This is a genomic window from Yoonia rosea (genome assembly GCF_900156505.1).
GTDB classification, from domain to species: Bacteria; Pseudomonadota; Alphaproteobacteria; order Rhodobacterales; family Rhodobacteraceae; genus Yoonia; species Yoonia rosea.
On sequence record NZ_FTPR01000001.1, the window covers coordinates 1,364,291 to 1,419,839 of the forward strand.

The window sequence follows — 55,549 nt, forward strand, 5'->3', positions numbered from 1 at the left end:
GCAATATCCCCTGCAATCAGCTCTGCGATAATCGGCCCAAGCGTGATGCCGGAATGCAGCACAGCGACATAAACCCCCTCGGCCACTGATCCCACGACGGGCAAGCCATCCTGCGGCACAGGGCGCTCTGCGCGGATAACCTCGGCCCAGCGTGCATCAGCCAATCCATCGCAGAGACCGCAGAGCCGCCCCATCGCAGCATCGGCGGCATCATCCGGCATCTGCGACAAATCCTCTTTATCATCGCCTTGGTGTCCGACCGAAACAGGCATCAAGATTTGCCCCGAGGGTTCCTGCCTGATCTCGCCATCGGGTGTTGCCAGAATATGCTGCAAAAGCTTCTCTTGCCGGTTAGTGCGCAGGATATAGGCGGGGCGCGGCACGAGCGGGATCGTGCAATCAATGCTCTGCGCCAGCGCGGCCGTGCCGGTCCCGGCAGCGATGATCACCTGATCGGCTGCGATCACGCCCTGCGCTGTCGCAACCCCGACCCCACGCCCGTTGCGCAGCGCGATCCCTGTGACCGCCACATTGCTGACCACCCGTGCGCCCGCATCCTGCGCTGCAGCCAGAAATGCCCTTGCCAGATCACCCGAAGAGGCCGCCCCCTCGCTGGGGAAGAAAAGCGCCTGTTTGGGGACGGCTTTCAGTGCCGGTTCGCGCGCGGACACCGCCGGCCCGCTTAAGAATTCCACAGGGTACTCAAATCCGCGCAACTGCGCGTATGTCTTTCCCATCGCGGCCTCGGACATGTCCCAGCAAAGACATCCCTGCCAGACGACGGGGGCCGCGACGTCTTGCATGACGCGGTGCCATGCCTGAATACCTGCCGCGCGAAGATGATGATGGTCGTCGTTCAGATAAAAGCTCGCGTTGATCCAGCCAAATGCGGCATTTGTCGCGTCCGGTGCGCCGCTGGAGACAACCGTAACGCGTGACCCCCTGCGCGCAAGTTGCAGCGCCGTCGCCGCCCCGATGATACCGGCGCCCACAATAACGACAGACTGTTCCATTTTTAGCATCTCCTGCTGTCGCAAACCTGCATTGCGCCGCGTAAATACCCGCTGCGCGTTGACTTAACGCGGCAATTGTTGGACGGATTAACAACCCAACGCAATAAGACGATTGATGTTCAGTTACTGTACGGATCCGGCCACCCTTGAAGGCTTCCAATGGCTTAGCTGCTACCTGACGACAGGAAAGCACATGTCCATGTACTACGCCTTTGGCACGGTGCTGTTGCTGCTTGCGATCACGGCCCCCACAGCGCTTGCTTTTGGTTTTGCGGGCGCGTCAGCGGCGCGCAGTACTGTAGCCCCGCTGCGCTGGGTCGGCAAAACCTATATCGCCGTTGTCCGCGGGATTCCCGACATCGCGTTTTTTCTTTTCTTCGTGATCGCACTTGATCAGGCGTTCGAGTATATCCGTCACCGCATCAAATGCCCCGACTGGACCGAGCCGGTGCGCCAAGGCAACGATTTCGTTGTTTGCACCGCTGCCAAGCTGCCTTTGGGCAACGCACCACAATGGGTGCATGAAACCTATGGCTTCATGTTGGCCGTGCTGACCTTTGCCATCGTCTTTGGGGCCTTTGCCGCGAATGTGCTGTTTGGCGCAATGCGTGCCGTGCCAAAGGGTCAGTTGGAAACCGCCGAAGCCTACGGCATGAACCGTCGCCAGACCTTCTGGCGCGTGCTGGTCCCGCAAATGTGGGTCTATGCCCTGCCCGGTCTGTCAAACCTGTGGATGGTCCTGATCAAGGCCACGCCACTGCTGTTTCTGCTGGGCGTTGAGGATATCGTTTACTGGGCCCGTGAGCTGGGCGGTGCAAAGCAGCCGCAATTCACCGACTATCCGCACCCTGACTGGCGGATGTGGTATTTCGGGGCGCTGCTGGTTTTCTATCTATGTTTTACGAAAGTCTCCGAAGTCGTGCTGGACCGGATCATGGCCAAACTCACCCACGGCCAAGCCACTACTGCCGGTGAACGGCAACGCAAGGCGGCCGCATAATGAGCTGTTGGGAAACGATCGCCGATTATGCGCTGCGCAGCCAAGGCATAGGTGAGCGCCTCTTGCCGCGCAGTGACTTTACACTCTGCCAGCAATTCACGCTGATCGGGTCGGGCATGATCTGGAACATCTACTTCGGGGTCGTGGCGCTCTGCTTTGGCTTCTTTCTGGCCACAGCCGTAGCGATGGGCAAAGCCGCGCAAAACCCGCTGTTTCGCAAGCCTGCTGAATGGTTCATTTTCATTTTCCGCGGCTCACCGCTGTTTATCCAGTTCTTCTTTGCCTATTTCGTATTTCTCAGCCTCAAGAATGTGAGCCCGTTTTTCGACCCGCTTACCTCGGCCTGGGCCGGTGCGCTGGTGGTCCTGTTCCTGAATACCGCCGCCTATTCGGGCGAGATTTTCTATGGTGCGCTGCAATCCATCCCCAAAGGCGATATCGAGGCGGCAGACGCCTACGGACTATCAGGTTGGACGCGCTTTCGCCGCGTCATCTGGCCCACCATGCTGCGGCTCGCATGGCCTGCCTATACCAACGAGGCGATTTTCCTGTTCCACGCCACGACGCTTGTGTTCTTCTCGGGCTTTCCGGCAACGCAACAACGGGGCGACGCGCTTTATTATGCCAACTACTTTGCCGACAAGACATTCAACCCGTTCGTCCCCTATCCGATCCTCGCAGGATATTTCATCATCCTGACGCTGATCGTCATCGGGCTTTTCGGCTTGGTGAATAGCCGCCTGAACCGGCATCTACCGCAGGATGCGCGCAGGAAAATCAAAGTGAGGCCACAGATTATCCGATGAGTTGGCTTGATGATCACCCCGAAATCCGCAACCTGCGCTGTGGCGCCGCCGATCTCAACGGCCAGCCACGTGGCAAACGCATGCCGCGCAAGTTTGCCCAGAAGCTCGAAAAAGAAGGCACGCGCTTTCCGCTGTCGGTCCTGAACCTTGATATCTGGGGCGAGGACATCGACGACAGCCCGTTGGTGTTTGAAACCGGCGATGCCGACGGTCTGCTGCTGCCGACCGAACGGGGCTATGTGCCAATGCCTTGGCTGCGCGCGCCAACGGCCATTTTGCCGCTCTGGGCGTTTCATGATGATGGTACGCCTTTCTCTGGCGATCCGCGCCATGCGCTGGCCCGTGTGTTGAACCGCTACACTGAACACGGTCTGACACCGGTCGCTGCAACCGAGATGGAGTTCTATCTGGTCGACGACAGCGGCAAGGAAATCCAGCAGCCCAAATCGCCGCGCTCTGGCAAACGCCGTGCAGGTGCCGAGATCCTGTCCCTTCGCGCGCTTGACGCGTTCGATGAGTTCTTCAACCAGCTATATGACGCCTGCGGTGCGATGAATATCCCCGCCGAGGCCGCAATTTCCGAAGGCGGGATCGGCCAGTTCGAGGTGAACCTTGAACATGTCCCCGATGCGCTGAAAGCTGCGGACGATGCGTGGCTTTTCAAGATGCTTGTGCGCGGCCTTGCCCGCAATCACGGGATGGCGGCCAGTTTCATGGCCAAGCCATATGAAGACTACGCGGGCAACGGGCTACACACGCATTTTTCGGTGCAGGACAAGGATGGCAAGAACATCTTTGCCAACGATACGTTTGAAGGCACGCCCTTTTTGCAAAACGCGATCGCCGGCTGTCTGGCAGGCATCCCTGATCTGACACTGATCTTTGCGCCCCATGGCAACAGCTATGAACGGCTGGTGCCGGGCGCACATGCACCGACCAGCATTTGCTGGGCCTATGACAACCGCACCGCCACTGTACGCGTGCCGGGCGGGAGCTATGGCGCGCGGCGGATCGAACATCGTCTCGCGGGTGGTGACGTGAACCCCTACCTGTTCCTCGCTGCCGTGCTGGGGTCTGCGCTGGTGGGCATCGAGGACGGCATGACACCCCCTGCCCCGATCACAGGCAACGCCTATGACCAGAAGCTGCCGCAGGTGCCCAGCACCTGGGCAGAAGCGATTGACCGGTTTGAACAAAGCACGCTTGCGCGGCGCATCTTTGATCCACAGCTGGTGGATAATCTGGTTCGTACCAAGCGACAGGAAATGCAGTATTTTGCGGAAATGTCGCCCGAAGAACAGCTCGACCATTATCTTGATCTTGTCTAATCTTATCCCCACCTGAAGGTTAGAGGTTCACCCATGAAGATCGGTATTTTGCAGACAGGCCATGCGCCGGATGAGCTACTGCCAACGAGCGGCGATTATGACCGGCTGTTCCAGCGACTGCTGGATGGAAACGGCTTTGAGTTCACGACCTACAACGTTGTGGATATGGAATTTCCCGCCAGCATCACCGATTGCGATGGCTGGCTGATCACAGGCTCCAAACATGGCGCCTATGAGGATCACCCCTTCATTCCTCCACTTGAGGCCTTTATCCGCGATATCTATGCCGCCGATATTCCCTTGGTAGGGATATGCTTTGGCCATCAGATCATCGCACAGGCGCTGGGTGGGAAGGTAGAGAAATTCACCGGTGGCTGGGCCGTTGGGCACCAGACATATGATTGGAACGGCGAGACGGTTGCACTCAACGCGTGGCATCAGGATCAGGTTGTCGCCGTGCCACAAGATGCGCAGGTGATTGCCAGCAACGATTTTTGTGCCGCGGCAGCCCTCGTTTATGGCAAGCGCGCGTTCACGACACAGCCGCACCCAGAGTTTGGTACGGATTTCATCGCAGGTCTGGCCCAGCACCGTGGACCGGGCGTTGTGCCTGATACGCAACTGGCGGAAACGCAGGCAAATTTGGAAAAGCCCATCGACAATGCACGGATCGCGGCACAGATCGCCAAGTTCTTCAAAGAGCGCACGGTGGCCTAAAGCCCTATGAACCCGCTCTATCGCAACGACCGCCCCGGCGAATTGCCCGATAGCTGGTATGTCGCATCAACCGATATCCCGCCCGAACGCCCCCCCCTGAAGGGCGAGGTCACAACCGACGTCTGTATTGTCGGCGCGGGCTATACCGGTTTGTCCGCAGCCCGCCATCTGGCCTCGAAAGGGCTGGATGTCATCGTGCTTGACGCGCACCGCGTGGGCTTTGGCGCCTCGGGGCGCAATGGCGGACAGGTGTGCAGCGGCTATGACAAAGACCAGTCCACGCTGATCAAATATGTGGGGCGCGACCATGCTAAGGCGCTCTGGCAGTTGGCAGAAGAGGCCAAGGCTGACCTGCGCGACCTCTGCGCCCAAATCCCCGAGGCGCGTTACACAGCAGGGTTGGTCCACGGCACGGTGACCGCCAAAGAGGCAGCACATGACGCGGCTGAAGTGGACCTGTTGGCGCGTGAATACGGCTATACGGACGCGCGCATGTGCGACACCGATGAAATGCGCGCACTGGTGAAATCCCCGCGCTATCATAGCGGTTTGCTCGATATGGGCGCAGGCCATATCCACCCGCTGCGCTATGCTCTGGGCTTGGCACGGTTGGCCGAGGCGGCGGGAGCGCGGATTTACGAACGCTCCGAGGTGCATCAGATCACCAAGGGCGACCCAGCGATAATCGCCACGAACAAAGCCCGCATCAAAGCCCGCCATGTGATCCTTGCGGGCAATGGCTATCTGCCCAATCTGGAACGCAAGGTGGCCGCGCGGGTGATGCCTTTGAACAGCTTTATCAGTGCCACCGAACCGCTGGGCGACCGTGCGGCAGAGATCATGGGTCAGGATATGGCTGTCAATGACAGCCAATTCGTGGTGAATTATTTCCGCCTGTCCGAAGACGGACGACTACTTTTCGGCGGGCGTCCAAGCTATTCTCTGGGCTTTCCCGAAGGCATCGCCTCACTCATGCAAAAACGTATTGCCAACATCTTCCCGCAACTTAGCGGCGTGAAGGTCGATTATGCATGGGGTGGCACTTTGGGCGTCACGATCCCGCGTATGCCTGCGGTAATCCGCGTCGCACCGAATATCCTATCTGCGGGCGGCTATTCGGGCCACGGCGTGGCGCTGTCGGGGCTTGCAGGCAAGGTCATGGCCGAAGCCGTCGCAGGCCAAGCGGGCCGGTTTGACACGCTGGCGGATATCAACGTGCCGCCGTTCCCGGGCGGCACCGCATTCCGCGCACCCCTTCTGGCACTGGCCATGACATGGTATTCCATGCGTGACCGTTTGGGGATCTGACCCTAGGTTGTATTGACGACTCGGCCCTGCAAGACCTGCATCGCTTGCGCGGAGGGATGCACCGGTACAAATACGTGGTGAAGATAGAGAGCGGCCACAACAGCCGCGCTCGCTCAAGTCGGGCTATTTGCCCAGCTTCGAAAGCTTTTCCTGCAATGCGGCAAGCTGATCTTTAATCTCGCCCAGATCGTCGCCATCTTTGCTTTCTGTGTCTTCCCGCTTGCCCGCGCCGGGGATCATACCGCCAGTCATAGCCTTGAAAAAGGCTTCCTGCTGGGCACGCATCGCCTCAAAGCCCGGCATGCTTGCGATGGGATTGGCTTTGCCGATATTCTCCATCGCCTTGGTCTGGCCTTCGCGCAGCATATCAAAGCTGGCTTGCAGGAACTGCGGCACAACGGATGCGGCCTGGCTTGTGTAGCTGCGCACCAGATCGGTCAGCACATCAACAGGCAACACACTTTCGCCACGGCTTTCGTGCTCTGCGATAATTTGCAACAGATATTGACGTGTCAGGTCATCGCCTGATTTCAGATCAACGATCTGGACCTCGCGCCCCTCACGGATAAAGGCGGCGATGTCTTCGAGGGTCACATAGTCGCTGGTCTCGGTGTTGTAGAGACGGCGGCTTGCATAGCGCTTGATCAGCAGCGGCTTGTTGGTATCGGCCAAGAAACGATCCTCCCCAAAGATGTTGCGGTGCAGAGAAGCCTATGCCGCGTCTGCGCAAAAAGAAAGCAAATAGCGCAAAACAAAAAACGGCCCGCCTGTGCGGACCGTTCTTTGAAAATCTAACCCTCAGGGAGGCAAGGGTGATTTTACATTCGCTTACTTCGCAGCAGCAGTTGCCTTCTTGGCAGCAGCTGTCACTTCGTCTGTTGCTTTCTTCGCAGCAGCAGTCATCTCTTCGGACATGTCTTTGCCAGCGGCAAGAACCAGTTCCATTGTCTGTGTCTGAACTTTTTTCGCGATTTCAGCGAAAGCAGACATGTGCTCGGCGGCAGATTCAGCAGAAGCAGATGCGAAGTCTGTCATTGCTTTTGCATAGTCAGCAGGCTCGGCCTTTGCTTTGGACATGGCTTCGATTTTTGCCAGTGTGTCTTTTGTCCATTTTGCAGACAGCTCGGCAGATTTGCCAGCAGCGTCAATTGCAACAGCGGACATTTTTTCGGCCAGGGCAGTCTGGTTCTTGAACTGCTCTTCCATTGCTTTTGTGTCGACAGGAAATGCGCCTGTCATGTCTTTGAAGATCGCTGTGAAGTCTTGTGCTTTAGCAGCCATTGTCGTCGCCTTTCGGTTTGTCGGTGCGGTTTATTCCGCGCTAATTCGATGACACCAATATGCATGCTGCAGTGCAGCATTTCAAGTATTTTCTCTGCACTGCAGCATATTTTTTCTGCAGCTGCATATTTTCGAGAAATTTGAACTACTTATTAACCACGTAGGTTCCTGGCGCGGGCGCTAACACCGGGTGATCGTCGTCTCCAACGCTTCTGGCAGTGACTTTTTTGCCTGATTTTTTTGACAACCACACATCCCAGCGCGGCCACCAGGACCCTTCATGCTTCTCGGCACTTGCAAGCCAGTCATCCGCCGTCAGCCCAAGCTCGGGATTGGTGTAATGGCCGTATTTGTTCTTGCTGGGCGGATTGATGATCCCCGCGATATGCCCGCTCTCAGACAGGATGAATGTCTTATCTTTTGATCCCATCTGCGTCACGCCGGTATAGCTGCTTTTCCATGCGGCGATGTGGTCCGTCTCGCAGGCGATGGCGCATAAGGGGACAGAAACATCTTTGAGATGCACTGTCTCGCCCGCGATCTCGAAACCTGTCGTCGCGAATTTGTCGTTCTGGCACAGCCCGCGCAAATACTCGACTGCCATACTGGCCGGAAGATTGGTGCCATCCCCGTTCCAATAAAGCAGATCAAAGGCCGGCGGCGCTTTGCCCATCATGTAGCTTTTGATGGCAGGTCCATAGATCAGGTCATTTGAGCGCAGGTAAGAAAAGGTCCGCGACATGAAGAACGAGTCCAATATCCCGTTTTCGCGCACTTCATTTTCGATCCCGTCGACAAAATCATCATCAAGAAATACCCCGACCTCACCCCGATCCGAGAAATCGGTGAGCGTGGTAAAGAATGTCGCGGCATTCACCGATGTGTCCTTGCGCTTTTTCATCAGGGCCAGCGTAAGCGACAGCGTGGTGCCCGCGATGCAGTAGCCTACCGCATTCACCTTTTTGACACCGCAGATGTCTTTGACCTCTTTGATCGCGGTCAGATACCCCTGCTCGACATAATCGGTCATTGATGTGTCGCGGTATCCCGCATCCGGATTAACCCAAGAAACAACAAAGACGGTATAACCCTGCTCAACCGCCCATTTGATCAGGCTGTTTTGCGGTTTGAGATCAAGAATGTAGAATTTGTTAATCCACGGCGGGAAGATGATCAGCGGGGTTTCGTATACCTTTTCCGTCGTCGGCGTGTACTGGATCAGTTCGAACATATGGTTGCGATAGACCACCGCACCCGGTGTTGTCGCGAGGTTCTCACCCAGCTTGAAGGCCTTCTTATCGGCCAGAGTGACCACAAGGTCACCGTCATTGGCCTCAAGATCAGCGATCAGGTTTTCCAGCCCCGCAACAAGGCTCTCGCCCTCGGTTTCAGCCGCCAGCGCCAGCGCCTCGGGGTTGGTGGGCAAAAAATTGGTCGGGCTGATCATATCGACCAATTGCTGACTGAAATAGCGCAGCCGCTTCTTTTCCTCAGAATCAAGCGTGTCGATATCATCAACCGCCTGCTGCACCGCAGAAGCGTTCATCAGGTACTGTTGCTTGATGAAGTTGAAATAGGGATTGGTGTCCCAGAGCTCATGCGAAAACCGGCGGTCTTTGGGTGTTTCATCCGTGGGCGGCGCGAGCTTGCCCTGCGCCAGAAGGTGCTGCGCCTCGACATAATGCTTGACGGATTTCCCCCAGAATTCGAGCTGATGCTCGATCAGCTTGGCGGGATTATGCATCATTTCAGCCATATAAGCTGTCGCTGCCTTGACATAGAGCTCCTGACTGGGCCCTTGCAACGCAGGCGCGACAGCGCGGCCTTGCGCCATGACCTTTAACAAACGCTGGGTAAGCTCCTCAACCCGGGCAAGATTGGCCTCGAGTTTTGCAACATTGTCGCCAACAGCCTCTTGCGTATCCAAATCGTTTGTTGTCATTTTAACGTCCTTGTGCATATGCTGCAGGTGCAGCATGGGCTGCGCCTACCATCGGAGTTCGAATAAATGAAGTATATGATGACCTACGACCTGATGGAAAGCATGCGCAACACCAATCAGTGGCTTGGATCAACAGCGCGCGCTTTTGCATCCTATCCTGCAATGTCATGGGGCGCGAACCCTGCGATGGACTGGCTCAAGGCCTGGGGCGAGGTCACCGAGCGCACATTCGCGCGTATGGTCGCTAAGCCTGACTGGAATATTCCAGTGCAAACAAATCTCGATGGCACCGATATGGTGGTGACAACCGAAGTGGTTGTGGAACGCGCCTTTGGTGATCTGATCCGTTTCCGTGTCGGCACCCGCCCTGACCGTGCCCGCAAAGTCCTGTTGGTGGCACCTATGTCGGGGCACTATGCCACGCTGCTGCGCAAAACCGTCATCAGCCTGCTGCCCGATTGCGATGTCTATATCACCGACTGGCACAATGCCCGCGACATCCCTGTCAGCGAAGGCAAGTTCGATATCGAGGATTACACCCTCTATCTGATGGATTTCATGCGCGAGATGGGCCCGGACACCCATGTGCTGGCAATTTGTCAGCCTGTGCCGCTTGCACTCGCGGCCACGGCTTATCTGGCCGAGCTTGACCCGGATGCACAGCCGCGCTCGCTCACTCTGATCGGTGGCCCTGTCGATCCAGATGCAAACCCCACCGAAGTCACCGATTTCGGACGCTCTGTCACCATGGGGCAGCTGGAAGAGACCATGATCCAGCGCGTCGGTTTCAAATATTCGGGCGTTGGCCGGATGGTGTATCCCGGATTGTTGCAGTTGGCATCGTTCATTTCAATGAACGGCGAGACCCACGCCAACGCCTTCCGAGATGAAATTATCCGTGTCGCGAAAGGCGAAGCGTCGGACCACGATCGGCATAATGAATTCTACGACGAATACCTTGCTGTGATGGATATGACTGCCGAGTTCTATCTTTCGACTGTCGAGCGCATCTTCAAAGGCCGCGAAATTGCGCGCAATGCGTTTATGGTTGCCGGTCACAAGGTCGACTTCAGCAAAATCACGACCGTCGCGGTCAAGATCGTTGAAGGCGAAGACGACGATATCTCGGCCCCTGGCCAGTGTCTGGCGGCACTCGATCTGCTCACCGGCCTGCCCGATAGCAAGAAGGCCGCGCACCTTGAACCTGGCGCGGGCCATTACGGCATCTTTGCCGGGGGTAGCTGGCGCAACAATATCCGGCCACTGGTGCTGGATTTCATTGATGCCAACGCCGACGGCCCAAAGGGCAAATCCGGCAACGTCGTTGCGATCAAGTAAATCGGCTGTCCGGCGCGGCCGGTCGCAGCATCATGGGCTGTTTCATCCAGCGCTGTAACGCGTCGGTTGTGGCATCGGGTGCTTCGAGCGTGGGCAGATAGCCTGCGCCTTCGATGATCTCCAACTGGGCGTAGGGGATCAGTTCAGCCAGAAATTCATGGCGCTTGAGCTGATACTGCCCGTCATGGCGTCCACAAATCACCGCCGTTGGTTGCAGGATCTGGCGCAGCGTGCCCTGCTGGTCCTTCCGGCGCTGCAAGGCGCGCGCCTGTTTGACATAAATTTCAGGGCCCAGCGCGTCGCCCATCGCCGTCAGCTCACGCACAAGTTCGACCTTATCCGTAGATGGGGCCATCCATGTCGAGTTGATCTCGTGCTGCAAGACATCTTTCCATCGGCCCGCACGGGCGGCAATGATATGCGGTTCGCGCGCAGCAGCGGCCTCGGGTGTGTCGGCTTGCGGGCTTGTGCTGATCAAAGCAATCCGCGTGACACGTTCAGGGGCGCGGCGGATCACCTCCATCGCAACCATCCCGCCAAGACCCATGCCACAAAGCGCGAATTTTGGCGGCGACCAGCTGAGGATCTGGCTTGCGATCTCCTCGATCCGTTCCCCACAGGTGGGGGGCGCGATCATGACGGCATGCGCCTGCGACATCACCTGCAGTTGCGGCGCGAAAACGCGCGCGTCAGATAGCATCGGTGGGATCATCACCAGCGTTTCACGCGGCATTGTGTAAAAGCCCTAACAATCTGCTCAACCTTTATAGGTTTTTTAACACTGTGGCGTGGGAACCGTTGTTCTGCAAGTGTTTCAGCGCGCGGAGAGCCCTTGCACCCAAGCGGTAATCTGCCGAGCGAGCGGCGCCGTCTGGCCGGGCGAAAAGACATCGCCTGCCATCACATGCCCCATCGCATCGTCCTGAGGCGTCTGGATCAATGCCACACTCCGCGTCGGAGCACCCCAACGCGCCATGACTTTGCGTGTCTCATCAGGGTGAACCACCTGATCAGTTTCGTTAAGGCAAAAGAGCGCCGGTGCCCGGATTATCGAAAGATCCGCTTTGCGCACGGCCCGCACGGCATCGGCCATGACATGCACCGCCGCAATGGGCACATCTAACGTCCAATAGGCCGCATGGGCCGCGCTGATGGGGTCCATGCGACGCGTGGACCCTGCGATATATTCTGACCAATGCCGGGCTGCGGGCAGATCAAGCAAGGTTTGCACAACGCGGTGGCGCAGCCCAAAGTTGGGCGAGATATGCACCATTGCTTTCACCTGCACACCCTCGGCCAGCGCAAGCGTCGCCAATGTGCATCCGGTGGAACAGCCCATGATGATGACTTCCTCCCCCAAGGTTTGCGCAATCGCAATGGCCTCGGCCACGTCACGGCGCCAATCGGACAGGGTCGCTTGCCCCATTGCATCGCTATCCTGCCCATGGCCCGTCAGCCGCGTAAAATGCAGGTTTGCGCCCAGCGCTTGGGCCACCAGATCGGGCAACGGGCGCAACTCCTGCCCTGTTGCGGAAAATCCGTGAACATAAAGAACCGCCATCCGCGTGCGCGTGGCCGGCATGCCCGCCCAGATGATCCGCTTTTCGCAGCCTGCACGCAGGTTGGGCACCTGTGCCTCTTGGCTGGCTAGTGTGGCCTCTATGGTCACCAAATCAGGCAAGCGCACGTCCAGCCATGGGGCGGTAGATCATCACCAGTCCAAGGATCGCCACAATCAGGATTCCGGCAGGAATGAGCGTGATCGCCATTTGCAATGCATGCAGCGCCTCTGCGGACTGCGGCACCACGCCACCGGTGGCCTCTTGCCAACCCGCCGCCGCCAACGTCAGACCTAATACAGCAGGGGCGACTGCATTCGCCAGCTTTTGCCCAAAGAGCCAGACCGCCGAAAACGCCCCTTCAATAGCCACACCGCTGTCGCGGCGGGTGATGTCCATCAGATCAGGGTAGATGGCCCAAGGAATTTGCTGATAGGCCCCGTTTGTCATGCCCGCCAGTACGAACATACCTGCGATGACGGTCACATTGACCGAAGGCAGCATTGTATAAAGTGCATAGAGCAGGACCACGTAGAGACTGAGGCCCAGCACCAGTGCGCCCACTTTGCCAAGCCTGTGGGAGAGAAGCACCCAAACGGCCTGACTGAGGATGGAGCCGACAACAAAGGCCGCGAACATCAAGCTGAGCGTGGTCAGCGCCGTGGCCGCTCCCGAAAGCAGCGTGTCACCGCTGTCGATAATCAGATAGAGTGCTGCAAAGGGTAGCCCTGCCGTAATCATCGCAATCGCAAGCGTCATGACGCCGTAAAGCAGGACCAGAACCACAAAAGCCTTGTTGGCAAAGACCAGCGCGAACATGCCTGTCAGGTTCACCTGTGCTGCCTGTTCAACCCGTGGTGCCTTGCGGATCGACCAGAGCGACAACCAGACCGCCCCGATCATCAGCGGTGTGACCAACAGGGCCGCCATGGCATAACCCATCGATCCCGCCAGACCGGGGATCACAGCGCCACCGATCAGAATACCGATGCTCGCAAATGCCATGCGAAACCCTGTCATCGCAGACCGTTCCTTGGGATCTTGCGTGATCTCGCCCGATTGTGCGCCATAGGGAATGGCCACCATCGTAAAGCCGATTGTCGCCACCACAAAGAACGCCACCACCCACGCCAGATTTGCGCCCATGCCGAGACCTGCAGGCACCGAAAACAGCCCCACCATGCCCAAAGACATCACCAAGACGCCAAAAAACATCCATGGCGCGCGCCGTCCAAAACGGCTTTGGGTCCGGTCGCTCAGATAGCCGACAAGCGGATCGGTAATCATGTCAAAAACCAGAACGACGGTCGTAACAAACCCCGCGATTCCAACAGGCACCCCCAGATAGGCCGTCAAATAGGTCAGAACGAGAAGCTGCTTGACCACAACAAAGACGACCACGCCCATGTCGGCCAGCCCCCAGCCTGCCTTTTGCCCCAACGATAGCGCCATACTGTCCCCTCCCACGGGTTTGTGGCAGAGTAAGCAGAGCCTTCGTTTTTCCCAAAGCAGAACGTAGCGTCAGTCGTAAGGTGGGTGTTCACCCACCTGCCCCAAGACATCCTCGACCGCCGCCACGATGATATCGAGGCAGGTCTCGTCCGAAAACCTGTGATCAGCCCCTTTCACAAGCGTCAGCCGCATATCGGGGCCTGTGGCATGGTCCAACAGGCGCAGTGCCACGGACATATCCACATCGGCATCGGCTGTGCCCTGCAAGAACCGCACCGGAAAAGGCAACGGCAGCGGATCACGCAGCACCAGACGGGTGCGACCTTCCTCAATCAGGCGGCGGGTGATGATGTAGGGTTCGCCATACTCCGAAGGCAGGGCCACCTGCCCCGCCATCAGTTCGGACTTCTGCGCATCTGAAAACCCTGCCCACATGCTGTCTTCGGTGAAATCGGGTGCGGCGGCGATGGTCACCAACCCCGCCACCCGTTCCGGCATCGCCCGTGCGATCAGCAGGGATATCCACCCGCCCATACTGGACCCGACCAGCACAACTTTGCCCGCCAGCAACCCGAGGGCTGCGCAAGCATCCTCAAACCAGTCGCCGATGGCACCGTCAGTGAACGCTTCGCTGCTTTCGCCGTGACCCGAGTAATCGAACCGCAGGAATGCACGGCCCTGCGCGCGGGCCCATTCCTCGAGAAAGACCGCTTTGGTCCCGCCCATGTCGGACTTGAAGCCGCCAAGAAACGCGACAGCGGGGCCGGTCCCGTCGGTCAGGTGATAGGCGATCCTGCGCCCCTGTGGTGTGACAAGTTCATCAGGCATTTTGCACGTCTTCCAAGCCGGTTGCGATCAGTCTTGCAAGAAAACACATCGCTGCAAAAAGGCCAATCACCAAGGGCACGCTGTAGGCAGCGAGGGCTGCAAAAAGCGCACCTGCCGTCAAAAGCACGACACCGACGATCGTATTGGACACTGCTGTATAGCTCGCCCTGACGGCTGGATCAGACATATCCACCAGATGCGTCGAACGTCCCTGCCGCACGCCGTTATAGGCAATCATGATCCCGAACAGCATCACAGGGATCACACCTGTCACCGTACTGATGCCGATGAGATCAAGGACAACAACAAGTGCCAGCATGCCGCCTCCCGCTGCGCCGGCAAGCCGCAGCACGGTCGCTGACGAGCGATCCGACAGCCGCCCCCAGACATAGGACGACAGTAACGACGCCACTGCCGACGCCAGCACGAGAACGCCCAGTTGGCCCAGTGCGCTATCGGGTTGCAGCATCACCAGATAGGGCGGCGCAAGCGCTGTTCCCACAAGCAGGCTGCGCACGATGATAAAGCGGGTCAGCTGCGGGTCCTCGCGCAACAGCGAAAACTGTGCGACAGCATCAGTACCTTCACCTTCCATCGGCACTTCCCGCAGTGTCGCAAACAGCGCCGCCGCGCCGACCCAAAGACAGGCTGCCAGGCTGATCGCCCCGATCACCAAAGAGTAACGCCCACCAACGCCCAACACCAAAATCAGCGCAAAAAGGATCACGCCGACGGCGGCAGCAGAACTGGCAAAACCGGTTGCCGTACCACGGCGCGATTTGGCAACGGTCTTGCCCAGCACATCCTTGTAGCTGGCCGAACAGACCGAACGCGCCAACGCCAGTAACGCCAAGAGCCCCACGATGGTCGCGCCCGCCGCCGCCCCCTCCAGCGTCAGCCCTGCAAAGACGATCAGCGCCGCCGCAATGCCTTGCATAAACGCGCCACCCGCCCAAAACCATTTCCGGATTTTGCGGCGTGCGATGATCGGCGCCGTCCAGAGTTGCGGTAAAAGCGCACCCGCTTCACGCACGGGGACAAGCAAACCAACCCAGAACGCACCGGCACCAAGGTTGGTCAAAAGCCAACTCAGCACCAGTTTGGGGTCAATCAGGCCATCCGCAATCTTGGACGCGCTCAGTGAAAGGATATGGCGTAGAAAACTGCCCGGCTCGGCCTTGGCCGCAGCATCAGGCAGATCAGTGTCGTCACTGGACCCGTTGGTGAGTGTAGTGAATAATTTTTGCGATAGTGTCTGTGTCATTGTGCTCTCCGGCTCAATGACCTAGCGCGCCGCGCACGGATTTCACGCAGACAATCTTAACCGGTCAGTTTAGCCGCCGACATAGACCGCTTTTTTCGGACGGTAAAAGATCTTCTGGTCGTGCAAACGGCCCAGCAGTTCCTCGTTCTCGCGCTGGTCTTGCTCAATCACGCGGATCGATTCCAGATGTGCCGGATTTTCTTCCGTCAGGGCCAGACGCATACGGGACAGTTCACGACCACGGGCGCGCAGCGCCTCTTCGATCATGTCAACATCACGAATGCTTAGATCAAACGTACGGTTGTAGCTTGCCATGGTCTTTCCCCAACATCTAGGTTTCTGATCGGAAACTTGTGTCGTGTTTACCGCCATTTGTGTCGCAGTCAACGTATATCTCTGCATACAAATCATGAGGCAATCGCAAAGCGCTTGACCTCTGCGCATCGCAACGCCATGAAGCGCGCACACATAACCCGCAACCGGGCGTTTTGTAGGCGCCAAACAGACGAGGAGCTTGCCCAGCGATGGCACAGATTTCCCTGACATTCCCCGATGGTAACAGCCGCTCATACGAGGCAGGCATCACCGCCGCCGACGTGGCCGCTGATATTTCCTCCAGCCTGCGCAAAAAGGCGATCAGCGCGACCGTGAACGATCAGCACTGGGATTTGCAGTGGCCGATCGAGGCCGATAGCACCATCGCCATCAACACCATGAAAGACGAAGAACCCGCGCTTGAACTGGTGCGCCATGACCTCGCGCATATCATGGCGCGTGCTGTGCAGGAAATCTGGCCGGACACACAGGTCACCATCGGCCCTGTGATCAAGGATGGCTGGTACTACGACTTTGACCGCAAAGAGCCCTTCACACCCGAAGACCTTGGCGCGATCGAAAAGAAGATGAAAGAGATCATCAACAAGCGTGATGAAGTCCGCACCGAGATTTGGGAGCGGGATGTCGCGATCCAGTATTACAAGGACCGCGGCGAACCCTATAAGGTCGAGTTGATCGAAAGCATCCCCGGCAATGAACCGTTACGCATGTATTGGCACGGCGACTGGCAGGATTTGTGCCGTGGCCCGCATTTGCAGAATACAGGTCAGGTGCCGGCCGACGGGTTCAAGCTCATGTCCATAGCCGGTGCCTATTGGCGCGGCGACAGCGACCGCGCGATGCTGCAGCGAATCTATGGCTGTGCCTTTACCAATAAAGAGGGTCTCAAGGCGCATCTTCATATGTTGGAAGAAGCCGCCAAACGCGACCACCGCAAGCTGGGCCGCGAAATGGACCTGTTCCATATGCAGGAAGAGGCACCCGGTCAGGTGTTCTGGCACCCCAACGGCTGGACCGTTTATACCGAGCTGCAAGACTATATGCGCCGCCAGCAACGCAAGGGCGGCTATGTCGAGGTGAACACCCCGCAGGTCGTGGACCGCAAACTTTGGGAAGCCTCTGGTCACTGGGAAAAATATCAGGACCATATGTTTATCGTCGAAGTCGACGAGGAACACGCCCGTGAAAAGGCGGTCAATGCGCTCAAGCCGATGAACTGCCCCTGCCACGTGCAGATCTTTAACCAAGGCCTGAAATCCTACCGCGACCTGCCCTTGCGTATGGCGGAATTCGGATCATGCAACCGCTATGAACCGTCAGGCGCGCTACACGGGATCATGCGGGTGCGCGGCTTTACACAGGATGACGGGCATATTTTCTGCCGCGAGAGCCAGATTGAAGAAGAGACCGCCGCATTCATTGCGTTCCTCAGCGGGATCTACAAAGACCTCGGTTTTGAGAGCTTTAAGGTGAAGTTCTCTGACCGCCCCGAAAAACGTTCCGGGTCGGACGAGGTCTGGGACAAGGCCGAAGCCGCACTTCTGGCCGCTACACGTGCGGCAGGGATCGAACCGGAACTGAACCCCGGTGAGGGCGCTTTCTATGGCCCCAAGTTGGAATTCGTACTGACCGACGCGATTGGCCGCGACTGGCAGTGCGGGACGCATCAGGTCGACTTTGTTTTGCCAGAGCGTTTGGATGCCACATATATCGGCGAGGACGGCGGCAAGCACCGCCCTGTCATGTTGCACCGCGCGACCTTGGGATCGTTTGAGCGGTTTATCGGCATCTTGATCGAAGAACACGCAGGCAAACTTCCCTTCTGGCTTGCGCCGCGTCAGGTGGTTGTCGCGACCATCGTATCGGATGCAGATGACTATGCGCTTGAGGTCGTGGCCGCATTGAAAGCGGCCGGCGTCAGGGCAGAGGCGGATCTGCGCAACGAGAAGATCAACTTCAAGGTCCGGGAACACTCGGTTGGCAAAGTGCCGGTCATTCTGGCACTTGGCGCGCGCGAGGTTGAAGAGCGCACAGTCACCGCGCGGCGGCTGGGCGAGAACAAAACTTCTGTAACATCTCTGACCGAAATTGTTGCAGAGCTGGGTAAAGCGGCCACACCACCGGACCTTTTGTAACATTCCAGCGCTGGAACCTGTAACAAACCCGCCGATGCCCCCATCGGCGGGTTCTTTGTTTTTTAAAGAAAATTACAGGTGCGGCAGGCGGTCGCAGGCAAAAACAACCTCACATCACCTCACGCGGGCGCGATGCACAGCCCTGTGAATAGCGCGCCGACGCAATTGGCCGCTAGGGTTTGGTCATCGCCGATCATCGGTGAGAGATTATTGCTGACCCAACTCAAGGAGATTTTTTCATGTCCACCACTACAAAAACACTTTTCCTCGCAAGCGCTGTTGCCACTGCTGTTGCCGGCCTCGCGACAACCGCTGCGGCACAGGAAAACGAAAAATGCTTCGGCGTCTCGCTGGCTGGCGAGAACGGCTGCGCCGCAGGTCCCGGCACGTCATGTGCAGGCACGTCCACCGTTGACTACCAGGGCAACGCCTGGACGCTGGTACCCGCCGGCACCTGCGAAACCATGGAACTGCCAGCGGCAGCCGACGGCATGGCACGTATGGGTTCGCTCGAAGCCCTCGACCGCGATCTGCCTGCATAAGCTGAACACTGCGTAAGGTGGAACTTGTTCCACCTTACGTCTCCTCTGCCCAAAGGTGCCTTGCCATGTTCGACGCCATCCAAAACCTCACCCTGCCCGCACGTCCCGGCGTGGGCTACAAGGCCCAGCACTATCGCGACATCATGGATCACCCCGGCCCGCTCGGTTGGCTGGAAGTTCATGCCGAGAACTACATGGGCGACGGCGGCCGCCCGATTGCGCAGCTGCGCCACCTTGCCGAACGCTTTCCCATCTCTGTTCACGGCGTGGGCCTGTCGATCGGTGGCGAAGGGGCACTGGATGCCGACCACCTTGCCCGCCTCAAGCACCTGATTTCATGGCTCAACCCTGCCAGTTTCTCTGAGCATCTGGCGTGGTCCACGCACGACAGCCATTTCTACAACGACCTGCTACCACTCCCCTACACCCGCCAGACGCTCGACCGTGTCGCCTCTCACATCAACCAAGTCCAAGACACGGTCGGGCGCCCCATGTTGCTGGAAAACCCCTCCAGCTATCTGGCATTTGCCGAAAGCACGATGTCGGAAACCGATTTTCTGCGCGCACTCACACAGCGCACGGGATGCGGGCTACTGCTGGACGTCAACAACGTCTTTGTCAGCGCCACCAACCTCAAGACCTCACCACAAGCCTATATTGACACCTTCCCGCTCGCCGCTGTTGGCGAAATCCATCTTGGCGGACACGATGAGGATGAAGACGAAACAGGCGCCCCCCTCTTGATCGACAGCCATGGCAAAGCGGTGGTTGATCCGGTTTGGGCCCTGCTGGATTACACGCTGGCCAAATGCGGCCCGAAACCGCTCTTGATCGAATGGGATACGGATGTGCCGGAATGGGCCGTTCTGTCCGGTGAAATCGCACGCGCTGACCGCGCGCTGGCGATGGTGGTGTCATGACCGTCACACAAGCCGCTTTCCGCGCCGCAATGTTGGACCCTGCGGCAGCTGTGCCTGTTGGCATCGTTAATCCCGATGGCAAGGCCGCCAGTAAACGCTTTGATGTCTACCGCAACAACGTGGCCGTTGGTCTCTCTGACGCGCTCGAGGCCGCATTCCCTGTTGTGCGCAAGCTGGTTGGCGATGAATTCTTTCGCGCGATGGCCGGTGTTTACCTGCGCCAGCATCCGCCCAAGACCCCGCTGATGATGTTCTACGGTGACGCGATGCCCCGGTTTCTGGCCCGCTTCAAACCAACGCAATCCTTTAGCTACCTGCCCGACATCGCCCGCATCGAGCTTGCCATGCGCCACGCCTATCATGCCGCCGATGCGGCACCGATTGCAGCCGAGGCGCTGACGGCTCTTGCGCCCGATGCGCTGATGGGTGTGCGTTTGCGCATTGCGCCCGCGACACAATTGGTCAGCTCAAACTATCCAATCCACGCCATCTACCGTGCCAACACAGAACCCGATGCGCCTAAACCCGTAATGCAGCCCGAGGCTGTGTTGATCGCGCGGACCGGTTTCGATCCCACCTTGCATCTGATCAATGGCGCCGCGGCAACTTGCATTGCTGCGCTTCAAGCTGGGGAAACCCTGGGCCAGACCATCGCGACCGCCGATGACAGTCTCGATCTGGGTGCTGTTCTCGGGTTGCTTCTGGCGCAGGGCGCTGTGACTGAAATTTACTGAAAGGCCCATTGCAATGACCACCATGCCGCTTTCCCAGTTGGCCCAGCCCATCAACCGCCTAGGCGATGCGATCCTCCCGTTACTCGCAAGACTGGTTTTCGCAGGTGTGCTCCTGATCTATTACTGGAATTCAGGTTTGACCAAACTGGGCGACGGGATTTTCGGGTTTCTGCAACCTTCTGCCGGTGCCTATGTTCAGATCTTCCCCAAAGCCATGGAAGCGGCAGGCTATGACACATCGCAACTCACAGTCTTTCACTGGGCTGTGGCGACCGGCGGCACAATTGCAGAATTTCTCTTGCCGCTCTTGATCGTGATCGGACTTTTCACGCGCCTCGCAGCCATGGGCATGATCGGCTTTATTATCATGCAATCTCTGACAGACCTTTTCGGCCATGGCGGGATCAGCCACGAAGGCACATTGGGCGCGTGGTTTGACCGGATGTCAGACGCGCTGATCCTTGATCAACGGGCGTTCTGGGTGCTTTGTCTGATGATACTGGTGCTGAAAGGCGCAGGCGCGCTATCCATGGACCGTCTGATCTTCAGAAATGCGCCTTAGGCTCGTCGGGTTTGCCCGCCGCAATCGCGAGCAAGCCACCGAGTGCCACAAAGCCGATCGGGAACATCGTCCCCACATTGAACCCGAAGGCCGCATAGAAACAAAATGCGCTAACCAGCATCAAAACACCGCCCCACAGGGCGCGGGCCTTGGCCATGGCACCGCCGGCAATCGCCAAAAGCGGTGCGACAAAACTGGCAAAACGGATAAAGCCCGGGTTTTCAAGTAAGCCGAAAAGCTCGCCTACCTCGGAATGACGCTCAGACAATTCGGCATATCCATAGCCGAACAAACCGACGAGAATACCGATCAAACCACCGATGAGGCCAAGTACGCTTGCGGCGTTGCGCATTGTTCGTCTCCTTACTGCTCACATCATCACATAAGCAGTCAAACGTCAGTCGCCAAGGTATTTTGCCTGAACATCCGCTTTCCAGCCGATTGTCCATCCACCATCCACCTCAATCACAGGGCGTTTCATCAGTGTCGGATGGGCGGCCAGAAGATCGGCAGGGGCCGCGTCCTTTTCGGCATCCGTCAGACCGCGCCATGTGGTTGAGGCGCGGTTGATCGCGGCATCACCGAACTGCGCAATAATCGCAGCGCGATCCGCGTCCGAGACACCATCAGCACGCACGTCGATCACTTGCGGGCTATGTCCAGCCGCAGCCAGCGCCTTAAGCGCTTTTCGACATGTATCGCACGCCTTTAAACCAAAAAACCGCATTTCGCCTCCATTTTCAGCAATAAATCACCAGATAACGCCGATGCGACCTTGTGTCATTTGCCTTTTGCACAAAACCTATAATTCTTAGAGCACGAAGGCGAAGGGAAGTCCGCTGATCGCGGGGCCCAAGACCTGCCCAACCCTACGGGGTGCGATAATTTAAGGAGAGCGGAGCATGCCAAGTGGCACCGTAAAGTGGTTTAATACGACAAAAGGTTACGGGTTTATTGCGCCCGACGATGGCGGCGTGGATATTTTCGTCCATATTTCGGCAGTGGAACAATCCGGCCTGACGGGGCTTGCCGACGACCAGAAAGTGACCTTTGATCTGATCGAAGGGCGTGACGGGCGCAAGATGGCGGGCAATATCGCCAAAGCCGAGTAAGCGCCGAAGCACCGCTATCATCAAGGACAACAGGGTGCACCCGTTGCACCCTGACTAGTACTTCCTTTCGGGCATGCGGCTGCGGACCAGTGCCAGCATGTCGTCTTTTTCCATGACCGGGGTGCGGAGGGTTTCTTCCTCTTTGCGCAATTCCTTGTCAAAGGCCTTCTGGCGCGCGACAATCGCGTCACGCTCGCGCATGTAGACCAGCACAGCGCCCGCGCACTGCAGACTGAAAAAGAACAGCATCACAAAAAGCGTTACGGCGATCAGGATGATCGCATCGAGGCCCAACGTGGCGAAATCCCCCAATTCGTCAAAGGTCGCGATCCGGGCAATCTCGGCCAGGGCATTCTGTGCAAGACCTGCCATCGCAAGGCCGACAACCACCAGCGGAACCGCAAAGGACAGCCCCACATAGGACAGCAGCACCAAGAGGAAGACAGGGACAAATCCGTTGCCGAAACCATAGAACGGCGTGTGCGCGCGGTCGGTCGGGTCCTTGCCCACCGACGCCCCTGCGAATGGCACCAGAAGGGCCGCGCGCAGCGCAAAGCTGACAAGCGCGACCGCCCCGATCAGCACCCATGTCAGAACGGGGCTGATCGCCGTCAAATCCGCGACCAAAGCATCCGTGTCGCGCGCGTCGAGGGACGCGAGGTCAGCCATATCCAGCGGCGTCAGCAAGATGAAAACCGCCACGCTGGCGACAAACAGGACAAGCATGACGGCCGTCTCGAAAATGCTATAGCCGATGGCGGGCTTCATCATGCCGAAATAGCTCACACGGGGGCGGATGTGATGCGCCTGCAACCCCACCCGCAGGCCGACCATAACAGGTACGACGCTGACCCCGACACCAAAGGCCATGGCAAGCAGAAAACCGAAGAGCGGTGACACCAGCATGGCGACGACGATCACGATCAAGGCCAGAAACGCAAAGGCAAAGAGCGCAAGGATCAGCGCTGGCAAGGCGACGAGATACCGCCACAGGATGGAGAACGAAAACGGGATTGCACGCAAAAAGATCACGACCGGATCTCCTTAGATAAAACAGTTATGGCCACTATGACCGCAAAAACACGCGCATAAAGCAAAAACTTTGCGGCATTCATGGGGCGCGGTGGTTTGGTGGACCCCTCGTGGGATTTGCCGGTGCGCGCGATGGCCATTCTGCGGCAGGCTGCCGCACAGACGCAGGCGGCGCGGCCGTTCGTGCTTGATGCACTGTGTGCGCGCCGTCTTGGAAAGGGTCCCGTAGGCGGTTTCAGGCGCGCACGGTCAGAGCCCTGGCGGCGCAGCCGACCACTTCCGCAATGACCGCGATGACGCGGCGCATGTGCATGAGTGTTGGATCAATCCGGTCAAGCACGGTTTGGTGGCGGATGTCCGCGATTGGCCGTATTCGTCGTGGCATCGGGATTGTGGTGACGTAGGGCGGGGGCTCCCCCGCCAATCCGGTGGGTGATGTGTGGTGTTGGGGGGTGTCGGGAAGAACCTTGTCCTACTTCAGCTAACCTTCTCTGGCCTTGATAGAGACGAGGTAGTTAGAAAAAGCGCTACATGCCACCAACATGTATTTCGCGTCCTCCAATTTTAGATTCTCTTCTTCCATCAAAGCATGACGAATGCCGTTTGCATCAGAACTATAAGCGTACAACTTCTCAAAACCGTCACGTAGGGCTGGATGCAGCGAATAGGACTCCATAATTCTCTTCAGCGGTTTAGATACACCACCTGGCCGTTCTCCGGTTACGTATGACACAGCGGCCTCGACCGCAGAAATAGACTCCTTGATGCTATTTCTAAAATCAGGCGATGTCGCATCACTGTACAATTCGGCGGCTCGTTGAATGTGCACTTTGACGGATGTTGAAGGATTGTCCGACATTGCCTGAGCTACTTCCGAAAGTTCAGCATCGTCGGTAACTTTTACAAGAATGCGTCCTGCAAAGCGAAATTGAGCACGTTCTCGTTCAAATATTTCATTGCATTGACTTGGAAAGTCATCTCTCACGTAATCTTCACTAGGACCACTCTTAGCTAGAAACTCCAACAAACCATAAGCTTCGAAGAACGGTCTTCTGAAAAAAAAGTCGCGCAAAGTATCTAAAGCAACCAAAGGACTTCTAGGTCTTTCGTCTACAGACTCTTTGAAAAAGTGAAACCAAACCTTGTAAGTTACTGCGTCAAAACTTCGACCGTATCCCGTTACTTGGCCAATAATGTCACGCTCAGCTACTTCACAAAGATAGTAATGCCTCATTATGTCCCAAAGCCCGGACCTAAGAGATTTGGGCATCTCTTGCTCGTCAAGTTCAACCTTTACTGGACGATAACCAAATCGTTCCGCAAAATCACTCACCCAATAATCCCTTCAAACTCCCGCCATTCCCCCTTGCTCATCCCAGAGGTCTCTTGCGTGACCTCTTCACCCTTAAGCATACGGCGCACGCAGTCAATCGCCTTAGACGAGAGTGTGGCGCCGCCCATGCGGTAGTCCTCAAACGCGCCGTAGGCGGCGGGCACCCAGTCGGCGACGACTTTACAGATTTCCTCGGCGTAGACGCGGATTTCGTATTGGGCGTGGCTGTCGGCGCGCAGGCGCAGGAAGTGGAACAGGTTGTGCAGGTCCACCTTCCAGTACCATTGCGTATAGATGTTGGCGGGCAGGTTCATGCGGGCGAGTTCGCGGGCGAGGCCCTGTTGGCCGTCATCCGAGATCATCTCGGCATAGTGGTCATAGCAGCGCGCGGCGTCGCCTTTGAGGTATTCCAGCACGCGGGCCGCTTCCTCGCCGGTCAGCGCCTCGCCCCTGCCCTGATTGTTGATCACCGATTGCGCGGCGAGTTTGTCGGGTTCGGGGATATAGAATTCGCGGTCGAGGATCGAATAGCGCGCCGAGTATTCGTTGACGTTGGCCGTGCGGTGCCGGATCCATTGGCGGGCGACAAAGACGGGCAGTTTGACGTGCAGCTTGATCTCGCACATCTCGAAGGGGGTCGAGTGCCAGTGCCGCATCAGGTAGCGGATCAGCCCTTCGTCGTTCTGGACCGATTTGGTGCCCTTGCCATAGGACACGCGCGCCGCCTGACAGATCGCCGCATCATCGCCCATATAGTCGATCACGCGGATGAACCCGTGGTCGAGCACGTCATAGGCTTTGTACAGGTGCCCTTCCATCCCTTCGGACACCGCGCGCAATGTGGGTTTGGCATTGCTGCGGAGTGTGTCGATTTCGGCCTGTTGGTCTGGGGTGATGGGCATGGCGTGTCTCCGGGCTGACGGTGAGTCGGGATAAAGTTGCGCCACTATAGAAAATGGCGGCCTGCGACAAAACCCGAAAGCAACACTACCTACAATTGCATCATTTGCATCTTGCATCCGATCGGACATGCTGAATAGTGGTGCGCAGTTTTGACCCTTTTCCAGAGAGGAAATCCAATGAAAAGAATGCTGTACTTAGTCTCCACTCTCGCTTTGCTGGCGGCATGTAATGATCGTAGCGCGGCGACAAATGATGAGGTGGAGCAGCCCGATACCGGCGGTGGTGCTGGGAGTGATGGTGGTCCTACAGCATCTTTGGGTGATGTAGACTCGGGCACGCTGGAAGACGGTGTGGTGACCGTGGTCGTTGCATTGGACGGTGAAGATGCCATTCAGGAGTATGCGTTGACAGGCAATGTGAACGGTTATGCGCGCTATGACCAGCAGGAAACCTCGATCAACAGAGCGTTCACCGCAATTGCCGGGTCATCTTCGGAAGAAAACGAGCTTGTCGCGATTGTGACGATGGATGGTGGCCAGTTTAACCGCTTCTTTGGCGGAGCCGTTCTGGAACAGGGTGATTTCTCCGCGCCTGCCAGTGGTTTTTCATACTACAGTGGCAATTACGCAGGTCTGGTAAATGTGGGTAGCCCGCTGCCCCCCGGTGGCGGCGCTCCTGATGCTGTCACACCATTTGGCGTAGGTGAGGTCGTCGGCTCCGTATATTTGATCGCAGATTTTACCGATAACGCGACGGAAGGCACGATTTATGGACGTCAGGTCGACATCGGTAACGGATTTCAAGATTTGGAAGATGTCGTATTGATCGCAACTGATATTGCAGCTGATGGCACGTTTAACGGTTCAGTCGAGTTGGGTGACCTGACCGGCGTTGGTACCTATAGCGGCGCCTTCGGTGGCGATGATGCCACTTACGTTGGCGGTATCGTTGCGCTAGGTGATGGCGCATACGTAGATATCTTTGAAGAGGGTGTGGATACGTCAAATTTGCAGGAGTACGGCCTGTTCGTTATCGGGCAATGTGAACCAGCGAGTTGTTTTTCCGCGCCGTGAGCGAACTGGCAGTAGATGAAACATATATGTCTTACAATCGCGCTGGCCCTTCTGGGGGCCAGCGCTTATGCGCAAACGACAGTTGATTTAAGCATCGACCAAGCGCGCAACATTGCGACACAGGCGCTGTTGTCAGACGACCCCGCCCTTGCCCTTCAAATCGCAGAGGCCGTTCTAGCCCAGCGCCCCGATGACCGCACCGCCCTGATCGTTATTGCAGCCGCCGCGCCGCGGCTGGGCGATGCCGCCCGTGGACGTGCCGCAGGTGCGCGCGCCTTTGCCGTGTCCCAAAACGATGCACAAAGATACGAGGCCGCCCGCCTGACCGCCTTGGCCGCCGCAAATGACCAGCGCTATACGCTTGCCACATTCTGGTTGCGCCGCGCCCTGACGGTTGCACCCAATGAGCAAGAGCGTAACCGCACTCTGAATGACGCCCGTGGCGTGAGCCGTCTGAACCCGTGGTCTACGGGGCTTTCATTTTCGCTCGCGCCTTCAAACAACGTGAATGGCGGGGCCGAAGATGAAGCCTCGACCGCACCTGGAAACCCGACCGGCACATTGTCAGCCGATGCGCAGGCCATCTCGGGATGGCGCGCAGTCCTTGCGTTCAACACCAATTATCGCCTGCACCAATCGCGCCAGAGCCGCACGACCGTCGGCGCGCAATATCGCGGCACACGTGTGCGCATCACTGACGACATCGACATCCCCGATGAAGCTTTCACAACCGATTACTCCGAAGTTTCCCTGCGCCATGAGCGTGCGCTCGAAAACGGCACGCTTTCCTTGCGTGCGACGCGCGGACTTTACGAATATCGCGACCTGAGTGGGCCTTCAGGTGCGCAGGTTGTCGACGACGAATACTACGACATCTGGCGTTTGGGTATCGACCGTCAGGTGCCGCTGAATGCCCAGACTGTATTATCTTTTTCGGTTGGTCGGGAACGGCTGGACTATCAGAACGTGGGTATTGGCGAAGTCAACCGCGTGACAGTTGGTACTGGCCTTGCGCGCCAACTCGCAAGCCGCGACCGTATCGGTGGCAACATCACACTGGTTGATAACAAGGGCGACAACGTAAACTACACATCGCGGGATCTGACGCTGAGCGGGAATTATCGCTGGGCTGAACCGTTGGGGCCGATCACCCTTGGCCTTGGCGGGGGATTCCGCTGGAGCGATTATCCTGATTACAACCTGTTGTTTGCCGTCACAGGCGGCCGTCAGGACCGCACGGTTTTTGCCAATGCCGATATCGGCTTTCCGCAGATATCCTATGCAGGCTTCACCCCCGGCCTGCGGATCGACGCAAACCGCACAGACAGCAACGTCAGCCGTTTCGATCGCACGACATTTTCAGCGAGCCTGACGATTTCATCGCAGTTCTAGCATATCAGGGGGATGGTGCTGTGAGAGAGGATTGAACTCTCGACCTCACCCTTACCAAGGGTGTGCTCTGCCACTGAGCTACCACAGCATCCGTGAGGCGGGGAATTAGCGGCAATCGCACCTTGGTGCAAGCCCTCTCTGGACGGTTTTTGCGGGTATTGATAAGACCACCCCTATGAGCGACAAACAGACAAAGCCCAAAGGCGAAAAGAGCGTCCAAACCCGCGAAGACCGGTTGAAGGCGGCGTTGAAGGCCAATATGGCCAAACGCAAAGCGCAGGCACGCGCGCGGGCGGCGGCCCCGTCCGGTGAAGAGAAAGAGTAGGCAGCATGGATTCTATCGTGGTCACGGGCGGCACTCCGCTGAACGGCAAAATTGCGATTGCGGGGGCCAAGAATGCCGCCCTGACACTGATGCCTGCAACGTTGTTGTCAGAAGAGCCATTGACGCTGACCAACGCCCCGCGCCTGTCGGACATCGCGACGATGACCGCCCTGTTGCGGTCTTTGGGTGTGGAAGTGACCTCGATGCAGGATGGCAAGGTGCAGGTTTTGTCCAGCCATGCCATGACATCGACCACTGCGGATTATGAAATCGTGCGCAAAATGCGTGCCTCGAACCTTGTGTTGGGCCCGCTTCTGGCGCGGCATCATCAGGCGATTGTCTCCTTGCCCGGCGGCTGTGCCATCGGCGCGCGCCCGATGGATATCCATGTCACAGCACTTGAGGCGATGGGGGCAGAGATTGAATTGAAAGACGGCTATCTGCATGCCAAAGCCCCCGGCGGTTTGAAGGGCGCGCGGGTGCCGTTGCGCTTTGCCTCTGTGGGGGCGACCGAGAACGTGCTGATGGCAGCGACCTTGGCCAAAGGCACCACAGTGATCGAAAATGCCGCACGCGAGCCCGAGATCGTCGATCTGGCCAAATGCCTGCGCAGCATGGGTGCCCACATCGAGGGCGAAGGCACCAGCACGATTACCATCGAAGGTGTGGACCGTTTGGGTGCTGCGACCCACCCTGTCGTGACCGACCGGATCGAGCTTGGCACCTATATGCTGGCGCCTGTCTTTGCGGGTGGTGAAGTGGAGTGTCTGGGCGGACGCCTTGATCTGGTGGGCTCATTTGTTGAAAAACTGGATGCCGCCGGTGTGGATGTGAGCGAGACGGACCACGGCCTGAAGGTCAAACGCCGCACGGATCGTGCGCAGGCGGTGGATGTGACGACCGAAGTGTTCCCCGGTTTTCCTACCGATTTGCAGGCGCAGATGATGGCGATGCTCTGTACCGCTGACGGCACGTCAGTGCTGGAAGAAAAGATCTTTGAAAACCGCTTTATGCATGCACCAGAGCTGATCCGTATGGGGGCCAATATCGAGGTGCATGGGGGTGTCGCCACGGTGCGCGGTGTGGACCGCCTGAAAGGTGCGCCGGTGATGGCGACGGATTTGCGCGCCTCGGTGTCGCTGATCCTTGCAGGTTTGGCCGCAGAGGGCGAAACAACCGTCAGCCGGATCTATCACCTTGATCGCGGGTATGAGCATATCGAGGAAAAGCTGCGCGGTGTCGGTGCCCGAATTGAGCGGGTGTCGGCATGAGTGCAGATGCAACGTTTGAGGACGGGCGCGAGGCGCCTCTACGCCTGAAGGCGCTGGATACCGAGGATCTGGCGGTGATTGCCGCACTGGTGCAGGATGCGGTGTTTCCTGCAGCCGAGATGAAATGGGATCGCAAGGCGCGGCGTTTTGCGATTTTGCTCAACCGTTTTCGCTGGGAAGACGCGCCGAAGGCGGAGAAGCGCAAGCGCAGCTATGAGCGTGTGCAGTCGGTTTTGGCTGTGGAAGACGTGCTGAAGGTCCAGACCCAAGGCGTGGATAAGGCCGATGCGGATATGGTGTATTCGCTGCTCGCGATTGCGTTTCAGCCCGGTGAAGATGGCACCGGCCGTGTGGAGCTGACCCTTGCGGGCGATGGCGCGATTGCCTTGGAGGTTGAGGCCCTGGAGGTGCTGTTGCGCGACGTCACACGGCCTTACTTCGCGCCGTCAAAAAAGGCGCCGTCGCATCCCGAATAGCGCCACAGAGCCCCGGACCTGATCCGGGGCCTTTGGCATGCAACGCGGTCGAGGTCCCGGATCAAATCCGGGACGGCGCCGTGCTCTATTGATGCCCCCTGCCCTGAACGCTATGTCCTGCGCCAAGGAGAATGCCGATGCCACAGTTTCTATCCACCACTGATCCCGATTTCGAGGCCCGGTTTGCCGCGATCCTGAGCGCAAAGCGCGAAGACAGCCCCGATGTGGATCATGTCGTGGCAGAGATTATCGCGGATGTGCGCACGCGCGGCGATGCGGCCGTGCTGGAACTGACAGCAAAGTTTGACCGGCTCGACCTGACCGCGCAAAGCATGCGTTTCACGCCCGAAGAGATTGCGGCGGAATGTGCCAAGGTAGATAACGCCGATCGCGCCGCGTTGCAGCTCGCCGCTGACCGTATCCGCGCCTATCACAGCCGCCAGATGCCCGAAGACGCGCAGTGGACCGACCCCGACGGTGCAACATTGGGGTGGCGCTGGACGCCTGTGTCGGCAGCGGGACTTTATGTGCCGGGGGGAACGGCATCTTATCCGTCATCGGTCTTGATGAATGCGATTCCTGCAAAAGTGGCAGGCGTGCAGCGTTTGGCCATTGTCGTGCCGACACCGGACGGCGTGACCAATCCGCTGGTGTTGATGGCGGCGAAAATTGCCGGTGTGGACGAGATTTACCGGATCGGCGGCGCGCAGGCGATTGCCGCCCTTGCTTACGGGACCGAGACAATTGCGCCGGTCGACAAGATCACCGGCCCCGGCAACGCCTTTGTGGCAGCCGCCAAGCGGCGGGTGTTTGGCAAGGTGGGCATTGATATGATCGCAGGCCCGTCCGAGATTTTGGTAATTGCCGATAAGGACAATGATCCTGACTGGATCGCGCTTGATCTGCTGTCACAGGCCGAACATGACGCAAGCGCACAATCAATCCTGATCACCGATGATGCGGCTTTCGGGCAGGCTGTTGCGGCGGCCGTCGACAAGCGGCTGGAAACGCTGGAACGCCGCGCAATTGCCGGTGCGAGCTGGCGTGATTTCGGGGCCATCATCACCGTCAGGGATTTTGACGAGGCCGTGCGCCTGTCTGACCGGATTGCACCAGAGCACCTTGAGCTTTGCACGGCTGACGCTGACGCGCTATCTGCGAAAATCACCCATGCGGGTGCAATTTTCATTGGGGGTTGGACACCCGAGGCGATCGGTGACTACATTGGCGGCCCAAATCACGTATTGCCGACGGCCCGTTCCGCACGGTTCTCAAGCGGGCTTTCGGTCATGGACTTTATCAAACGCACGACCCTTTCACGCATGACCCCTGATGCGCTGGCCGCGATCGGGCCTGCGGCAGAACGTTTGGCAATATCGGAGAGCCTTGAAGCGCATGGCCTGTCCGTGCGCGCGCGTCTCGACCGCCTGAACAGAGGTGAGCCATGAGCAAGATCATCCATATCAACATTGACGACCGCAATCTGCCGCCGCCAACACCCGAGATTGATCAGGAACGTAAAGTGGCGATGTTCGATCTGCTGGAAGACAACAGCTTTGCCCTGCCCGCGCGAGAAGGGCGCGATGTGCCGCCCGGCCCCTACAAGCTGGAACTTTCCATCAAGGAACGCAGACTTGTCTTTGATATCAAGCAAGAAGATGACAGCGTGGCCGGTGAATTCCATCTGTCGCTCGGGCCGTTCCGGCAGGTCGTGAAGGACTATTTCCAGATTTGCGAAAGCTATTTTGACGCGGTCAAAACCCTGCCCCCCAGCCAGATCGAGACAATTGATATGGCCCGTCGCGGCATCCACAACGAAGGCGCACGGGTGTTGCAGGAACGTCTGGAGGGCAAGGCCGACGTTGATATCGACACCGCCCGCCGGCTTTTTACGTTGATTTGCGTGCTGCACTTTGGGGGCTAGGTAATGGCACAAGACAGCACATACGCACCCCTTCCCCAGTCGGTGCTGTTTTGCTGTGACCACAATTCTGTCCGCTCGCCCATGGCCGAAGGGATCATGAAAAAGCTCTATGGCAAACAGTGCTATATCCAGTCGGTTGGCGTAAAGAATGATCTGGAGATTGACGGGTTTGCCGTGGCTGTCTGTGCCGAAATGGGTGTCGAGCTGTCACGCCACCGGTCCCGCTCATTTGATGAAATGGAAGATTGGGGCGATGATCTGTCATCGTTCGATCTGGTGCTGGCGCTGTCGCCCGCAAGCCAGCGCCGCGCACTTGACCTGACGCAGTTCTATCATCTGGACGTCGAATACTGGCCGATCCTTGACCCCACAGGTCTGGGCGAGAGCCGCGATGCACGGCTGGACAGCTATCGCAAGACCCGCGATCAAATCACGGAGAAGCTTGTGTCACGGTTCGGCCCGGCATCCGTGTGACTTTTACCAAAGCTTAATTGCACCTCTGTATGGGTGGGAGAAATTCCTCCCGAGGTGATGACATTATGTTTTGGACCAAGTCACTTGCACGAAATGCTGATGACGACGCTGTTCTTGCGGCGGCGTATCAGTCGCAAGCGATTATCTTCTTTGAGCCCGATGGCACGATCGTCAATGCAAACGCGGCTTTTGTTGCGACGATGGGTTATAACGACGCGTCAGATATTATTGGCAAACACCACCGCATCTTTCTCTCAGAGGTCGACAGAAATTCACACGCATATAAAGACTTCTGGCCCAGCCTCGCGCGCGGAGAAATATCGTCGGGCGAATTCAAACGGATTTCGAAATCCGGGGAAGAGGTCTGGATTTCCGCCTCTTATGCGCCCGTTCGCGATGCGCACGGCAACGTCAGCCAAGTTGTGAAACTGGCCACTGACGTTACTGCCTCGCACCGGATTATGCAGTTGCTGGTCGCAGGGCTTGCCGCACTTCGTGAAGGTGACCTTACGGCACGCATTTCCGATCCTGTCGCGCCACAACACCAATCCGTCAAATCAAGCTTTAACGAGACGCTCGCGGGGCTGGAGGATCTAATGAATACGATCCGGTCCGGATCGGTCCGGCTGCATGATGTCGGCAGGGCTGTGCAGAACGGGGCGCACCAGTTGCAGCAAAAGGCGCAAGCGCAAAAGGATATGCTGGCGGAAACCACAAGCTCTCTCAGCCAGATATCGCAAGCGGTCGCAGGCACGAGCAATTCAACCCGCGAACTTGATGAAGAGGCTGCACTGACGGCGGACAAATCGCGCGAGGGCAGCCGAATCGTTGCGGACACAATCACTGCAATCAAACGTATCGAAACCCTCTCAAAAGAGGTTTCAAAAACCACAGAAGTCATTGAAGGGTTTGCATTTCAAACGAATTTGCTGTCGTTGAATGCCGCGGTCGAGGCTGCGCGAGCGGGCGCGGCCGGCAGCGGGTTTGCGGTGGTCGCAAGCGAGGTGCGCAGCCTATCGAACCGGTCTGCAGAGGCCTCGAAAGAGATCGCGAAACTAACCCGCAGTTGTGAAACAGAAGTTATGAAGGGCCGCACTTTGATTGAGACTGCCGGTGCCTCGCTGGATGCGATCAATCACGGCGCGGCAACTGTGGCAGAGGCCGTTGACCGGATCGCCCGCACGGCCACGCAACAATCACAAAGCGTGTCGGACATCGAATCCGCAATTCGCGCGATCGACATTGGCGTGCAGAATGTTGCCACCCTTTCAGACGAGAGTGCGGAGCAAGTCAAACGGCTTTCGGATGAATTGGCGATCCTGGACGACCTGCTGTCACGCTTCCAGACAAAGCAAGCCCAGCCGCAAAGACCCGTGCAGATGAACCTTCGACAAGCAGGATAGCACCTGATGTGGTGGGCGCGACGGGCTGCGGCGGCGTTGCTTGTGCACGTCACGGCCAGCACATCGCCGAGATATTCACGATTCACCCTTGAAAAATACTGTATTCAGGCGCATCTAGGCGGCGCCCGCTTGTTGATGCGGGTGTGAAACATAGGAGATCACATGGCCAAGGAAGAACTGCTCGAATTCCCAGGTGTCGTGAAAGAACTTCTGCCAAACGCGACGTTTCGGGTCGAGCTGGAAAACGGCCATGAGATTATCGCGCATACGGCAGGAAAGATGCGTAAGAACCGCATCCGTGTTCTGGCTGGCGACAAGGTACAGGTGGAAATGACACCTTACGATCTGACCAAAGGTCGGATTAACTATCGCTTCAAGTAACGTGAAGTGCAGCTTCGCGCGGCGCGGTAAAAGGACTTGCAACACGCAAGTCACCGCCGCGCTGGTGGATGTTGATAGATGACCACCCTCCCGCCAGATCCCGCTTTGAAGCTTGTTCTTGGCTCCGGTTCCCCCCGGAGGCTAGAGCTGTTGGCGCAGCTTGGGCTGACGCCGAGCGCTGTGCGCCCGCCCGATATTGATGAAGACGTGCGCAAGGGTGAATTGCCCCGCGATTACGTCAAACGGATTGCCGCGGAAAAAGTGGCGGCTGTGCCTGCTGGCGCGGATGAAGTCGTCCTCTGTGCCGATACCACCGTGGCCTTGGGGCGGCGGATCATGGGCAAACCCGCAGATGCCGCAGAGGCCGCGCAGTTTCTTTTTGCCCTGTCAGGACGGCGCCATAAGGTGATCACCGCACTCGCGGTAAAACGTGACGGCCAGATCTGGACGAAGGATGTGCAAAGCACAGTGGCCTTCAAGCAACTGTCGGACGCGGAAGTGAATACCTACCTCGCGTCGGGTGATTGGCGCGGCAAAGCCGGAGGCTATGCCATTCAGGGGCCGGCTGGTGCGTTTATTCCCTGGATCAACGGGTCGTATACCGGCATCGTTGGTCTGCCGCTCACCGAAACAGCAGGTCTGCTGACAGCGGCGGGCGTTGTGCTTTATGGAGGTGGCGCATGAAGGGCCGCATGATTGTTCTGGACCATATCGGCGAAATAGAGGCGGCTGCCTATCTGGTGGATGGCAAGCTGGATGATATCCTGATTGATCACGAAGACGCCCCCCACCCGGGTGCGATCTTCCGTGCAATCTGTGACCGGCCGATCAAGGGCCAGGGGGGCATGATGCTGCGCCTGCCCGCGGGTGAAACGGCATTTCTGCGGCACGGGAAGGGCCTGAAACCCGGTCAGGCGATGCTGGTGCAGGTCACGGGTATTGCAGAGGACGGCAAGGCTGTGCCGGTCACGGACCGCGTGTTGTTCAAGAGCCGCTATGCGATTGTAACACCGGGCAAGCCCGGGCTGAATATTTCGCGCCAGATCACCGATGAAGATGTGCGCGATGAGCTTTTGGCGGTCGCACATGAGGTGTTTGACAGCCCGCATGGTTTGATCCTGCGTTCGTCCTGCGCAGGCGCCGATGAAGCCGAGATTGCCGATGATATTCTTGCGATGGTCGCTTTGGCCGACGCGGTGCTAGCAGATGCCGACGGCAATGAGCCCGAGGCCCTGACCGAAGGCGACGGGCCGCACTTGGTGGCGTGGCGCGAATGGACGGGTGCGGCAGAGGTGATTACGCGCGCAGGGTCGTTTGCCGATCTTGGCGTGCTGGATCAGGTGGGCGCACTCAGCCAGCCACAGGTCGTCTTGGGCGAAGGGTATATGTATGTGGAGCCCACGCGCGCGTTGGTCGCGGTTGATGTGAACACCGGCAACGATACCTCGCCTGCGGCTGCACTGAAGGCGAATTTGGCGGCAGCCCGCGCTTTGCCGCGTGCCTTGCGTTTGCGGGGGCTCGCGGGGCAGATTTCGGTGGATTTCGTGTCCATGTCAAAGGCGCACCGCAAACAAGTGGAACAATCGCTGCGCGCCTCATTCAAGGCTGACCCGATCGAGACGTCTTTGGTGGGCTGGACCCCGATGGGCCTGTTTGAATTGCAGCGCAAACGCGAGCGCCCGCCTTTTCCCAAACACCTGTTCAAGGACATCTGATGCCCTGCCCGATCTGTGACAAACCCACCGAAACCGAATTCCGTCCGTTCTGTTCAAAGCGCTGCGCGGACATTGATTTGGCGAAATGGTTTTCGGGGGCCTACGCCATTCCTGCGGACAATCCCGAGGATCTGGAAGAGCTTGAACAGGAGTTGGACGCGGCACAAAGGCAGAAACCGCATTAGCGATCTGCTTTTCCAACAAATCCCTCTGGACACCCCCCTTTCCCGCGTCTAAAACGCCGCTACCCGATGCGGGCGCACAGCGCCAACATCCCGGTGCCCGGGTAGCTCAGGGGTAGAGCAGTGGATTGAAAATCCTCGTGTCGGTGGTTCGATTCCGCCCCTGGGCACCATTTCATACAGATAAGCCTCTGTTTCCCTTCAGTTTTCACGCTTGGACGCTGGAGGCGTAGACAATTCTGGAGACCAAATCTGCCCCTTACACATTTGTAAAACTGGGCATCTACCTCTCACGACGGGTCCCAAGCGACCTTTCCCATCACTATAACGCAAGCAGGATCATGTATTCGCTTGTCACGAGGTCGACTGTAGTGGCCACTTCGAGAGCGCAGCGGGCGGCACAGCAGCTCAGATATCCTGGTATTCTGCTCAGCAAAACGTGGCTAGAACCGCAGTTCAATCGTTTCGAGAGCGGATCGAAGCGTTCAGCAATGCGCACTCATTCCCCGCAATTGTGACCGGCGCTGACATACATTGGCTATTAGTGAGCGTATTACCGCTGCGGCAAGGCCGCAGCTTGGGGCCGCGGCCGCAGATACCAGTACCAGACACGGTAGGCCTCAAGTGCGATCAGGGGGCCAAAGTGGACAAGGGCCGCTGCGGCGCCGTCCCAATCGTTCAATGCGGCCCAGTGCACTAGTGTCAAAACCGCTGCGGCATAGGTCCACCGTTGCAACCACTTCCACCATGTGCCCATTTTGCGCACGAAGTAATCCATTGATGTCAGTGCCAGCGGTACGAAGATGATAAACGCGATCCAGCCAGTCCAGATGTAGAGGCGCGGCAATTCATCAACAACTGTTGTCAGTGAGGCCTTATCCAGCAGGTAGAAAATCGTGTGCAGCAGCGCATAGCCAAATGAGGCGACCCCCAGATAACGGCGGTTGCGTTTCAACCATTGCGGTCCGCGCCAACCCTTTAACAGCATTGCAAGAGGCGTCGCCATCATCAGCACAATCAACAACCGTGCGGAGGTTTCACCGGACGGGTGTACAAGCTGGTGGAAAATCCGCGGATCATCGGATGTCAGTGCGGTGAAAGTCATCATGACCCCGAGTGAGGCAAGCACTGCCCATGTGAGATAGGGCGAGGTCGCGGCGAAAAAACGTTGCATATTCTGTCCAATCAAATGTGCTTATTAGAATGATACGCCCGAGCCATGGGCTCCCGTCGCAACTCGGGCGATATCCTCACTTCTTGAGGGCCGGGACCATGCGTGCCAGCGTGCCGTCCTTACGCACGAACTGGTTGAAAATGGCCGCAGCAGCGTGGGCGGTGATCAGGGCAAACAGCACAAGGTTTAAAAGCCAATGGACGTAGCCCAGATCTGCGACACCGTTCCAAGTCACGCCGCCGGTGATCACCATGGCAATCAGCGTGCCATAAAGCGACCAGTGGACAAAAGTGGCTATCTTGGCTTGCATCGAAGATGTCCCGGGAGCATGGCCCGGCGCACCAAAGCGGTAGCGCAGATAAAGCCGTGCGAGCACCGCTAGCAGGATTGCCGATCCAAAGCCGACGTGGACCAACGCCATGGTCATATCGCCGTCAACGGGTGTCGCTCCTGTCTGCATCGCTTCGATGGTGCGTTTCATCGGCTCGTTGAAAAGCCATTGCACCCAGATGGCACCGAAAACGACCCAGTGCAAAATGATCTGCGCAGGGCGGTAGGATGACGGGGCATTTGTCATGGGGCTCTCCTATTTAGCAGTGCGAAGCGTAACTGCGACGCCTGCAGGATCAGTTCCGCGCAAGGCATCGCCGTCTTGCTGCAGATGTGGTGAAGCGATTATCTCGCCATGTGTGAACAATTCGTAATGTACCAAGCCAGCCATATTTTGCGGCATAGGAGGATTGTTCGCGCCGGCCCAGATATTCATGGCCAAACGGTGCGTGTTGGGTGCACCCGCGCCCATATCGGCAAAGCCCCAAGCATCCAGCGTCAGGTGACGCTCAAATCCAAGGGTTTCGAACCAGTCCAGGGCAGGCTCAAGTGCTGGCACTTTGAAATGCAGATGCGCGAGGTAACTGTCGTCTGCCATCGGTGCCATCGGGTCTGCGCCTGCGGCATAAGCCAATTCGGCCCCCACATCCAGCGGTCCGCGTCCAGAATGGGCGTTGCCGTCAACATCGAACAAAGTCAGGGCCTTAGACATATCCCCAAAATGACTAAACCGTTCAGGTGTCTCATAGGTGATCTCAATCTCAAGACCATCAGGATCATGGAAGTATAGCGATTTCGCCATCAAGTGATCTGTTGGCCCGACCTGAACGTTCAGGTGGATCAGACGGGCAAGCATGCGGGAAAATTCCACCTGACTGCACACGCCGATTGCGACGTGATACATGCCGGTAAAGGGGGCTTTAACAGGGGTTTTCGCACCAGGATGAAGGACGATCAGCGTGCGATCCCTGATGCCAAGTGCGATGCCGGGCTCTGAGTGATCACGTTTGATCAAGCCCAAGGCCGAGCTCCAGAACGCAACTGCGCGATCAAGGTCGGTCACCTGAAGTTCGACCACTCCCCAAGACAGGCGGTCGGCTTGCGGGGAAAGGTTTGTGTTGGCGACAAGCACAGAATTGAGCATGGGAAGGCAACCTATTGCAAAAGAAAGGGCGCCCCGGCGGGAGAAACCGGAGCGCGTTGGAGTGTATTAAGCGCGTGGTGCGATCGGCGCCTTGTTCGTGCGGCCCCAAACTACAAAAGCGGCCAGTGCAAACAGGATCACGTTGACTGGCACCACTTCGAATTCGCCGCGTGTGATGTGCAGGCCAGCGGCCAGAACCATGATCACGGCAAGTCCGGCTGCAGCCCATTTCGTCAGGTGCGGCATGATGCGTGTGGCGGCAGGCAGGATTAGACCCAGCCCGCCTGCGACTTCTGCAAGGCCAATGAATTTGATCAGCAGGAAGGGTGCGTTTTCGGCCCAGCCCATGCCCATCGCCACCAATTCGGCTGATCCGGACATCAGCTTCGTCGCACCTGCCATCAGGAACATCGCAGCCAATAAGGCTTGGGCGACCCACAGGCCAATATTCCAGCTCTTGCTGGTCTGTACGGGGTTTGTGTCAATCGTTGTCATATCATTCTCTTTCCAAAAAAATCGCTTACGCAGCGTGTTGTGATGAGAACGAGAATAAACCTTTCCATTAAAGACATCATTGGGCTATTTGTTGATTTACTATTTACTATGGGTTGATGATGGACACACTTCTGAGCCTGCGTGTTTTTGCCGAAGTCGCAGAACAAAAGAACTTTTCTGCTGTAGCGGAGCGGCTTGGCCTTTCGCCCGCGATGACCAGCAAACATGTAAAGCATGTCGAGGCGCGCGTGGGCGCAAGATTACTCAACCGCAACAGCCGCAACGTCAGCCTGACCGAGGCAGGTGCGCAGTATTTGCAAACGGTCCGCCCCTTGCTTGACGGGCTGACCGAAGCCGAAGCGCAATTGACCACAGACAGCCTGTCGCCGCGCGGCATGCTGAGACTGTCGATGCCCGTCTGGATGTCCAATCCATCCTTTGCGAAAATTCTGACAGCCTATCATCAGCAAAATCCACATGTGACGTTTGATATCGACCTGAGTGGCCGCAAGATCAATATGGTTGAGGAAGGTATCGATCTGGCGCTGCGCGTTGCGTTCAAACTGGACGATGGGTTGATCGCGCGAAAACTGGCAGAGGTCACGTTTCAGATGGTGGCAGCCCCTAAGTTCCTAGACAGCTTTGGCCGCCCCAAAACCCCAGACGACCTGAACAACGCCCCGATGCTTGCGTATTCTCAAGTTGCAGCGGACGGACGCATCAAATTTGGTGGAGAAGAGGGGATGGATGTTAAACTTCGGCCAATTTTGGTAAGCGCCAACGAAAGCATGCTTCATCAAGCAGCTGTTGCTGGCATGGGCTTTGCCATGCTTCCGAACTGGGCAGCCCAGAACGATGTAAAGGAAGGCCGTCTTGAAGTAGTGTTGCCCATAGTTGCATGGCCGAAATTGCATATTCAGGCAATTTATGCGGATCGTAGCTATCTACCTGCCAAGGTAAGAAGCTTTCTGGACTTTTTGGCTGGTCCAGACGGTTTCTCTAGCGTTTTGAAATAAAGTACGGGGTTTTGCAAACCCTACCTACCTGACCGACAAGCAAACGATGGCGCAGGTCGTGACCGAAGTGCCATTGTTTTACATTTGGGCGGGTTGGATTGCGCTGATCATTTTCGTGCCGTTTGCAATAATATCAATGGACTATTTTGTACGCAAGATGGGGACATGGCGGAATTGGCTGCAGCGTTGGACCTAAGCCGCCGCAGTGTTGACCTTGTTGCATTGGGCCGCCCTGAATGATTGGCAATCACCTCGGCCCGCGATGATTCAATTCGCTTCATTGGCGGCCTTGGAAGCCTATCGGGTGTGGTATTGGTATCGTCGCCCCCCAAAACCACGTGGTGAGACAGCCACGGCTTAACTGAAAAAGCCACGCGACATTTACCTCAAACGACGGAGACTGCCGCGCACAGGCCAGCGCCATCATTCACTGTCAGGAAAGTCAGCGTCAATCATCTGCTCGATGATACACTCTAAGAGAACCTATAACTCTTTGCGTATCGTAACAGTATGCCCCGCTAGAGACGGGCATGCATGGGAGAACACAGATGAAGTTGCAATCAACACTTTCACTTATCGCCTTTGTCGGGATGCCGGGCGTGAGTCTGGCCGAAGAGCACACACATCAGGACGGCGGTCTTCAGATCACCATCAGCGGCGGGATCGTCAGCGCCCCTTCCTATGTTGGCGATGACGACTATCAGACGAGTATCTTGCCTAATATCACTTTGCGCTACGGTGACCGGCTTGAGGCATCATTGCGCGGCGTTGAATACACCGCGATCGTTGGCGATGGCTGGAAAGCGGGCGGCATATTGGGGTACGATTCCGGACGCGAAGAGGCCCCAGACGCGAGCGATTTCATGATTTCCGGTGAGGCCTCAACAGACCTGATTGGTTTAGGAGATGTTGACGGCACAATCGAAGTCGGCGGCTTTATCGAATATGGCGCTGGTCCGATTGCTGCCAAATTCGAGCTGCGCCAAGGTGTCGACGGCGGCCATGATGGTTTGCACGGTGAAGCGAGTGTGAATTACCGCGGCAAGTTTGACGCGATGGCCATGCCTGTGTTTTTCGGGGTTGGGCCAAAGATTACCTTTGGCGACGACGCTTATACCAGCGCCTACTTTGATGTCTCTGCCGCGCAGTCTGCCGCATCAGGCATCAGTGAATACGACGCAGGCGGCGGCATAAATTCCTACGGTTTAAGCGCAAATGTGATGATGCCATTGACCGCGCAAACATCGCTTATTGGCTTTGTGGATTACGAACAACTGACAGGCGATGTCGGCGATTCAACAATCGTGCAGGAACGTGGGTCGCAAGATCAGGTCAGAGCAGGCGTCTTCGTGAACTATACATTCTAAACCGATAATGCGTGCCGCGATCTGTGGTTCAGGTCGCCGTTTGTGTCGCGGCACGTATGCTTTCAATCTAGGAGTTTCCAATGTTATTCATTTTGCGACATCCAAACGTGCTACTCTGTGGGGTCGCGCTTGCGGCCTTGATCTTCAACAGCATGGTCTACTTTTTGGTCCGCGAGCAAATGGATCCGGTTGCTGCGCTGACATTGACGGACGAATATCGGCATTTCATCGAGATCCGGCCAGTCTGGGAACTGATCGCCGCTAATTTGACTTATGTCACCGGCATCTTGGCGGTGCCGTTCCTATTGCTGCGCCGCAAACCAGCTGTTTGGCTCTTCGCGATTTCAGCTGTCGCCGCAGGGATAACCTTGGCACCGACATTCATCTTGGGGCCTTTCGCCATCGGAGTGATCATGCTGATCGCAACCTTGGCTGCTGCCCTGTTTACGTGGTTTTCTATCAAGACGTTGGCATGATGAACTCACCAGCATTCTGCCAAACGTCGAATGGCCAAAACTGCAATTGCAGGCAATCTATGCAGACCGCAGCTATCTGCCCGCCTAAACGCGTAGCTTTCTGGATTTCTTCGCTGGGCCAGACGGTCTGACTTCTGCCCTACGGGACGTTTCTTCACCCTAAGGGGCGATCGGATGGGCTGATCCCGTCTTGCTTGAATAACGGATCATGCGCGCCTTGTTGACGTCAGATGCCACTGAGCTCCGCCGTCCTGTGCAAAACGACTTGGCGCTGCCACGGCTTGTCAGTTGACTTCGACAATCTTGCCCGGGTTCATTATGTTTTCAGGATCAATCGCGCGTTTGAGCGTAGCCATCAGCGCGTAAGCATCGCCATGTTCTTCTAACATGTATATCTTTTTGCCAGTGCCAACACCATGTTCCCCGGTGACCGTTCCGCCGAAAGAAAGGGCAACGCGGTTCACATCAGATGCAAGCGACTTGGCGCGCACCAATTCACTTGGATCGTTCGGATCGAACAAGATCAGCAAGTGAAAATTGCCGTCACCGACATGCCCAACGATGGGCGCAATCAGCCCCGCCTGATCAATCAACTCCTTGGTGCGCGCAATACAGTCAGCCAATGCCGAAATCGGGACACAACAGTCTGTCACGACACTGTCGCACCCTTTGCGTAATGATTTTCCAGCGTAATAGGCGTTGTGCCGCGCAGTCCACAGACGATTGCGGTCTTCAACTTTGGTCGCCCATTCAAATCCCGAAACACCGAATTCCTCTCCGATGCTTTCAAACAGCTCAACCTGTTCCTTTACGCTGGCGTTTGATCCGTGGAATTCGAGAAACAGGTGCGGTTTTTCGGGCAGATTCAGGTCGGGATTGAAAATGTTCATACCCTTCATTTGCATTTCGTCCAATAGTTCGACCCGTGCCAACGGCAGGCCCATTTGAATGGCCATGATTACACTATTCACGGCGTCATCGACCGTTTCATAGGCACAAGTCGCGGCCAGAATTGCGTCAGGCTGACCAAACAGGCGCACGGTAATTTCGGTGATAATCCCAAGTGTCCCTTCGGACCCGACGAAGAGATGGGTCAGATCATATCCTGATGACGATTTCCGAGCGCGCGAGCCGGTGTTGATAATCGTACCGTCGGGCAAGACAACTTCCAGCGCCAAAACGTTCTCGCGCATGGTCCCATAGCGAACAGTATTGGTGCCCGAAGCGCGCGTGGCCGTCATGCCACCGATCGTAGCGTCGGCACCCGGATCAACCGTGAACATCAATCCAGTGGCGCGAAGCTCATCGTTCAGCTGCATGCGCGAAACCCCGGGCTGAACAACGGCATCCAAATCGCTTTCGTGAATTTGGATGACTTTGTTCATCCGGCTAGTATCCACGCTGATCCCGCCATGGATTGGGATAATGTGACCTTCTAATGAAGTGCCAATGCCAAAGGGAACGACGGGGACTTGGTTTTGCGAGCAGATTTTCATGATCTGAGAAACTTCTTGCGTGCTTTCTGGAAAGGCGACCGCATCTGGTAATGCCGGTTCGGAATAGGCTTCGTCACGACCATGGATTTCCCGAATACTCTCACCCGTCGAAAGGCGATCGCCCAACAGGTCTTTCAACGCTGAAATGGCCAGAGCGGCATTGCCCTCATTCATCTCAAATTCCTTCTCTGTCCTACTAATCATTCTCATCATTCAAAGCGGGTATCAGCCCCTTTCGAGACACTGACGTTTGACCCGTGATTTCCACCTGCATCACTTGAAGGTCCCGTCGTATTCTTCGCGCAGTGCTTTCTTCTGAACTTTACCCATCGCGTTTCTGGGCAGGGATTTGACAAATTCGATACGTTTGGGCTGTTTGAAACGCGCCAGATCATCCTTGATACCGGTCATGATGTCCGCGGCTGAGGTTTTGGCGCCATTTTGGACCACAACGACGGCCACGACGGCTTCGCCAAAATCCGGGTGCGGGACGCCGATGACGGCACTTTCGTTGATGCCCTCAAGCGCGTCGATCAGAAGCTCTATCTCTTTGGGATAGATGTTGTAGCCGCCCGAGATGATCAGGTCTTTTTGGCGCCCGACGATATGAACATATCCGTCGTCATCCATGCGCCCGAGGTCACCCGTTATGAAAAACCCGTTGTCACGCAATTCCTCGGCGGTTTTTTCGGGCATCTTCCAATAGCCCGCAAATACGTTTGGGCCTCGCACCTCAAGCACGCCGGTTTCACCTTGGGGCAAAGGTGCACCAGTTGCTGGGTTTGTGACCAGCATCTCGATCCCTGGCAATGGAAAGCCCACCGTGCCTGCGCGTCTATCGCCGTCATAGGGGTTAGAGGTGTTCATATTGGTTTCGGTCATGCCATAGCGTTCCAGGATCGCGTGCCCGGTCACGTCGCGCCAGTGTTCATGTGTTTCGGTCAGCAATGGAGCCGAACCGGATACAAAAAGGCGCATGTTGGCAGAAGCGTCGGTCAGCCCCTCCGAGTTAAGCAGGCGGACATAGAACGTCGGCACGCCCATAAGCACCGTGGCCTGCGGCATGTAGTCAAGGATGTCATCGGCGTCGAAATTGGGCATGAAGATACAAGATGAGCCAGCCATTAGCGTGATATTCGTCGCCACAAACAGCCCATGCGTGTGAAAGATCGGCAAAGCGTGGATCAAGACGTCATCAGCGCTGAAGTGCCAAGCGTCCTTCAGGGTTTCAGCGTTTGACGCCAGTGCTTGATGCGTCAGCATGGCCCCTTTGGATCGCCCAGTTGTTCCTGACGTGTATAGGATCGCAGCAAGATCGTCTGGTCCGCGCGTGACGGCATTGAAGCCAGGTGCTGCCGCATCGCGCAGATCGGCCAGTGATCCACTTTCATCAGCACCGATGGTCAGCACTTTTGCTACACCAGCCTTTTTGGCTACGGGCGAAAACTCTTCTTCACGTGCCAGATCACAGACAAACACCCGTGGTTCGGCATCCGTCAGGAAATAGGTGATTTCGTTAGGTGTGTAGGCCGTGTTGAGGGGCAGAAACACGCCACCAGCCAAAACCGTCGCGACATATAGTTCCAGCATTGCGATGGTTTTCGGGGCTTGCACAGCGACCCTGTCACCTGGTTTGACGCCGCTGGCGACCAGAGCCTGTGCCATCCGTTCGGCGTTGGCAAAGAAGGCTTGATATGTGACGTCTTCACCGGTTTGATGATTGCGCAGGAACAGGCTGCTTCCTGCGTCCTTTCGTGCGGCGCTCAATCTCTCTGCGAGATAGTTTCCTTGATACATGCTACGTCCTCTACACTTTCCCCAATGCCGCCACGCTGGGCGATACAGACACCTCGTAATTGCTTGAATAGGCTTTGTGGTTTTGTTCAATCTTGTCGCCGTCATAGAGGTAATTGACCATCACCCCCCATGAGTTGCTCATACCGCGCAGGCTTAGATCGGCGCTTGGGTGCACGCCCAACAGGGTCGCTCCGTTGCCCAGATGGAAATGCGCCACCGGATCCGCCACCGTTCCGGGTGCCCTTTTGACCTGCGTCAGAAAGCGGGCGGTCAGCTTGGTCGCAAGGGCATCGTCGGGGCGCTCGGTTTCACCAAGAGAGTTAAGTGCTGCCTTGTCTGCGTCGCTAAACAAAGTATCGCCGCTCTCCAAAGACTGCGCGACCCACTTTCTAAGACCCGGCACCGGTGAGAGCGTCACGAACGTCTTTAGGGTCGGACGCAGTTTTTGCAGTTCCGCGACAACCTGCTTGATCAGGAAATTCCCGAATGAAACCCCACGCAGACCCGCGTGGCAATTGGAGATCGAATAGAAGGTTGCGACGGTTGCGGTTTCGGGATCCGTCTGCTCACGATCGGCCGCAAGGATCGGTCCGATTGCATGGGGTATCTCGCTGAGCAAGGCGACCTCGACAAAAATCAGAGGATCATCCGGCATGGCCGGATGAAAGAAGGCAAAGAGCATACGGTCGGGGTCACCGACACGTTGGCGCAAATCATCCCAGTCGGCGATCTCGTGGACTGCCTCATAAGTGATGATCTTTTCCAGAATCTGTGCTGGCGTTGACCAATCGATCTGGCGCATCTCCAAAAACCCACGATTGAACCAGGATGCAAAGAGATGCTGAAAGTCAGAGTCTAGCCCGCTCAAACGCGTGTTTTGTTTCGCGTGGTTCAGCAGATCAGCGCGCATCGCGACCAGTTCTGCCGTCGCACCGGGGACTCGGTTGATCGTGCGTATCAGCTCTTGCGTCCGTGGCTCGGCCGCAAAGTGCAGCGCGCGTGCAGCATCTATGTTTCCAGGTTTCCATAAACTTATGGCGGCACCCAACGCATCTTCGTCCGGCCCAAATTCCTGGCTGACGGCGAAAAAGAAGGCTGCGCGCTCATCGCTCTTCGAGGCTGCGTACAGATCAAGAATCTGACGGGATATCATCAGCCCCGCTGCCTCGCTACGGTCATGGATCAGCGAATGACACAACGATATCAGCCTGTCAGAAACATCCGCTGGCGCTTCTGTTCGGCTGCGCCCCGCCCCTGCCACTCTGGCAAGAATCTCACTCAGAAAACTCTGCTGCGCCATCGAGATTAAACCTCCAAATGATGCACGGTTGGATCAATAGATTTGATGGAAATCGGCAATCGCTTTGAAAGCTTCTGCCAAAAAGCGGATAATTTAATCAAGATCAGCAGCCGCATCTTCTGGTGCATCGTCTCCGGCCCACCGGGCAACAAGGTGGATAAGAATGATGATCATGGAGAGGGGGACCGCGACAGAAATCCATGCCATAGGGATGCCAAGGGTATCGGCGGTCAGACCAGACTGGCGTGCGAGATACCCCTTTGCGAAACCACCCCTCAGACCGATGAAGCAAAAGTAGATGACCGGCAAAATAAAGGTCAGCACCGCAGCACTTTGGACCGCTTTTGCAAAGAACGCCAAGACATGAGGTGGATCAGGGAACACACTTTGCATCAACACCGCATCCGACTGCGTTTTGAATGACAGTGTCGCGCCCAGCAGTCCGGTCCACACCATCGCGTAGCGCGCGACATCTTCGGTCCAGACAGGAGGCGCAGAGAAGACATAACGCGCGATGATTTGCAAAACGACAGTCAGAAACATCACACAGACAGCAAAGACTGCAACGCGGCGCATGACAAGATGCAAGCGGTCACTGGTCGTGGTGATCATATTGCGCATCTTCAGTTCCCCATGTTTGGTAAGGCGGGCCACATTGTGCAGCCCGCCCTTTCGTTTAGCGGTTCTCGTCAGACAGCGTTTTCCACAATTCGGTATCTTCTGCGGGCATCAGATCTGAATCGTAGACAGGCAATGACGCCTCGCGGAAAACTGCCCGTTCTTCCGGGGTCAAACGCTGGACGGTAACGCCCGCGTCTTCAAGTGCTTTCAGACCAGATTCTGCGGCCTCTGCCAGCCATGCGCGGTTGGCAGCATCTGCCGTTACAACTGCCGCATCGACTGTCGCACGCTCTTCGTCAGACAGGCCATCGTACCACATCTTGGAGAACAGGATCGCCCGCATCGGGATGATCACACCAGCGTCGGAGAAGTTTTTGACGAAATCGGTCTGACCGAACATCACAGGAACAAAGGGTGAGTTGAGATAGCCGTCAATCACCCCTGTTTGCAGGCCCGCAGGCACCTCGCCCCACGGCACAATCGTACCGGTCGAGCCCCAAGCCTGATACATCGCGATTTGCGCGTCATCGAGCGCACGCATCCGCAAGTCAGCCATGTCGGCTGGCGCGCGTACGGCGGCCGTGGTTGTAATGATGCCAGACGATGGACCAATCGGAACAAAGGCTACGACGATGATGTCCTGATCAGCCAGCTTTTCATTCAACCGGTCGAAAATGTTTCCTGCCGCAAGGGCGCGATCCATATGCGCGGCGTCATCGAAAATATACGGCAGTCGCACGCCGTACACAAAGGGATCAACTTGCGCGATGGAGCGCACATCAGACAAGGACACTTCGAGAAGGCCCGTTGACAATTGATCGAATTTTTCGGCTTCATTGCCAACGGAATCGCGTGGCATTTCGCGCACGTCCATGCCTGCTTCTTGCAGGGCCATACCAAATGCATTGGCCCAGTTGTATGATCCGGATTGAACAAGATCGGGGTTACCATCCAGCGCAATTTTGACCTCTGCTGACGCAGATGTGGCCATTGCGAGTAGAGCCGCAAGTGTAAGTGATTTAAGTTTCATTGATCGTCCTCCCTAAAGTTTGGTTAGTTCACAGAAAATCCGAACAGGCGTGGTAAGGTCAGGCTGATTGCCGGCCAATAGACGAGTGCCATCAACAACAGCACCTGAACGAAAATAAAGGGCAGCACAGCATATGCGAGGCGCCAGTAGTTAAGATTGGTCAGCGCGGATACGACCACGAGGCATTTGCCCAATGGTGGCGTAATCAGGCCAACGCACAGATTGAAACACAGCACGATACCAAGATGGATCGGGCTGATGCCTTGCTCCAATGCTTGTGGGGCGAACAGGGGTATCAGCAGGGTCAGGGCCACGGGCGTATCCATGAACATGCCTGCGATCAAAAAGATCAAAACAAGGAAAAACAGATATTTTGTGCCTGTCAGCCCAAAAGAGTCGACCCATCCTGCTAGGGCTTGAGACCAGCCCAGCTGCCCCGCCAGATAGCCCAGCACCGAAATCGCTGCGAGAATGATAAAGATCGTTCCTGTCATTTTTGCCGTGGCCTCAACCGCGTCAAAGAACATGCGCCATGTCAGTCCCACGTAGAATTGCCCCGCCAACAACGCAAAGAACACTGCGATTGCTGAACCTTCGGTCGGTGTGGCCAAGCCGAATACCAGAGAGCCAAGGATCACAATGGGCAGGCAAAGAGCCGGCGCGGCATTTAACAGGCTTGGCAAGAAGCGCGGCAGATCGTCTGACGCCCCGCCCGGATGCCTTTTGATCTTCGCGATGATCGCATTTAAGGCCATCAACGCCACAGCGAGCAGAATACCGGGAACAACGCCCGCAATGAACAGGGCCGCGACAGAGGCTCCGGTAAGGCCGCCATAGATGATCATGATGATAGATGGCGGTATAATGGGCCCAATCATGGAAGAGGCCGCCGTAATGGCCCCGGCGTAATAGGGATCATAGCCGCGTGCTTTCATCTCGGGCACGAATGTACGTGACAAGGCAGCGCTGTCGGCAATCGCTGAGCCTGAAATGCCTGCAAAGAAGACGCTTGTGAGAATGTTCACATGCCCCAAACCACCGCGAAACCGACCAACAATAGACAGGGCGAAATCGATCAGGCTGCGCGTGACGCCTGCACGGCTCATTATCTCGGCGGTGAGGATGAACAGCGGCATCGCCATGAAAGCAAAAACATCAAGTTGTGCAAAAATGCGTTGCGGCATGACCGATAGAAACTGCGCTTTGTCGACAGCGACAAATGTCACAACAGACACAGCGCCCATCAAATAGGCAAAGGCTGTGCCGCTGACCAGCAGCAAAACAAAGATGATGGGGATCAGCCACATATTACACCGCCGTCCGCAGATCGGCGTTTTGGCCTGCAAGGCCAGCGCCTAGATCCACTGGATGCGTCACGATAGACCGCAGATCGACATCCGAGTGAGGGAGCCTTTCCAAATTTGCCAAAGGTCGCTCCGTGTGTTCCAAGTTCTCAAAAAGGACTTCCATTGCTTTTGCAGCACTCAGCAGCCCTTCATCGCCGCGAAGCGGGCCTACCACCTGAAGGCCGAAGGGCATGCCTGCCGCATCACGGCCACATGGCAGGGTGATTGAAGGACCGCCCGTCAATGAACCGCGGTAGCAGAGCGCAAGCCAGCGGTAATAAATGTCCATCTTCTGCCCGTCGATGGTTTCGGCGTAGGGTTCTGTCCAGGCAAACGGCGAAACCGGCGATGTTGGCAAAACGATCACATCAAACTCTGCCATCAGCGCGTTGAATTTGCGCAAGATCCGGGTTTGCTCTGCATGAGCCCAACCGCGATCGGCCAGTGACATGGTCTGCCCCAGGGCAACATTTTCTTTGATATGCGCGCCAAAGCTGTCGGGGTCCTGTGCCACGGCCTCGCCAAAGGCCACGCCAAAACTCTCGGCCCGTAGAATATCGAAACAGCGGTCCATATCACCAAGGTCGAGATCTGCCGCGCGGCATGCCTTGACCTGCGGCCGAAGCACCTCAAGACGCGCGCGGAACGTCTCTCGGATGCTTTGCTCGACCGGTGCGCCGCCAAAGTCTTCGCTGAAACCAACGCGCAGGTCTCTCAGGTCCGTAGGTGGCAGCTTTGCGAAACGGCCCGTGACAGAGGGTGCGGTCAGCGGATCATCCGCGTCACAACTCTGGCACACATCTAGCATCAGCGTAATATCATCTACCGTACGCGCCATTGGGCCAAGTACCGAAATGCCTGACCATCCCAAAGGACGTGTGGGATGGGCGATCACATCAACAGAGGGTCTGTAGCCCACGACACCACAAAGCGCGGCGGGCATGCGAAGCGATCCACCAGTATCCGAACCAGTGCACAGCGGCAAAAAGTTGGCCGCAAGTGCCGCGGCAGACCCACCAGACGAGCCCCCCGCAATGAGATTGGCATCGAAGGGATTACCCGTCGCACCCCAGATCCGATTGCGACTGTTTCCTCCAGCCCCCAACTCGGGGACATTTGTCTTTGCCAGAATGATAGCACCCGCCGCCCGCAAGCGCGCAACCAACGGCAAGTCGCTTTCGGGGATGTGACCCCGCGCCCGAATACTGCCATGGGTGGTCAACAAGCCTTTGGTATTCTGCAAATCCTTCACGCCAATTGGCAATCCATCGAGCGGCCCCAGCGGGGATCCGTCCTGCCAACGTTTTGTTGCCGCCGCGGCGCAAGCGATGGCACCCTCGATATCCATTGCGGCAATGGCGTTAATCTTGGGATTGAAGCGGGTGATTTGCGCGAGACAGGCTGCCAGGTACGCACTCGGCGTCAACGTCCGAGCCTTGAAGGCCGCAAGAACTTCACAGGCCGATCGCGCGAGCAACGCGTCGCTGCTCAAAGGTTTACACCAAAAATCGCAATTGTTCGAATTAACACCCTAGCCCTCCCAAACCGTGTGTTTGGTTAAGTTAAAGGGTGATCTTCGGAGAGAATAGTGAAAACTTTGCCGGAAACATTAACCAAATGGAATGGTTCTTAAGTCTTCCGTGGTTTGCCGCAGGCATTTAAGGAACAACGCCAGCGTCGCATTCTGTGAAACCTGGTCTTCGCGCCAAAAACAGCGCGCCTCTGACAGCAAGTCACGTGTATCAAGGGGCAGGATCACAGTTTCACCCCGCACGGCCTGAGCCTGCGCAAGCCGCTGAGGGAGCAATCCCAGCGCAGGCATGGCCCGCAATAATTCAAGGTTCAGGGCAATCGACAAAGATGCGACGGTATTATTGGGAGGCGGCAACCCATTTGCGGCAAAAAGGGCATCCACCGCCTGACGTGCGACCGAATTCGGTTGCGGCAATATCCAAGGATAGCTCGCGACATCCGCCCATGACAAATCCCCCCCTTGCGAAAGCGGATGATCGCGCCCGGCGACAACAACAATCGGCTCCGAGAATAATGCCATTTGGTCAATGCCAGCCAATTCCTGAGGCTGCCAAATTCTCGCTATGATCAGATCCAACGCGCCGGCCTCAAGCTGGGGCAATAGTTCAACAAAATGCCCCTCGGAGACGGATACGTTTGCCTGCGGCGTGCTGCGCTTGAACAGCTCAATGGTGCCGGGCAACAAGGTAGGGGCGACCGAACTAACCACGCCGACAGAGACAGAACCAGATACCCCACTTGTCATAGCCTCAATGTCAAAGGCAGCGCGATCAAGTTGTCCAAGTGCCAGTCGCGCATGATCTGCAAGACGGACGCCAATAGGTGTAAGGTAAAGCCTGTTGCGGTCGCGTGTGACAACAGGCACGCCCACTATCTTTTCCAACTCGGCAATCTGTTTTGACACAGCTGGCTGCGTCACGCCAAGCGCCTCAGAGACACGCGCGACCAACTTCATATCTGAGAGTGCTACGAGCGCACGTAAGTGCCGTAGTGTGATACCCTGTTGAAAGCTCTTGCCAAGAATGTGTTCCACCTCCACGCACAGCCAAACCTTCGGCACGATCGTTCTTCTGAGATTGCCACAAGTTTGGTTCGCACGGCTCTACACGCAGCCACGCCTTTTGAAAATAGGTTCATAGACAAACACGATTGGCGAATTCTTGCATGATAGTAGTTTCACGGCACGTAGAATGCATTACCTCTGGCGCATGGCCTCTCGTTCGCAATTTTTCCAGGATCTGTTAGTCGGTGCAATGGGTCAACATTTCCGCTCAAAAAGTCCGCGTTGTGTAAATTCGGGCAGCTCGTGATGTTGCTTGCGCAGCGAATGTCTCTTTCGACGGGCCGCACTGCAGCATATCAGGGCCCAAGTGGGCGGCGGCTCTGGGCCGCTAGCCAACGACTCGCAGTTTTTTTGTCACTGGTTGTGCGCTTTGGGTAATCGCCCCCGCCATTAGTCCAGACACCCTATCCGCTGCCGCTCTCGCAGGCGCATCGGCGAGGTGGGCATAGCGCATCGTTGTTTGGAAGTTAGAGTGTCCCAAGATTTTTCCGACCATCAACAGATCAATTCCGTTCATGACTGCGATTGAAGCGAACGTGCGCTTAAGGTCGTGAATGCGCAGTTCGGGCATGTCTGCGGCTTCTCTAAGGCGTCCATGGCGATGCCCTAGAGGAGATGGAGGTTGCGCATGGCGTCTCGGCGTTGCTTTCGCCGGTGTTCAATGGGGTCTTTGCCTTTGGCGACCAAAGTCCGATAGCCATAGGCGAGGTCCCAAGCGTCCTTCACGGAGAGGACCTTCAAGCCTCCGAGACCCATCTCCCGCCGCCGCCCTCGCGCTTCATCATGTACAGGCCATCGCCATCCACCTGCTTGCCGGGTGGCGCGGATTTGATGATGAGGGCTGTCAGGTTGCCCAAGAAGATAACCCCTCAATACATATGGGATTTGTTGCGACGGCGTAAGTTTCCCTAAATGCATCGGATCAGCAAAATACATGTTTTCCGAACGGATATAGCATTACATGGGGCCTGCTGAGACGGGTATGCTATGTCGCCCCTGGGCACCATTTTAGAAAATCCACAAAGCCATTGCGATTGTCTGGCAGTCTATGCCAATCACAGCAGGGGTATTTTGTCCTGCGCATCACATGACACAGGCCTGCACCTCTTCCCCGCGTGCCGCCTTTAAATCAATCCTCAATTGCGGGGTTTTTAAGGAAAATCTGCGGCTGACCGCAAAAGAAAGTGCCACCTTTGAGCGGCGCATGGTCTCTAGACGACCTTCACAGTCAAATCCTGCAACCCGTCGATGCGCACCACCATTGTATCACCTTTTTCAACCGGACCGACGCCGGCGGGCGTGCCTGACATGATCACGTCACCTGCCGCGAGCGCAAAGTAGTCTGACAGATAGGAAATCATTTCTGGGACTTTCCAGATCATCTGGTTCAGATCACCGGTCTGGCGGACCTCACCATTGACGGTCAATGCGATTGACCCGTGGTCAAGGTGGCCCACATCCGCGACCGGTTGTAATGGACCAACAGGCGCAGAGCGTTCAAAGGCTTTGCCGATCTCCCAAGGGCGACCCATTTCTTTTGCAATGCCCTGCAGATCACGCCGCGTCATATCAAGCGCGGGCGCATAGCCCCAGACATGCCCAAGCGCGTCTTCAACCGCGATATTGGTGCCACCTGATTTGAGCGCGACCAGCAGTTCGACCTCATGGTGCACGTCGTTCGTCTGGCTTGGGTAAGGAAACGTCCCGCTCGGATCCAGATTGTCGGGGTTTTTCTGGAAAAAGAAGGGCGGATCGCGGTCAGGATCATGGCCCATCTCAACGGCATGGGCTGCGTAGTTGCGTCCGATGCAATAGACGCGACGGACAGGAAAGGCCCCTCCCCCCGCGACAGGAATGGTGACAACAGGCGGGCTTGGGATAACAAAGTCGGTCACTGATTGCTCCAGTATGATCGCAGGTTTGCCCAGTGATAGACCTGCGCATATTAGAACTCAATCCCGCCCCACTACGCCGTTGGCCGCGACACCTGCCATGTGCCGCGCTTGTGGGAAGAGATGCACGGCAAGCGCGACAGGGCTTTATCCTTGCGCGCAGACCTGCAAGATTGCGTAGGTATAGTTGAGCAAGGGAGGCTTCACGATGAAATGGGCACGTGGCAAAACAGCTGACGGAACGGAGCTGACCGGCGTTATTGCAGATGACATGCTGCATCCGCGTGCAGCACTTGGATCAGATCAGGCCGCAGGCGAAGCGGTCCCGCTGGCCGATGTCAGTCTGCTGGCACCGGTCGTACCCGGCAAATTCATCGGGCTTTGGAACAACTTCAAAGCGGCCGCTGAAAAGGGCGGGATGGAACACCCGGCGCATCCTTTGTATTTCTTCAAGGCGGATACGTCTCTGACCGGTCCAGACGGCACTGTGGTTCTGCCGACATCCGCAGGCCGCGTTCTGTTCGAGGGGGAACTCGGGATCGTGATCGGCAAGACGTGCAAAGACGTCAGCATCGCAGACGCCGAAGACGCGATTTTGGGCTATACCTGCATCAATGACTTTACCTCGCTCGACATTCTGAACGCAGATCCGTCATTTCCGCAGTGGACCCGCGCCAAGAGCTTTGACGGGTTCGGCGTGGTTGGCCCCGTGATCGAGACCGATATCGACTGGCGTGACTTGACGATCAAAGTGCTTGTCGATGGCCGTGAGCGGCAGTCCTATCCGGCCGCAGACATGATCCTGCCGCCTGCGCAGATTGTCAGTGCCCTATCACAAGATATGACGCTCAACCCCGGTGATGTGATTGCCTGCGGCACTTCGATCGGTGCGCGCCCCGTGAAACCCGGCATGGTCGTCGAGGTTGTGATCGAAGGAATCGGCACTGTCGGTGTGACGACCAGCGCCCCGGCGGACTAAGGGCATCCCTGCCCTAGCGCGGATGCCCGAGTGACGTCCGGGGCAGGCCAACCTGCACGCAGTCGCCGCCTTTGCCGTGGACGCCTGCGTTGTGTTCCATGATCACGACGCGCTTTGCGTCAAAGCGGCACATTGGGTGAATACATCCAAGGGCATGATGCGATCAGGTATTGCGCAAATTACTGTCTTTGTTTGAAACGGCGGTTTTACCGGGTCGTTGGACCGCGCTATTTACAAATGCAATATTTTGAATGTATCTTTTTTGCTACAACAACAGGACGCGCCATGAAACTGACCAGTTACACCAACTGATGGAGCGGATCGCCCCACTGGAAACACCCCGAACCGCGGCGGCAGCCCGATGACCGGTACACAGGAATGGGTCGAACGGTTCCCTGGGCTTTCGCGGCTGGAACCCCATATCAAACA

The 55,549-nt window shown here is 57.0% G+C and carries 62 protein-coding genes, 2 tRNA genes and 1 pseudogene (2 of these 65 cut by a window edge); 33 read left to right on the plus strand and 32 right to left on the minus strand.

Going from position 1 to position 55,549, the window contains the following annotated elements:
- Positions 1-1,013, minus strand: partial view of an NAD(P)/FAD-dependent oxidoreductase gene (locus B0B09_RS06680; protein WP_076658927.1) — the 5' portion only. 70 nt of this gene lie to the left of the window's left edge; 1,013 of the gene's 1,083 nt are visible here — the first part of the coding sequence; it begins with the start codon at positions 1,011-1,013; the stop codon falls past the left edge of the window.
- Between the two features lie 115 nt (positions 1,014-1,128).
- On the opposite strand from B0B09_RS06680, the gene B0B09_RS06685 reads away from it, so the two are divergent.
- The 5 genes from B0B09_RS06685 to B0B09_RS06705 are packed head-to-tail and all read left to right on the plus strand — an operon-like array spanning position 1,129 to position 6,172.
- A complete protein-coding gene (locus B0B09_RS06685; protein WP_076658928.1) occupies positions 1,129-2,013 on the plus strand; it encodes an ABC transporter permease in 885 nt (294 codons plus the stop codon).
- Positions 2,013-2,819: an ABC transporter permease gene (locus tag B0B09_RS06690; RefSeq protein WP_055296603.1), complete on the plus strand. Its 807-nt coding sequence runs from the start codon at positions 2,013-2,015 to the stop codon at positions 2,817-2,819. The genes B0B09_RS06685 and B0B09_RS06690 overlap by 1 nt, the downstream gene beginning before the upstream one ends.
- Positions 2,816-4,147 (plus strand): glutamine synthetase family protein, encoded by a 1,332-nt coding sequence (locus B0B09_RS06695; protein ID WP_076658929.1) that lies wholly within the window; start codon positions 2,816-2,818, stop codon positions 4,145-4,147. Before B0B09_RS06690 ends, B0B09_RS06695 begins: the two co-directional genes overlap by 4 nt.
- A 33-nt stretch (positions 4,148-4,180) precedes the next feature.
- Entirely contained in the window at positions 4,181-4,864 is a 684-nt protein-coding gene (locus B0B09_RS06700) for a type 1 glutamine amidotransferase (protein WP_076658930.1), read from the plus strand.
- Positions 4,865-4,870: 6 nt separating this feature from the next.
- On the plus strand, positions 4,871-6,172 hold the full coding sequence (locus tag B0B09_RS06705; RefSeq protein WP_076658931.1) for an NAD(P)/FAD-dependent oxidoreductase: 1,302 nt from the start codon (positions 4,871-4,873) through the stop codon (positions 6,170-6,172).
- Positions 6,173-6,295: 123 nt separating this feature from the next.
- Here the strand turns inward: B0B09_RS06705 and phaR are convergent, their stop codons facing one another.
- The 3 genes from phaR to B0B09_RS06720 form a co-directional block, all read right to left on the minus strand.
- Positions 6,296-6,844: a polyhydroxyalkanoate synthesis repressor PhaR gene (gene phaR, locus B0B09_RS06710; RefSeq protein WP_076658932.1), complete on the minus strand. Its 549-nt coding sequence runs from the start codon at positions 6,842-6,844 to the stop codon at positions 6,296-6,298.
- Between the two features lie 156 nt (positions 6,845-7,000).
- Positions 7,001-7,453, minus strand: coding sequence for a phasin family protein (locus B0B09_RS06715; RefSeq protein WP_055296594.1), 453 nt, complete (start codon positions 7,451-7,453; stop codon positions 7,001-7,003).
- A gap of 145 nt (positions 7,454-7,598) precedes the next feature.
- Positions 7,599-9,395, minus strand: coding sequence for a PHA/PHB synthase family protein (locus B0B09_RS06720; RefSeq protein WP_076658933.1), 1,797 nt, complete (start codon positions 9,393-9,395; stop codon positions 7,599-7,601).
- 66 nt (positions 9,396-9,461) lie between these two features.
- On the opposite strand from B0B09_RS06720, the gene phaZ reads away from it, so the two are divergent.
- A complete protein-coding gene (phaZ, locus tag B0B09_RS06725; RefSeq protein ID WP_076658934.1) occupies positions 9,462-10,733 on the plus strand; it encodes a polyhydroxyalkanoate depolymerase in 1,272 nt (423 codons plus the stop codon).
- On the opposite strand, the gene B0B09_RS06730 is transcribed toward phaZ, so the two are convergent.
- The 6 genes from B0B09_RS06730 to B0B09_RS06755 all read right to left on the minus strand — a co-directional run bounded on the left by B0B09_RS06730 (position 10,726) and on the right by B0B09_RS06755 (position 16,151).
- Positions 10,726-11,466 carry an alpha/beta fold hydrolase gene (locus tag B0B09_RS06730; RefSeq protein ID WP_076658935.1) on the minus strand — a complete coding sequence of 247 codons (741 nt, stop codon included), beginning with the start codon at positions 11,464-11,466 and terminating at the stop codon, positions 10,726-10,728. The two genes, phaZ and B0B09_RS06730, sit on opposite strands and share 8 nt — an antisense overlap.
- Before the next feature lie 81 nt (positions 11,467-11,547).
- Positions 11,548-12,414, minus strand: a complete 867-nt coding sequence (locus tag B0B09_RS06735) for an alpha/beta hydrolase (RefSeq protein WP_131825006.1) — start codon at positions 12,412-12,414, stop codon at positions 11,548-11,550.
- Complete coding sequence (locus B0B09_RS06740; RefSeq protein ID WP_076658937.1) at positions 12,407-13,744, minus strand: MFS transporter; 1,338 nt, start codon at positions 13,742-13,744, stop codon at positions 12,407-12,409. The genes B0B09_RS06735 and B0B09_RS06740 overlap by 8 nt, the downstream gene beginning before the upstream one ends.
- Before the next feature lie 69 nt (positions 13,745-13,813).
- Complete coding sequence (locus B0B09_RS06745) at positions 13,814-14,572, minus strand: alpha/beta hydrolase (protein WP_076658938.1); 759 nt, start codon at positions 14,570-14,572, stop codon at positions 13,814-13,816.
- Complete coding sequence (locus tag B0B09_RS06750) at positions 14,565-15,836, minus strand: MFS transporter (RefSeq protein WP_076658939.1); 1,272 nt, start codon at positions 15,834-15,836, stop codon at positions 14,565-14,567. The genes B0B09_RS06745 and B0B09_RS06750 overlap by 8 nt, the downstream gene beginning before the upstream one ends.
- A gap of 69 nt (positions 15,837-15,905) precedes the next feature.
- A complete protein-coding gene (locus B0B09_RS06755) occupies positions 15,906-16,151 on the minus strand; it encodes a hypothetical protein (RefSeq protein ID WP_055296579.1) in 246 nt (81 codons plus the stop codon).
- A gap of 209 nt (positions 16,152-16,360) precedes the next feature.
- On the opposite strand from B0B09_RS06755, the gene thrS reads away from it, so the two are divergent.
- From thrS to B0B09_RS06780, 5 genes are all read left to right on the plus strand, one after another.
- Complete coding sequence (gene thrS / locus B0B09_RS06760; RefSeq protein ID WP_076658940.1) at positions 16,361-18,307, plus strand: threonine--tRNA ligase; 1,947 nt, start codon at positions 16,361-16,363, stop codon at positions 18,305-18,307.
- A gap of 239 nt (positions 18,308-18,546) precedes the next feature.
- On the plus strand, positions 18,547-18,849 hold the full coding sequence (locus tag B0B09_RS06765) for a BufA1 family periplasmic bufferin-type metallophore (protein ID WP_076658941.1): 303 nt from the start codon (positions 18,547-18,549) through the stop codon (positions 18,847-18,849).
- Between the two features lie 65 nt (positions 18,850-18,914).
- Complete coding sequence (bufB, locus tag B0B09_RS06770) at positions 18,915-19,769, plus strand: MNIO family bufferin maturase (RefSeq protein ID WP_076658942.1); 855 nt, start codon at positions 18,915-18,917, stop codon at positions 19,767-19,769.
- Positions 19,766-20,503 carry an HvfC/BufC N-terminal domain-containing protein gene (locus B0B09_RS06775; RefSeq protein WP_076658943.1) on the plus strand — a complete coding sequence of 246 codons (738 nt, stop codon included), beginning with the start codon at positions 19,766-19,768 and terminating at the stop codon, positions 20,501-20,503. Before bufB ends, B0B09_RS06775 begins: the two co-directional genes overlap by 4 nt.
- A 13-nt stretch (positions 20,504-20,516) precedes the next feature.
- Positions 20,517-21,065, plus strand: a complete 549-nt coding sequence (locus B0B09_RS06780) for a DoxX family protein (protein WP_076658944.1) — start codon at positions 20,517-20,519, stop codon at positions 21,063-21,065.
- On the opposite strand, the gene B0B09_RS06785 is transcribed toward B0B09_RS06780, so the two are convergent.
- Together B0B09_RS06785 and B0B09_RS06790 are read right to left on the minus strand one after the other, a co-directional pair.
- Entirely contained in the window at positions 21,049-21,417 is a 369-nt protein-coding gene (locus B0B09_RS06785) for a hypothetical protein (RefSeq protein WP_055296570.1), read from the minus strand. The genes B0B09_RS06780 and B0B09_RS06785 overlap by 17 nt on opposite strands.
- A gap of 45 nt (positions 21,418-21,462) precedes the next feature.
- On the minus strand, positions 21,463-21,792 hold the full coding sequence (locus B0B09_RS06790) for an arsenate reductase family protein (protein WP_076658945.1): 330 nt from the start codon (positions 21,790-21,792) through the stop codon (positions 21,463-21,465).
- A 175-nt stretch (positions 21,793-21,967) separates the two neighbouring features.
- Here B0B09_RS06790 and B0B09_RS06795 point away from each other — a divergent pair, with 175 nt between their 5' ends.
- Positions 21,968-22,177 carry a cold-shock protein gene (locus B0B09_RS06795; protein ID WP_055296568.1) on the plus strand — a complete coding sequence of 70 codons (210 nt, stop codon included), beginning with the start codon at positions 21,968-21,970 and terminating at the stop codon, positions 22,175-22,177.
- Positions 22,178-22,231: 54 nt separating this feature from the next.
- On the opposite strand, the gene B0B09_RS06800 is transcribed toward B0B09_RS06795, so the two are convergent.
- The 4 genes from B0B09_RS06800 to thyX form a co-directional block, all read right to left on the minus strand.
- Positions 22,232-23,209 (minus strand): hypothetical protein, encoded by a 978-nt coding sequence (locus B0B09_RS06800; protein WP_076658946.1) that lies wholly within the window; start codon positions 23,207-23,209, stop codon positions 22,232-22,234.
- 235 nt (positions 23,210-23,444) lie between these two features.
- Positions 23,445-23,594, minus strand: coding sequence for a hypothetical protein (locus B0B09_RS17905; RefSeq protein WP_165689301.1), 150 nt, complete (start codon positions 23,592-23,594; stop codon positions 23,445-23,447).
- 96 nt (positions 23,595-23,690) lie between these two features.
- Positions 23,691-24,542 (minus strand): AbiJ-NTD4 domain-containing protein, encoded by an 852-nt coding sequence (locus B0B09_RS06810; protein WP_076658948.1) that lies wholly within the window; start codon positions 24,540-24,542, stop codon positions 23,691-23,693.
- Positions 24,539-25,444 carry an FAD-dependent thymidylate synthase gene (gene thyX / locus B0B09_RS06815; RefSeq protein WP_076658949.1) on the minus strand — a complete coding sequence of 302 codons (906 nt, stop codon included), beginning with the start codon at positions 25,442-25,444 and terminating at the stop codon, positions 24,539-24,541. Before thyX ends, B0B09_RS06810 begins: the two co-directional genes overlap by 4 nt.
- Before the next feature lie 177 nt (positions 25,445-25,621).
- On the opposite strand from thyX, the gene B0B09_RS06820 reads away from it, so the two are divergent.
- Both B0B09_RS06820 and B0B09_RS06825 read left to right on the plus strand, forming a co-directional pair.
- On the plus strand, positions 25,622-26,518 hold the full coding sequence (locus B0B09_RS06820) for a hypothetical protein (protein WP_131825007.1): 897 nt from the start codon (positions 25,622-25,624) through the stop codon (positions 26,516-26,518).
- 15 nt (positions 26,519-26,533) lie between these two features.
- Positions 26,534-27,910, plus strand: a complete 1,377-nt coding sequence (locus tag B0B09_RS06825) for a surface lipoprotein assembly modifier (protein ID WP_076658951.1) — start codon at positions 26,534-26,536, stop codon at positions 27,908-27,910.
- Positions 27,911-27,923: 13 nt separating this feature from the next.
- On the opposite strand, the gene B0B09_RS06830 is transcribed toward B0B09_RS06825, so the two are convergent.
- A tRNA-Thr gene (locus tag B0B09_RS06830) sits at positions 27,924-27,998 on the minus strand.
- An 87-nt stretch (positions 27,999-28,085) separates the two neighbouring features.
- Here B0B09_RS06830 and B0B09_RS17910 point away from each other — a divergent pair.
- From B0B09_RS17910 to B0B09_RS18195, 13 genes are all read left to right on the plus strand, one after another.
- Positions 28,086-28,235: a hypothetical protein gene (locus B0B09_RS17910; protein ID WP_165689302.1), complete on the plus strand. Its 150-nt coding sequence runs from the start codon at positions 28,086-28,088 to the stop codon at positions 28,233-28,235.
- A 5-nt stretch (positions 28,236-28,240) separates the two neighbouring features.
- Positions 28,241-29,506, plus strand: a complete 1,266-nt coding sequence (gene murA, locus B0B09_RS06835; protein ID WP_076658952.1) for a UDP-N-acetylglucosamine 1-carboxyvinyltransferase — start codon at positions 28,241-28,243, stop codon at positions 29,504-29,506.
- Positions 29,503-29,982 carry a DUF2948 family protein gene (locus B0B09_RS06840; RefSeq protein ID WP_076658953.1) on the plus strand — a complete coding sequence of 160 codons (480 nt, stop codon included), beginning with the start codon at positions 29,503-29,505 and terminating at the stop codon, positions 29,980-29,982. The genes murA and B0B09_RS06840 overlap by 4 nt, the downstream gene beginning before the upstream one ends.
- A 137-nt stretch (positions 29,983-30,119) precedes the next feature.
- Positions 30,120-31,430: a histidinol dehydrogenase gene (hisD, locus tag B0B09_RS06845; RefSeq protein WP_076658954.1), complete on the plus strand. Its 1,311-nt coding sequence runs from the start codon at positions 30,120-30,122 to the stop codon at positions 31,428-31,430.
- Entirely contained in the window at positions 31,427-31,906 is a 480-nt protein-coding gene (locus tag B0B09_RS06850; RefSeq protein ID WP_055296553.1) for a UPF0262 family protein, read from the plus strand. The genes hisD and B0B09_RS06850 overlap by 4 nt, the downstream gene beginning before the upstream one ends.
- 3 nt (positions 31,907-31,909) lie before the next feature.
- A complete protein-coding gene (locus B0B09_RS06855) occupies positions 31,910-32,380 on the plus strand; it encodes an arsenate-mycothiol transferase ArsC (RefSeq protein ID WP_055296551.1) in 471 nt (156 codons plus the stop codon).
- A 65-nt stretch (positions 32,381-32,445) separates the two neighbouring features.
- Complete coding sequence (locus B0B09_RS06860) at positions 32,446-33,783, plus strand: methyl-accepting chemotaxis protein (protein ID WP_076658955.1); 1,338 nt, start codon at positions 32,446-32,448, stop codon at positions 33,781-33,783.
- Between the two features lie 162 nt (positions 33,784-33,945).
- Positions 33,946-34,164 (plus strand): translation initiation factor IF-1, encoded by a 219-nt coding sequence (gene infA / locus B0B09_RS06865; protein ID WP_007205486.1) that lies wholly within the window; start codon positions 33,946-33,948, stop codon positions 34,162-34,164.
- A 78-nt stretch (positions 34,165-34,242) separates the two neighbouring features.
- Positions 34,243-34,848, plus strand: a complete 606-nt coding sequence (locus B0B09_RS06870) for a Maf family protein (RefSeq protein ID WP_076658956.1) — start codon at positions 34,243-34,245, stop codon at positions 34,846-34,848.
- Positions 34,845-35,879, plus strand: coding sequence for a ribonuclease E/G (locus B0B09_RS06875; RefSeq protein ID WP_076658957.1), 1,035 nt, complete (start codon positions 34,845-34,847; stop codon positions 35,877-35,879). Before B0B09_RS06870 ends, B0B09_RS06875 begins: the two co-directional genes overlap by 4 nt.
- Positions 35,879-36,064, plus strand: coding sequence for a DNA gyrase inhibitor YacG (locus tag B0B09_RS06880; RefSeq protein WP_076658958.1), 186 nt, complete (start codon positions 35,879-35,881; stop codon positions 36,062-36,064). Before B0B09_RS06875 ends, B0B09_RS06880 begins: the two co-directional genes overlap by 1 nt.
- Before the next feature lie 95 nt (positions 36,065-36,159).
- Positions 36,160-36,234 (plus strand) — tRNA-Phe (locus B0B09_RS06885).
- 108 nt (positions 36,235-36,342) lie between these two features.
- The gene (locus B0B09_RS18195) at positions 36,343-36,579 is read left to right on the plus strand and encodes a DUF6538 domain-containing protein (RefSeq protein ID WP_311135458.1); all 237 of its coding nucleotides are present in this window, start codon (positions 36,343-36,345) and stop codon (positions 36,577-36,579) included.
- Between the two features lie 35 nt (positions 36,580-36,614).
- On the opposite strand, the gene B0B09_RS06890 is transcribed toward B0B09_RS18195, so the two are convergent.
- From B0B09_RS06890 to B0B09_RS06905, 4 genes are all read right to left on the minus strand, one after another.
- Positions 36,615-37,235, minus strand: coding sequence for a protein-methionine-sulfoxide reductase heme-binding subunit MsrQ (locus B0B09_RS06890; protein ID WP_076658959.1), 621 nt, complete (start codon positions 37,233-37,235; stop codon positions 36,615-36,617).
- 76 nt (positions 37,236-37,311) lie between these two features.
- Positions 37,312-37,812, minus strand: a complete 501-nt coding sequence (locus B0B09_RS06895) for a cytochrome b (RefSeq protein WP_076658960.1) — start codon at positions 37,810-37,812, stop codon at positions 37,312-37,314.
- Positions 37,813-37,821: 9 nt separating this feature from the next.
- Positions 37,822-38,709, minus strand: a complete 888-nt coding sequence (locus B0B09_RS06900; RefSeq protein ID WP_076658961.1) for a VOC family protein — start codon at positions 38,707-38,709, stop codon at positions 37,822-37,824.
- Positions 38,710-38,775: 66 nt separating this feature from the next.
- On the minus strand, positions 38,776-39,204 hold the full coding sequence (locus B0B09_RS06905) for a DoxX family protein (protein ID WP_076658962.1): 429 nt from the start codon (positions 39,202-39,204) through the stop codon (positions 38,776-38,778).
- A gap of 119 nt (positions 39,205-39,323) precedes the next feature.
- Between B0B09_RS06905 and B0B09_RS06910 the strand changes: the two genes are divergently transcribed.
- The 4 genes from B0B09_RS06910 to B0B09_RS06920 all read left to right on the plus strand — a co-directional run bounded on the left by B0B09_RS06910 (position 39,324) and on the right by B0B09_RS06920 (position 42,063).
- On the plus strand, positions 39,324-40,220 hold the full coding sequence (locus B0B09_RS06910) for a LysR family transcriptional regulator (protein WP_076659835.1): 897 nt from the start codon (positions 39,324-39,326) through the stop codon (positions 40,218-40,220).
- 46 nt (positions 40,221-40,266) lie between these two features.
- Positions 40,267-40,416: a hypothetical protein gene (locus tag B0B09_RS17915; RefSeq protein ID WP_165689303.1), complete on the plus strand. Its 150-nt coding sequence runs from the start codon at positions 40,267-40,269 to the stop codon at positions 40,414-40,416.
- 352 nt (positions 40,417-40,768) lie between these two features.
- Positions 40,769-41,587, plus strand: a complete 819-nt coding sequence (locus tag B0B09_RS06915; RefSeq protein ID WP_076658963.1) for a MipA/OmpV family protein — start codon at positions 40,769-40,771, stop codon at positions 41,585-41,587.
- A gap of 80 nt (positions 41,588-41,667) precedes the next feature.
- On the plus strand, positions 41,668-42,063 hold the full coding sequence (locus tag B0B09_RS06920; protein WP_076658964.1) for a hypothetical protein: 396 nt from the start codon (positions 41,668-41,670) through the stop codon (positions 42,061-42,063).
- 284 nt (positions 42,064-42,347) lie between these two features.
- Here B0B09_RS06920 and B0B09_RS06925 read toward each other — a convergent pair whose 3' ends face one another.
- The 11 genes and pseudogenes from B0B09_RS06925 to B0B09_RS06975 all read right to left on the minus strand — a co-directional run bounded on the left by B0B09_RS06925 (position 42,348) and on the right by B0B09_RS06975 (position 54,144).
- Positions 42,348-43,763 carry an FAD-binding oxidoreductase gene (locus B0B09_RS06925; RefSeq protein WP_207552134.1) on the minus strand — a complete coding sequence of 472 codons (1,416 nt, stop codon included), beginning with the start codon at positions 43,761-43,763 and terminating at the stop codon, positions 42,348-42,350.
- A gap of 69 nt (positions 43,764-43,832) precedes the next feature.
- Positions 43,833-45,356, minus strand: a complete 1,524-nt coding sequence (locus B0B09_RS06930; protein ID WP_076658966.1) for a malonate--CoA ligase — start codon at positions 45,354-45,356, stop codon at positions 43,833-43,835.
- A 10-nt stretch (positions 45,357-45,366) separates the two neighbouring features.
- Positions 45,367-46,656: a malonyl-CoA decarboxylase gene (locus B0B09_RS06935; RefSeq protein WP_076658967.1), complete on the minus strand. Its 1,290-nt coding sequence runs from the start codon at positions 46,654-46,656 to the stop codon at positions 45,367-45,369.
- A gap of 93 nt (positions 46,657-46,749) precedes the next feature.
- Entirely contained in the window at positions 46,750-47,277 is a 528-nt protein-coding gene (locus tag B0B09_RS06940) for a TRAP transporter small permease (RefSeq protein ID WP_076659836.1), read from the minus strand.
- A gap of 55 nt (positions 47,278-47,332) precedes the next feature.
- Positions 47,333-48,307: a TRAP transporter substrate-binding protein gene (locus tag B0B09_RS06945; RefSeq protein ID WP_076658968.1), complete on the minus strand. Its 975-nt coding sequence runs from the start codon at positions 48,305-48,307 to the stop codon at positions 47,333-47,335.
- 23 nt (positions 48,308-48,330) lie between these two features.
- Positions 48,331-49,614, minus strand: coding sequence for a TRAP transporter large permease (locus B0B09_RS06950; RefSeq protein ID WP_076658969.1), 1,284 nt, complete (start codon positions 49,612-49,614; stop codon positions 48,331-48,333).
- Between the two features lies 1 nt (position 49,615).
- Positions 49,616-51,079 carry an amidase gene (locus B0B09_RS06955; protein ID WP_242654356.1) on the minus strand — a complete coding sequence of 488 codons (1,464 nt, stop codon included), beginning with the start codon at positions 51,077-51,079 and terminating at the stop codon, positions 49,616-49,618.
- A gap of 183 nt (positions 51,080-51,262) precedes the next feature.
- Positions 51,263-52,246 carry a LysR substrate-binding domain-containing protein gene (locus tag B0B09_RS06960; protein WP_278247270.1) on the minus strand — a complete coding sequence of 328 codons (984 nt, stop codon included), beginning with the start codon at positions 52,244-52,246 and terminating at the stop codon, positions 51,263-51,265.
- 331 nt (positions 52,247-52,577) lie between these two features.
- Positions 52,578-52,829: pseudogene (locus B0B09_RS18225) on the minus strand (tyrosine-type recombinase/integrase); the annotation flags it as partial.
- A gap of 26 nt (positions 52,830-52,855) precedes the next feature.
- Positions 52,856-53,185 carry an integrase arm-type DNA-binding domain-containing protein gene (locus B0B09_RS18230; protein WP_375342215.1) on the minus strand — a complete coding sequence of 110 codons (330 nt, stop codon included), beginning with the start codon at positions 53,183-53,185 and terminating at the stop codon, positions 52,856-52,858.
- A 275-nt stretch (positions 53,186-53,460) separates the two neighbouring features.
- Entirely contained in the window at positions 53,461-54,144 is a 684-nt protein-coding gene (locus tag B0B09_RS06975) for a fumarylacetoacetate hydrolase family protein (RefSeq protein WP_076658974.1), read from the minus strand.
- A gap of 205 nt (positions 54,145-54,349) precedes the next feature.
- On the opposite strand from B0B09_RS06975, the gene B0B09_RS06980 reads away from it, so the two are divergent.
- Both B0B09_RS06980 and B0B09_RS06985 read left to right on the plus strand, forming a co-directional pair.
- Positions 54,350-55,120: a fumarylacetoacetate hydrolase family protein gene (locus B0B09_RS06980; RefSeq protein ID WP_076658975.1), complete on the plus strand. Its 771-nt coding sequence runs from the start codon at positions 54,350-54,352 to the stop codon at positions 55,118-55,120.
- A gap of 361 nt (positions 55,121-55,481) precedes the next feature.
- On the plus strand, positions 55,482-55,549 hold the beginning of the coding sequence (locus tag B0B09_RS06985; RefSeq protein WP_076658976.1) for a Crp/Fnr family transcriptional regulator. The gene runs 604 nt beyond the window's last position; the window shows 68 of its 672 coding nt (coding positions 1-68); its start codon is at positions 55,482-55,484; the stop codon falls past the right edge of the window.

Bases quoted from the DNA above. Each gene is read 5' to 3' on its own strand.
- B0B09_RS06685 (WP_076658928.1), top strand. From the start codon at position 1,129: ATGTTCAGTTACTGTACGGATCCGGCCACCCTTGAAGGCTTCCAATGG.
- B0B09_RS06690 (WP_055296603.1), top strand. From the start codon at position 2,013: ATGAGCTGTTGGGAAACGATCGCCGATTATGCGCTGCGCAGCCAAGGC.
- B0B09_RS06695 (WP_076658929.1), top strand. From the start codon at position 2,816: ATGAGTTGGCTTGATGATCACCCCGAAATCCGCAACCTGCGCTGTGGC.
- B0B09_RS06700 (WP_076658930.1), top strand. From the start codon at position 4,181: ATGAAGATCGGTATTTTGCAGACAGGCCATGCGCCGGATGAGCTACTG.
- B0B09_RS06705 (WP_076658931.1), top strand. From the start codon at position 4,871: ATGAACCCGCTCTATCGCAACGACCGCCCCGGCGAATTGCCCGATAGC.
- B0B09_RS06715 (WP_055296594.1), bottom strand. From the start codon at position 7,453: ATGGCTGCTAAAGCACAAGACTTCACAGCGATCTTCAAAGACATGACA.
- B0B09_RS06720 (WP_076658933.1), bottom strand. From the start codon at position 9,395: ATGACAACAAACGATTTGGATACGCAAGAGGCTGTTGGCGACAATGTT.
- phaZ (WP_076658934.1), top strand. From the start codon at position 9,462: ATGAAGTATATGATGACCTACGACCTGATGGAAAGCATGCGCAACACC.
- B0B09_RS06730 (WP_076658935.1), bottom strand. From the start codon at position 11,466: ATGCCGCGTGAAACGCTGGTGATGATCCCACCGATGCTATCTGACGCG.
- B0B09_RS06740 (WP_076658937.1), bottom strand. From the start codon at position 13,744: ATGGCGCTATCGTTGGGGCAAAAGGCAGGCTGGGGGCTGGCCGACATG.
- B0B09_RS06745 (WP_076658938.1), bottom strand. From the start codon at position 14,572: ATGCCTGATGAACTTGTCACACCACAGGGGCGCAGGATCGCCTATCAC.
- B0B09_RS06750 (WP_076658939.1), bottom strand. From the start codon at position 15,836: ATGACACAGACACTATCGCAAAAATTATTCACTACACTCACCAACGGG.
- B0B09_RS06755 (WP_055296579.1), bottom strand. From the start codon at position 16,151: ATGGCAAGCTACAACCGTACGTTTGATCTAAGCATTCGTGATGTTGAC.
- thrS (WP_076658940.1), top strand. From the start codon at position 16,361: ATGGCACAGATTTCCCTGACATTCCCCGATGGTAACAGCCGCTCATAC.
- B0B09_RS06765 (WP_076658941.1), top strand. From the start codon at position 18,547: ATGTCCACCACTACAAAAACACTTTTCCTCGCAAGCGCTGTTGCCACT.
- bufB (WP_076658942.1), top strand. From the start codon at position 18,915: ATGTTCGACGCCATCCAAAACCTCACCCTGCCCGCACGTCCCGGCGTG.
- B0B09_RS06775 (WP_076658943.1), top strand. From the start codon at position 19,766: ATGACCGTCACACAAGCCGCTTTCCGCGCCGCAATGTTGGACCCTGCG.
- B0B09_RS06780 (WP_076658944.1), top strand. From the start codon at position 20,517: ATGACCACCATGCCGCTTTCCCAGTTGGCCCAGCCCATCAACCGCCTA.
- B0B09_RS06785 (WP_055296570.1), bottom strand. From the start codon at position 21,417: ATGCGCAACGCCGCAAGCGTACTTGGCCTCATCGGTGGTTTGATCGGT.
- B0B09_RS06790 (WP_076658945.1), bottom strand. From the start codon at position 21,792: ATGCGGTTTTTTGGTTTAAAGGCGTGCGATACATGTCGAAAAGCGCTT.
- B0B09_RS06795 (WP_055296568.1), top strand. From the start codon at position 21,968: ATGCCAAGTGGCACCGTAAAGTGGTTTAATACGACAAAAGGTTACGGG.
- B0B09_RS17905 (WP_165689301.1), bottom strand. From the start codon at position 23,594: ATGCCACGACGAATACGGCCAATCGCGGACATCCGCCACCAAACCGTG.
- thyX (WP_076658949.1), bottom strand. From the start codon at position 25,444: ATGCCCATCACCCCAGACCAACAGGCCGAAATCGACACACTCCGCAGC.
- B0B09_RS06820 (WP_131825007.1), top strand. From the start codon at position 25,622: ATGAAAAGAATGCTGTACTTAGTCTCCACTCTCGCTTTGCTGGCGGCA.
- B0B09_RS06825 (WP_076658951.1), top strand. From the start codon at position 26,534: ATGAAACATATATGTCTTACAATCGCGCTGGCCCTTCTGGGGGCCAGC.
- B0B09_RS17910 (WP_165689302.1), top strand. From the start codon at position 28,086: ATGAGCGACAAACAGACAAAGCCCAAAGGCGAAAAGAGCGTCCAAACC.
- murA (WP_076658952.1), top strand. From the start codon at position 28,241: ATGGATTCTATCGTGGTCACGGGCGGCACTCCGCTGAACGGCAAAATT.
- B0B09_RS06840 (WP_076658953.1), top strand. From the start codon at position 29,503: ATGAGTGCAGATGCAACGTTTGAGGACGGGCGCGAGGCGCCTCTACGC.
- hisD (WP_076658954.1), top strand. From the start codon at position 30,120: ATGCCACAGTTTCTATCCACCACTGATCCCGATTTCGAGGCCCGGTTT.
- B0B09_RS06850 (WP_055296553.1), top strand. From the start codon at position 31,427: ATGAGCAAGATCATCCATATCAACATTGACGACCGCAATCTGCCGCCG.
- B0B09_RS06855 (WP_055296551.1), top strand. From the start codon at position 31,910: ATGGCACAAGACAGCACATACGCACCCCTTCCCCAGTCGGTGCTGTTT.
- B0B09_RS06860 (WP_076658955.1), top strand. From the start codon at position 32,446: ATGTTTTGGACCAAGTCACTTGCACGAAATGCTGATGACGACGCTGTT.
- infA (WP_007205486.1), top strand. From the start codon at position 33,946: ATGGCCAAGGAAGAACTGCTCGAATTCCCAGGTGTCGTGAAAGAACTT.
- B0B09_RS06870 (WP_076658956.1), top strand. From the start codon at position 34,243: ATGACCACCCTCCCGCCAGATCCCGCTTTGAAGCTTGTTCTTGGCTCC.
- B0B09_RS06875 (WP_076658957.1), top strand. From the start codon at position 34,845: ATGAAGGGCCGCATGATTGTTCTGGACCATATCGGCGAAATAGAGGCG.
- B0B09_RS06880 (WP_076658958.1), top strand. From the start codon at position 35,879: ATGCCCTGCCCGATCTGTGACAAACCCACCGAAACCGAATTCCGTCCG.
- B0B09_RS06890 (WP_076658959.1), bottom strand. From the start codon at position 37,235: ATGCAACGTTTTTTCGCCGCGACCTCGCCCTATCTCACATGGGCAGTG.
- B0B09_RS06895 (WP_076658960.1), bottom strand. From the start codon at position 37,812: ATGACAAATGCCCCGTCATCCTACCGCCCTGCGCAGATCATTTTGCAC.
- B0B09_RS06900 (WP_076658961.1), bottom strand. From the start codon at position 38,709: ATGCTCAATTCTGTGCTTGTCGCCAACACAAACCTTTCCCCGCAAGCC.
- B0B09_RS06905 (WP_076658962.1), bottom strand. From the start codon at position 39,204: ATGACAACGATTGACACAAACCCCGTACAGACCAGCAAGAGCTGGAAT.
- B0B09_RS06910 (WP_076659835.1), top strand. From the start codon at position 39,324: ATGGACACACTTCTGAGCCTGCGTGTTTTTGCCGAAGTCGCAGAACAA.
- B0B09_RS17915 (WP_165689303.1), top strand. From the start codon at position 40,267: ATGGCGCAGGTCGTGACCGAAGTGCCATTGTTTTACATTTGGGCGGGT.
- B0B09_RS06915 (WP_076658963.1), top strand. From the start codon at position 40,769: ATGAAGTTGCAATCAACACTTTCACTTATCGCCTTTGTCGGGATGCCG.
- B0B09_RS06920 (WP_076658964.1), top strand. From the start codon at position 41,668: ATGTTATTCATTTTGCGACATCCAAACGTGCTACTCTGTGGGGTCGCG.
- B0B09_RS06925 (WP_207552134.1), bottom strand. From the start codon at position 43,763: ATGATTAGTAGGACAGAGAAGGAATTTGAGATGAATGAGGGCAATGCC.
- B0B09_RS06930 (WP_076658966.1), bottom strand. From the start codon at position 45,356: ATGTATCAAGGAAACTATCTCGCAGAGAGATTGAGCGCCGCACGAAAG.
- B0B09_RS06935 (WP_076658967.1), bottom strand. From the start codon at position 46,656: ATGGCGCAGCAGAGTTTTCTGAGTGAGATTCTTGCCAGAGTGGCAGGG.
- B0B09_RS06940 (WP_076659836.1), bottom strand. From the start codon at position 47,277: ATGCGCAATATGATCACCACGACCAGTGACCGCTTGCATCTTGTCATG.
- B0B09_RS06945 (WP_076658968.1), bottom strand. From the start codon at position 48,307: ATGAAACTTAAATCACTTACACTTGCGGCTCTACTCGCAATGGCCACA.
- B0B09_RS06950 (WP_076658969.1), bottom strand. From the start codon at position 49,614: ATGTGGCTGATCCCCATCATCTTTGTTTTGCTGCTGGTCAGCGGCACA.
- B0B09_RS18230 (WP_375342215.1), bottom strand. From the start codon at position 53,185: ATGTATTTTGCTGATCCGATGCATTTAGGGAAACTTACGCCGTCGCAA.
- B0B09_RS06980 (WP_076658975.1), top strand. From the start codon at position 54,350: ATGAAATGGGCACGTGGCAAAACAGCTGACGGAACGGAGCTGACCGGC.